This window comes from Paraburkholderia sp. MM5482-R2 (assembly GCF_050436125.1).
Taxonomy (GTDB): domain Bacteria; phylum Pseudomonadota; class Gammaproteobacteria; order Burkholderiales; family Burkholderiaceae; genus Paraburkholderia; species Paraburkholderia tuberum.
Genome location: NZ_JBNDLP010000004.1, coordinates 402,161 through 459,831, shown reverse-complemented (window position 1 = coordinate 459,831; position 57,671 = coordinate 402,161). Strand labels below are relative to the sequence as shown.

The window sequence follows — 57,671 nt, the reverse complement described above, 5'->3', positions numbered from 1 at the left end:
TGGTCCAGCGGATCGGATTGAAAAAGAAGCGGTAGCGCGCGCTGAACGCGGCCAGATCGAGGTTGCCGATTTCACCGATGCCGTCTAGCCGCTGTGCGTCCATCCCGACGAGATCGAGCGGCACGCGCGTGCGCGTTTCGCTGAAGACATCCGCGCCGAGCCGCCGGCCGCGCTGCGCGAGATGATTGACGACCACGATGCCGCGCTGCAGTTCGCCGCTGTAGCGCACGCCGTCGGGCACCACGACGCCATGTTCGATCACGCGCGTCGGCGTGACGCCGCTGTCCCACATCAGCCGGTTGAAGTGCGTGACGTGGACCAGCAGCGTGCCGGGATCGTCGACCCAATGCCATTGCTCGAACGGGTTCTCCTGCGGCGGGTCGTGCTCGACATAGACGCGTGGCAGACGTTGCTGCGCTGCGCTCAGCACGCGCTCGCGGTCGTGGTCCCAGTGGGTGCGATGCTGGTACAGCACCACGTCGAACTCGCGGTTGGGCACGTCCTCGATTGCGATCTCGTGCACGTTGTCGCCCCACGGCAATACGCCGACCTTGCCGGCATAGCCGGGCGGATGACCGGGTTTCGTCACCAGATAGAAATCGTGCGGCGTCTGGCTTAGGTAATACATGTAGTTGCCGTGCACGTGCCAGGTCAGCACGCGCAGCCGGCGGCAATTACGCAACATGGTGCAGATCCTCGAAAGACAGCGAAACGGTTCCTTCATGCAGACTGCCTGGCGCGCCTGGTTGCGCGCCGGGCGCGCGCGCAAGCTGCTCGCGGGCGGTCTCGACCACCTGTTCGACCTGCACGTTCAGCGCGCACGGATGACCATACGGGCAGTCGCGGAACATGCACGGCCGGCACGCCGGATAGTCGGCCAGCACGCGATGCCGCGCACGATCGAGCGGCGCCCAGCGCCGCGTGTCGCTGCCGCATGCGATCACGACCGACGCGCTCGCCATCGCCGCGGCGATGTGCGAGATGCCGGTGTCGTTGCAGACCACGAGCCGCGCATGCGCGACCAGCGCAGCGAGTCCGCCGAGCGACGTCGCACCCGCCAGATGCAGCGCGGGCGCGCTCATCGCACCGAGCACCGCGCAGGTCAGCGGCGCTTCGGCGGCCGTGCCGGTGATCGCGATCTGCCAGCCGTCGGCGGCGAGGTGGTCGGCGACGGCCGCGAAGCGCTCGGCGGGCCAGCGGCGCGACGGCAATTGCGAACCGGGGTGAACCAGCACGAGCCGCTCGTCTTCGATGCCGTGATACGTGCGCAGCGCGGTGTACTCGTCGAAGTCGAGTTCGGTGAGCGGGAACGTCAGACGCCGGTCGTGCGCCGGCGCGCCGAGTGCGCTCATCAGCGCGAGATAGCGCTCGGGCTCCGGCAGCGCATCGGGCCAATCGATGAAGCAACCCTCGCGCGGTACCTCGTTGGGCTGCACGAAGCCTGCGTCGGCACATGCGCCGAGTTGATGCAGCAGATCGTTGGCGATGCCGCCGCTGCCGTGCAGCTGGATCGCCAGATCGAAACGCCGCTCGCGCATCCGCGCGAAGAACGCGGGCAAGCCATGGTTCGATTCGGGCTGCTCGGGAAAACCGACCGCGCCCGGAAACACGATCAGCTCGTCGACGAGCGCCGCATAGCGCTCGACGAACGCGCGTGCCCACGGCAGTCCGATCAGCGCGATATGCGCATCCGGCGCGGCCGCGCGCAGTGCGCGCAAGGCGGGCACCGCGCACAGCATGTCGCCGAGCTGCAGCGCGCGAAACACGGCGATACGGCGCGGCGCGAGCGCCGCCAGCAGCGAGGGTGGAGTCATGGAAAGAACACCTTGAAACGGATGGCGCCATAGAGCCGCCAGTAGATCGATAGAAACGGAATGGGGATCGACGTCCAGAGCATTTCGGCGACGTGGCGCCAGCCGTGGTTGCGCCCGCGCAGCCGCCGCGCGCAGAAATAGCCGGTCAACCCGCACCACGCGCTCAAACCCGCGCCCGCGAGCATCGGCTGATCCGCGAACGAACCGCCGATCGCCAGCAACGCGGCGCAGAGAATCGCGTAGTACAGCAGCGGCGGCCGCGAGCGGATGCGCGTTCGAAACAGTTCGGGATGCTTGCGATAAAGCAGCGCATCGAACTGGCTCTTTTTCTGCTGCGCGATGCTGACGCCCCAGCGCGCGGGCCGCACCGGATGCACGACCACCGCGTCGCGGGCGCGCACGATCTGGCCGCCCGCGGTAAGCAGCGTGAACTGCAAGTCCGAATCCTCGCGCCACGCCGACGTGAACCGTTCGTCGAAGCCGCCGGTCGCGACGAGCGCCGCACGCGTGACGAACGCGTTCGCGGTCGCGAATTCGGCGCGCGCGAGGCCGCTCGCGTCGGCTTCGTAATCGGTCGGCAGATCGGGCGGCGAGGGCAGCGGCACGACGATCGTGCCGGCGGCCGCCGTCGCGCCTTGCGCGAGCGCCGCGACGCCAGCCGTCAGCCAGTGCGGATCGGGCAGCGTGTCGTCGTCGGTGAAGGCGATCAGCGAAGCGCGCGCATACTGCCAGCCCGCGTTGCGCGCGCCGGCCGGCCCCTGGGTGCGCGTGACCGGCAGGTAGTGCACTTCCAGCCCGCGCGGCGCCATCTCGCGCGCGAATCGTTCGACGCAGGCGCGCGTGGCCTCGTCGGGACCGTCGTCGCAGACCACGATCTCGTAGCGGTGCGGCGCGAACTGCTGCGCGCATAGCGCGGCAAGGCAGTTCGCGAGCATCGCGGGACGGCGGTAGGTGGGCACCACCACCGACACGTCGGGCCACGACTGCGTGCGCAACGTGCGGCCGGTTTCGTCGGCATCTTCGCTGCTGTAGCGCGCGGCCACGCCGCCATGCAGGGGCGACGGACATATGACCGAGGCGTTCATGCGCGGCCCCCCGCCTTGTCGACGAGGAACGGGCCGATCACGAGCGCGTCGAGCGGCGAGGTCCAGAACGACTCGACCGCGTCGCGCGGCGAATTCACCATCGGCTCGCCGCGCGTGTTGAACGACGTATTGATGAGAATCGGCACGCCCGTGCGCTGCTTGAACGCCGCCAGCAAGTCGTAGTACAGCGGGTGCTGCGCGCGGTTGATGGTCTGCACGCGCGCGGTGCCGTCCACATGCCGCACGGCCGGAATACGCGCGGCCTTGTCGGCGCGCACGTCGAACACGAACAGCATGAACGGCGCGGTTTGGCCGTTCACGAACCATTCGTTGGCTTCCTCTTCCATCACGACCGGCGCGACCGGGCGGAAGTCCTCGCGATCCTTGATCTCGTTGAGCTTCGCCTGCATCCGCGGATCGACCGGCGACGCGAGGATCGAGCGCGCGCCGAGCGCGCGCGGCCCGAATTCGGTGCGCCCCTGATACCAGCCGATCACCTTGCCTTGCGCGAGCAGATCGGCGGTCTCGCCGGCGATATCGGCGAGTCGCCGGTACGGTACTTTCGACCAGCGCAGGAACTGCTCGATTTCCGCTTCGCTGTATTCGGGCCCGAGATACGCATGATCCATTCTCCAGTGACGCTCGCGGTCGCCGCGCGCGGCACGCTCGCGATAGTCGGTCCACAGTGCCGCGCCAAGCGCGGTGCCAGCGTCGCCGGCCGCCGGTTGCACCCACACTTCGCTGAATGGCCCGGCGTCGCGCACCTTCGAGTTCATCACGCAGTTCAGCGCGACGCCGCCCGCCATGCAGAGCCGGCTCAAGCCGGTCTGCCGATGCAGCCAGTGCGCGAGTTCCAGCACGGTCTCCTCGAGCACGCGCTGCAACGAATTGGCGATATCGAAGTGGCGTTGTTCGAGCGGCCCGCCGCGTTCGCGCGCGGGACCGAAGCGTTCAGTCAGCCGCGGAGCGTCGACGGTATAGCTGCCGTCCTGCCGATAGCGGACGATCTCGCGGAACACCTCGACATAAGCCGGCTTGCCGTACGACGCGAGCGCCATCACCTTGTACTCGTCCGACGAGTGCAGGAAGCCGAGCCAGTCGGTGACCTCTTCGTAGAGCAGCCCGAGCGAGTGCGGCAGCTCGACCTGTTTCAGACGCTGGTACTCGCCGCCGACGAATTGCCCCATGCTGGTCGTCACGCCCTCGCCGCGGCCGTCCATCGTCAGCACGGCGGTGTCGTCGAACGGCGCGGCGAGAAACGCGCTCGCCTCGTGCGCGAGATGGTGCTCGACGAAGTGCCACGCGAAGCCGTGCTCGCGATCCACGCCCTGGAAGCGCTTGCGCAGATGATGCGGCGCGCCGTCGAGCAGCTGGCCCTTCGCGTTGGCGATATAGCTGAGGAACAGCGGGTCCCACGCCGACGCGGACGGGTTGTCCGGGCGCGTGCCGGCCGGATCGAACGGCAGCTCGATCGTCGCGCCCGGCCTCTTCGGCATGCCGCCGAATAGCGTGGGGTCGTACGAGTAAGCGACGTGATCGATCGCGGCGAGCGTAATGCCGGCGGCCTTCAGGCAGTAGTCGATCGCATCGAACGGGAGCTGCCAGGTTGAGAACGGCACCGGACGTTTCGCGTGCTTGACGTGCGTGAAGCGTTCGTCTTCGGCGGCGGCGAGCACCACACCGTCGCGCAGCAGCGCGGCGGCGCTGTCGTGATAGACCGCATTGATTCCGAGTGTGTACATGGCATTAGCAGTGGAAGTGGGTTCAGGGGACGGTTGGCTGATCGATCAGCGACGGCGTGCTCGTGTCATCGGCGCGACCGGCGCGCTCCGATACACCACGACGCGGCGCATGCGCATGCGCTTGCCGCAATTCGAGTGCCGCGTGCACGACCTCGTCGGTCGGAACGCCGAGCAGGCAGGCGTGATGCCCGTGCGGACACACGCTGCGATAGCACCAGCGGCATTCGACGTCGCGATACAGCACGCGTTGCGGCGTTTGCCACGGCGTGTGCTGCGGGTTGGTCAGCGCGTAAAGATCGACGACCGGCGTGCCGAGCGCGGACGCGACATGCACGGGGCCGCTGTTGTTGGACACGAGCACGCTCGCGCGTTCGAGCAGCGCGGCGAGTTCGGCGAGCGTCAGCGCACCGCTCAGGTCGTATAGCTGCGCGCGCGCGCCGGGCGCGGCCGTGCGCATCACGGTCTCGACGAGCGCCCGCTCGCTCGCGCCGCCGGTCACGAGCACCGAGGCGCCGGTTTTGCGCACGAGCTGCGTGGCGACCTCGCCGAAGCGCTCGGGCGGATAGCGGCGCGACGCAGCGGTCGCACCTGGATGCAACACGATGCACTCGGTGTGGCGGCAGATGCCGAGCGTCCTCAGTTTCGCGTCGAGCGACTGGCGCGCGGCCGGCGGCACGCGAAAGCGCATGCCGGTGTTGCCCGTCTGCGCGCCGACGTGATGCACCAGATCGAGCTGGCGTTGCACCTCGTGCCGGGTGCGCTGCTGCGGCTCCGGCTCACGCAGCCAGTCGGTCAACAGCGCGTACGGATTTTCACGGCAATGCGCGAGGCGGCGCGGAATCCCCGCGAGATAGCACAGCATCGCGGCCGGCAACGGGCTCTGGCTATAGACGGTGAAAATCACCGCCGCGTCGAAGCCGCCGCGCCGCAGCCGCTGCTGCATGCGGTGATCGTCGAGCAGATCGCGCGTCACGGTCGACGCGGGCGCGACCCACGGCGCGTCGTATTCGATCACATCGTCGACGTCGTCGAGAAACGGCGCGAGCGCGACGCCGCTGCGCGACGCCAGCAGCGTGAGATGGCGGTCTTCGGCGGACTCGCGCAGCGCGTGCAGCGCGGGCGTGGTCATCAGCACGTCGCCGAGATTGTCGAGGCGCACGCACAGAATCCGTTTGACCTCGCCGCCCCAGCACACCGGCTGCGACGTATCGGGCGCGGGCGCGTGAGCCAGCTTGGGCGGCGCAAGTGGCAGAGGTGCGTTCACCGCGGCGCCTCCTTGCGGCGCGCCGCGGTGCCCGGCGGCAGGCCGTGCAATACGACGCGTTGCGCGGCCTCGTGCAGACCGGCGGCGCGCGCGCCCGGCGTGCGCTGCGGGCCGGTTCGCCATTCGGTTTCGTGGCCGTTGTCGAGCAGGATCGTGCGGCAGCCGGCGCGATTGCCCGCTTCGACGTCGTCGAGAATGTCGCCGATGAACCAGCTGTTGGCGAGATCGAGCTCATGCTCTTCGGCCGCGCGCAGCAGCATGCCGGGCGCGGGCTTGCGGCAGTCGCAGACGATCGCGTAACGCGCGACGCTGCCCTCGGGATGATGCGGACACCAGTACGCGCCGGCGAGCGTGGCGCCGCACTCGGCGAACATCTGCCGCAGCCGGCGTTCTACGTCGAACAGCGCTCTGTCTTCGAACTTGCCGAGCGCGATGCCGGACTGATTGCTGATCACGAACAGCGCGTACGGGTACGCGGCGAGCAGCGCGAGCGCTTCGCGCGCGCCCGGCGCGAAACGCATCAGCGCGGGATCGGCGTTGTAGGGCACGTCTTCGAGCAGCGTGCCGTCCTTGTCGATGAACACGGCGGGTAGCGTCATGATGGTTCGTGGTATGCGCGAGCTTCGGTCAAAAGTCGGAAAAAGGCGCGCCGCAGCCGCTGGACCGGCCGCGGCGTGTTCCTGATGCGCACACCGTGCGGGTTCGCGCGGCGTGCGCCGTCGTCAACGGGACGACGCTCCGGCTGCTGCTCGCAGCGGTAGCTGCGCCGGCTCGGACGCGGTGTCGAGCGATGTCTTGGTCGGTGCGAGCCTTGCCGCGCGTGCATAGATTTGCGCGAGCGCATCGCTGACGCCGCGCCAGGTGAAGCCGGTCCGCGCCCGGTCGAGACCCGCTTCGCCCATCCGGCGCGCGAGCGCGGGGTCGCGCCGCAAGCGGTCGAGCCGCGCGGCGAGCGCGTGCGGATCGCGCGGCGGCACGAGAAAGCCGGTCACGCCATCGAGGATCGAGTAGCGGATGCCGCCGACATCGGCGCCGATCACCGGCGTCGCGCAGGCCATCGCCTCGATCGGCGTGATGCCGAACGGCTCGTACCAGGGCGTCGTCACGAACACGTCGGCGGCGCTATAGAAGTAGCGCAGCCGCGTGCGACCACGCCGGCCGACGAAGCTCGTCTGCTCCGCGACGCCGCATTCGCGGGCGATCTCGCGCAGGCGCGCGATCTCCGGCGTCGCGATTTCGTTGGGCGCGTCCGAATTGCCGCCGACTACGTACAGCCGCGCCGCCGCGTTGAACGTATGCTTCAGCACGCCGACGCCGCGCACCACGTTGTCGATGCCTTTGCGCGGCACGAGCCGGCCCAGTTGCAGCACGATGAAGTCGTGCTGGCGCCAGCCGAGCGCATCGCGGGCGGCTTCGCGCTCGACGGGCATGAACTCCTCGGCATCGAAACCGCACGGCACGATCTGGATGCGCGCCGGATCGGCGCGATAGTGTTCGAGCAGATCGGCTTGGTCCTGCGGACATTCGGCGACGAGCACGTCCGAACCTGCGACCAGTTCGTCTTCGATCGCGAAGCGCTCGTCGGGGAAGCCGTCATCCGTTCCCTGATGGATACGTCGCACGCGGCCGAGCGCGTGAAAGGTCGTGACCAGCGGCACGCCGAGCGCAGCCTTCACTTGCAGCGCGGCGAGGCCGGACATGAAGAAGTTCGCGTGCATCACGTCGTAGGACTGCGGTTCGCGGCGAAAGAACGCGCTCAGAAACGCGGCGAACTCGTCCATGAACGGCAGCAGTCGTTCCTTTGGCAATTGCCGCGGCGGTCCCGCGGGCACATGAATCACGCGCACGCCGTCCATGTCGACGCGCTCGGGCAGCAGTGCGCGATCGCGGCGCGTGAACACGTCGACCTGATGGCCCATTTCCACCAGTTGACGCGCGACGTTCGCGACGTAGATGTTCTGTCCGCCGCTGTCGACGCCACCGGCGACAGCAACTGGCGACGCGTGTTCGCTGATCAGGGCGATCTTCATTGGCATTCCTTCCTGCGATGAGCGGCTATTGATGTTGACTTTCGTAAGCGGCGCACAGCATGTGGTGTGCCATTCGCATCCTGCGGTGCGGACAAACGACGCAAACGTCGCGCGGAACCGTACGAAGCGCTGTAGCGTGCCCTTTGTCGTGGGTAGAGAAGCGCTGTGGCGTCCCCTGTTTCTACATACGGTCATGTAACTTCGAACCGCTTGCGCCGCGCCGGTACTAGGATGGGCGAAGGACCCCGCCCAATTAACAAGTAAGAAGTGCGCGGAAAAGGGCTGGAGCCAGCGCCTTTTTTGCTTGCGCCCGGGCGCGCCGCTTGCGCGACGCCACACTTGTGCGACGTTTCTTCCGGGTGCCCCCACCACGACCTCATGCCGAATTCCGCCCCGCCGCCTCGCTCCGAACTGACGCGCCGAATCGTCGGCGATCTCGCGCATGCGGTATGGCGTTATCGCTGGCAGACCAGCGGGGCGCTCGCGCTGATGATCGCCGCGCGGCTCGCGACCGTGCTGATGCCGCTCACGCTGAAGCACATCGTCGACGAACTGAGCCATCCGCTCGCCCAGGTGGCGTTTCCAGTGTTCCTCGTGCTCGCCTATGCGCTGCTACGATTTTTCGGCGACGCGCTGAACGAGGCGCGCGACGTCGTGTTCAGCATCGTCGTGCAACGCACGGTCGCGGCGCTGACCGAGCGGACCTTCGCGCATCTGCATCGGTTGAGCGCGCGCTTTCATGCGCGGCGCGAGACTGGCGCGAGACTGGCGCGATCGTGCGCGACGTGCAGAAAGGCGCCGACGGCATCGGCTTTCTGCTCGGCACCGCGCTGTTCGCGATCGTGCCGACCTTCTTCGAGATCGCGGTGATCGTCGCGATCATGGTGCATAGCTATGCGCGCGAATTCATGCTCGCGATCGTCGTGACCTTCGTGCTGTATGCGGGCTATACGTTCGTGTTCACGCGGCGGCGCGTCGCATTCCAGCGCGCGGTCAATCTGCTCGAAGCGCAATCGGACGGGCGGCTCGTCGACAGTCTGCTGAACTACGACACGGTCAAATACTTCGCGACCGAAGAGAGCGAGACGCAACGGCTCGGCAACGTGCTGGAGAAGTGGGTGCACGCGCGCATCGCTAACCAGAACGCGTTGACCGCCTTGCACGTGGGACAGAGCGCGGTGATCGCGCTCGGGGTAGCGGCGGTCATGCTGCTTGCCGCGCAGCACGTGGTGGCCGGCAGCATGAGCGTCGGCGACCTGATTCTGGTGAACGCCTACCTGATCCAGATCTGCATGCCGCTGAACACGCTCGGCTTCGTGTTTCGCGAGACCAACGACGCGCTCGTCAACGTCGAGCGCATGTTCGTGATTCTGGCGGCGCGCGGCCGCGTCGGCGAGGATATCGATGCGCGCGACGCGCAGCCGCTGAAGGTCGGCGCGGGGCTGATCGAGTTCGAACACGTCGATTTCGGCTACGACACGGCGCGGCAGGTGCTGCGCGATGTCGACTTTCACGCGTATCCGGGCAAGACGCTCGCGGTGGTCGGCGGCAGCGGCTCGGGCAAATCGACGCTCGTGAAGCTGCTGTTTCGCCTCTATCGGCCCGAGCGCGGCATGATCCGCATCGACGGGCAAGACATCAGCATGCTCACGCAGCGCAGTCTGCGCGAGGCCATCGGCATCGTGCCGCAGGACACCGTGCTGTTCAATGAAACGATCGCCTACAACATTGCCTATGGACGTCCGTCGGCGACGCGCGCGGACGTCGTGCGGGCGGCGCGGGCCGCGCAGCTCGACGAGTTCATCGAGCGCTTGCCCGACCATTACGACACGCGCGTCGGCGAGCGGGGCGTGCGGCTATCGGGCGGCGAGCGGCAGCGCATCGCGATTGCGCGCGCGATTCTGAAGGACCCGCGCATCATCGTGTTCGACGAGGCGACCTCGGCGCTCGACACGCGCTCCGAGCGCGCGATCCAGACCGAGCTGACGCGCCTCGCGCAAGGCCGCACGTCGATCGTGATCGCGCATCGACTTTCTACCGTCGTCGACGCGGACTGGATTCTGGTGATGGAGCACGGCCAGGTGGTCGAGCAGGGCACGCATCGGGAACTGCTCGCGCGCGAGGGCGTGTACGCGAAGATGTGGTCGCTGCAATGGCAGCAGGGTGAACTCGAACACGCGCAGCGCCGGCTGACCGCGCGATCGGTCAGCGTCAGTGCATTGACGGCAGGTGTGATCGATGCATTGCACGACGAGATCGCCGGGCAGCGCGTCGTCGTCTACGCGGAGCCGTCCGACCACGAGCTGCGGGTGACCGGCGATCCGAGCGTGCTGCAACCGTTGATCGCCGAGTTGTGCCGCAATGAGATCGCGCAGGCGAGCCCGGGGCAGCGCATCGCGTTGCGCGCGCAGCGGCACGGCAACCACGTGTGGTTCAGCGTGCTCGGCATGGGCGACAAGCCAGCCGAGCTATCGCAGGCGGCGGCGCGGCAGATGGAAAGCGCGCTGGCGGCCGCGGGCGGCAGCTTCACGCTGACGCCGCTGAACGGGTGGCTCGCCTATGTGGCGATGCTGCCGCTGCGGCCGGTCGCGGATGCGCAACCGCCACTGGCGTCGGCGCCCACGGCGCCGGATTCGGCGGAGCCCGCTGCGCTCGATGGCCTGTTCGTGCTCGCGATCGACGACCAGGAAGAAGCGCGCGACGCGCTCGAAGCGGTGCTGAGCACGAGCGGCGCACGCGTACGGCTATGTGCAGCGGGCACCGAAGCGCTGGACTGGCTGCGCGCGGCGGACCCGGCGCAATGGCCGCACGTGCTGCTCTGCGATCTGATGCTGGCCGGCGAAGATGGCTATGACGTGCTGAGCCGTTTGCGCGCACTGGAAGGCGGCCGACCGTCGATACGCGGCAGGCCACTGCCCGCGATCGCGCTGACCGGCTACGCGGACGCGCTCGACGAACAGCGTGCGCGCACCGCGGATTTCGACGCGCACTTGCACAAGCCCGTGGCGCCCGCAGAACTGATCGCCGCGATCCGGCGGCTCGCGCAGGCGCCGTCGCGCACGGACATGGCGTTGCCGCGATAATGATGCGCGCGATTCAGGTCTGAGCGAGGTCTCAGGTCGGCGCGTTGAACTTGCCACCAACAGTCGTCGTTGCGGACGCGTCGAGATTGCGCTCGGCCGCGCGCACGCGGTCGTGCATCGCGAGGATCGACCGGGGGACTACCCGGCGTTCTCGCACGGTCCACGCCAGCCCGGCCAGTAATTCGGTGCCATCGCGCAGCAGCGTGCCTTCCCGCGCGAATACGTCGAGGGCGCGCACAGTCGCGCTCAACGCTTCGCCCAACGGCAGACGCAGCCACGCGACCCACGCGGCGTTGCGCGCGAGCATGCGACGGCGCAACGCGCTGTCGCGCACCGGCGACGGATGGTGATGGAGCGTCAACTGCTCGCAGTAGACGATCGCATGTCCCGACTCGAGCACGTCGAGCGAAACGAGTGCTTCCTCACCGCCGATGAAAAGACGCGGCTCATAGCCGCCGATCTCGCGATACAGCGCCGCGCGAAACACGCACGCGCCCGCCATCAAGCCGATCAAGGAGGGCCCCGGCAGACCGACACGGCCGAGCGGGCTTGCGCGCATCAACGCACAGGTCGGATCCGTCGTGTTGTCCGCGCCGACCGCGACGCGCGCATTCAGCACGCCGACGCGCGGCCATGCATCGAGCAATTGCACCGCGCGTTCGAGCGAGCCCGGGCCCCACCAGGTGTCGTCATCGCAGAACGCGACATAGTCGGTCTCGACGCACGCGACCGCGTGGTTGCGGCCCGCCGCGCCGAGATTGCCGTTGCATTCGACGACGCGAACGCTCGGATAGCGCGCTTCGACGAGTGCGACCGTGTTGTCGGTGGAACCGTTGTCGGCGACGATGATCGGCGGGTTTTCGGGTAACGCGATCAGACGTTCCAGGGTGGTGAGCAATTCGCCCGCACGGTTATACGTGAGAACGACGACCGAAATACGCGGGTGGGGGGCTTTGGTTTGCATGCTGTGCAATCGCTTCGACGGTTGGACTGCGACGACGCAGCAAACCTTGTGCCGTACGTCACGCGTTTTGCGTAGCTGGAGCCGATTCGTCGCGGCCAAGCTGCCAACAGCGTTCAGGCGAAAAGAGGCTCGCCTGTCCTTCGGGACCGAATGCGCGCAGTTGGCTGCGGTAGGCGTCGATTGCCGCGCGCTTCATATGCTCGTGTTGCGTGGTGTCGGGCACGTTCAACGCATGCGGCGTGTTGGCGGCATAGCCGCGTTTCGCGAGGTCGGACAGGCGCGCTTGCACGACGCCGGACATGCGCCGGTAGGGCACATCTTCATAGGCGATGAACGGAGTGGCTGGCTGACGCCGCATCAGGGCGAGACAGGCATTGGACACGAGAACGTGATCCGAATGGAACAGGCCCAACGGCATCACGATCAGCGTGGGTTTTGTTTCGGAAACAGCGTGGTTCAACTCGGTGATCAGCTCGTCCGCATCAGGCGATGCGTGGTATTGCGCGTCGCGAAACAGCAGATGCAGGGGAATCGCCGACAACAACCCTAGCGCCTCCCGGTCTTCCGCCTGACGTGCGCGCATCGCTTCGAACGCGTCGGCGAAACCGGCCGCGCGGTCCCAATCGGTCGTCGTGTTCTCGGCGGGCGGCGCGGTGAAAACCGTGCAGACGACCGTGCCGGGATGCGCGGCGATCAGCAGTCCGCAACTGAGGACCGCATCGTCGAGATGCGGTGAGATGACGAGCAAGCGCTGGTCCGATTCCATACCGGCGAGCAGCAAGCTGCATTCCGCCGGCGCGGTGCGCGAAGGGTCGGTGCGGGAATAGCACTTGCTCCGGTTGCGGTTCTACTACCGCTTGCCACTTCAACTATGAGCCCCCCTGCAAAACCGCCCGACCACGCGCACGCGCGCCGTTGAAGAACTCGCGGCGCTGATCGAAGGCGATCCGGTGCTGCGCATGGATATGACGCGGGCCATCATTCAGGCGCAAGAGGCGGGCTACGTGCTCGGCTATGCATCGATCGACGAACTGATGACGATCGTCGACTACCTGATGACCTACGCACCGCCGTTCAGCGAATCCGATCTGATTCACTGTCCGCTGAACGCGGTGCTCGACTGGCCGATGTGCATGCCGTCCGGCTACGCGCTGTTTCGCGACCCGGCGCTCAACGCGCAACTCAAGCACGTGCTGAACTGCTGGTATGGCTTCCTGAGCGGCCCGCATTCACGCGCGCATTTAAATACGTCGTCGCCCGACGGCTGGTTCAGCCCTGAGGCCGACAAACGGATCGGCCTCGCGCAACGCGTCGTCGTCGCAAAGCAACGGATAGATGCGTTGCGCCCCGTCAAGCCGCTAGTTCAGCCGCGCAGTCGCGCGAAAATGCTCAGCAGGTCTTCGAGAACCACCGGCTTTTTCAGGTGCGCGTCGAAGCCAGCGTGTTCGGCCGCACTGACGTCCGCCTGCTGTCCAAAGCCGCTGACCGCGACGCAGATCACGGACTTCATCGTCGGCATGCCGCGCAGCTTGCCGATGAACTCCATACCGTCCATGCCCGGCATGCCGATGTCGGACAGGATGATATCGGGCGCGTTGCCGTTGATGATCGTCAACGCTTCCTCGCCGCTCGTCGCGGTCCGCACTTCGGCGCCCTCGCTTTCCAGCAGCAGCTTGAAGGTTTCGACGGTCGCGGCGTCGTCGTCGACCATCAGGATGCGCGTGCCTTTCAACGGCTCGGCGGTGACTTCGATATCCGCGCTCGTGCGGGTGGCGAGCCGGTGGATGGGCAGGGTCACCGTGAAAGTCGCGCCGCGGCCGACGCCGTCCGACTCCGCACGCACCGCGCCGCCGTGCAGGTTGACCAGATCACGCACCAGCGCGAGGCCGATGCCGAGGCCCCCGCGGCGCAAGCCCGGATCGCGGCTCTGCTGGAACATCTCGAAGATATGCGGCAGCAGCGACGCCTCGATGCCGATGCCGGTATCGCTGACGCGCAGCACGGCCTCGGCGTGATCGTTGACCTGCAACGACACCTGAATCGAACCGCGCTGCGTGAACTTCAGCGCATTGCTGATCAGATTCCACACGATCTGCTCGATCCGCGTGAGGTCCGCGTGAATGATCACGGGCGCATCGGTGATGTCGACCCTCAACGCGACGCCGCGCTGCGCCGTATCGTCCTGCACCGCGCTGCACACGCGCTGCACGATCTCGCGCATGTCGACCACGGTGCGCACGACCGACAGCTTGCCCGTGCGCACGCGCGAAATGTCGAGCAGATCGTCGATGATTTGCGCCTGGCCCATCACGGTGCGGCGGATCGTATCGGTCGCGCGCGACACGTTCAGGTTCTGCCGCGTTTCCGGCGCGCGCGCGATCAGCTCGGCGCTGGCCGAAATCAGGTTCAGCGGATGCTTGAGCTCGTGCGACACGACCGCGAGAAATTCGTCGCGGCGCCGCTGCGCGTCGCGCTCGCTTGCCGCGCGCAGCGATTCGACATGGGTGCCGCGTCCCGAGGTCGGTTCGTTCACATATTCGCCGAGATCGCGCGTGATCTGCGCAAAGCCGCTGATGCCCGGTTCGTCGAGGCGGGACAGCACGCCGCTCGCGAAAAAGCGCGTGCCGTCCTTGCGCAAATGCCAGCGCTCCTCTTCGGCGCGGCCATTCAGACGCGCTTCGGCGAACTCGCGTTGCGCGACGTTGTCGGCGCGGTCCTCTTCGGTGTACAGGATGTCGGCGGACTGGCCGATCATATCGGCTTCCGTATAGCCGAAAATCCGTTCCGCGCCCGCGTTCCAGCTGTTGATCACGCCGTTGTCGTCGAACGTGATGATCGCGTAGTCGCGCGTGCTTTCCGCGACGATGCGCATGCGCCGCTCGCCTTCGCGCAGCCGGTCTTCCGCCTGACGCCGCCCGGTGATGTCGATGAACGACAGCACCGCGCCGTCGATGCGGTCTTCGGTCGTGCGGTAAGGCACGAAGCGCGCGAGATACCAGCGCCCGTCGTTGCTCTTCAGCTCGCGTTCGATCAGGCGCAACGAGTCGAATGCCTCGGCCGCGTCGTCGGCGAGCTTGTCGTATTCGAGGCGGTGCGTGATGTCGAGCAGCGAGCGGCCGATGTCCGACGGAATGATGCTGAAGACGTCGGTTGCGCGCGGCGTATAGCGCTTGATGCAGATGTTGCGGTCGACGAAGATCGTGCCGATGTCGTTCGCGGCGATCAGGTTGTGCAAGTCGTCGTTGATCTTGCCGGTTTCCTCGACCTTCGACTTCAGCTCCGCGTTGACCGTGGTCAACTCCTCGTTGATCGATTGCAGCTCTTCCTTGCTGGTTTCGAGTTCCTCGGTCGCCGAGCGCAGTTCCTCGTTGATCGCCTGCAATTCCTCGTTCGATGCCTTCAGCTCCTCGGTTGAGGTTTCCGACTGCTCGATCGTGGACTGCAACTGTTCCTTCGTGCGTTGCAGTTCCCGTTCGAGCTGACTGATGATCGGGTCTTTCTGCACGTCGGCCGGCGCCGTTTCGGCGTTCGCCACGCTGTCCTCGACCTCGTCGAACAGCACCAGCACGAAGTCCGCGTTCGCTTCCGGATCGTGCACGGGCCGCGCGGTCATGTTGACGAAGTACGACCGGCCATCGCGCTCGATGCGCACGCGGCGCGCTTCGACGCTGCGGTTCGTGTGCAAGGCCTGATAGATCGCGGTGCGCAGTTCCAGCCGCAGTTCCGGACGCACGACGGCCACGATGTTGTGCGACGGCTCGCCGCCGGAATACTGCAGAAAACGCCCGGCGCGATCGGACAGATGAACGATTTCGGATTCGCGGCTCACCAGCACGCTGGGCGGCGCATATTGCTCGACGAGCCGCTGATGCAGATCGCCGAACGAAAAGCGCCGGCGCCCCGGCGGCTGCACCGTGGTCACGACAGGCCGCGAGCTCATGGTGCCGGAAATCGCGATCGGCAGCGGCGTGTCACTGCGTACCGCCATGTTCGCGCGATAGATGCGGTTGCGCTTGTCGACCACGGTGAACATCGAGCTCACGCCGTCGGCCGACTCCGAGCTGCCGAGGAACAGCATGCCGCCGGGACGCAGCGCGAAGTGGAACATCTTCAGGATTTCGATCTGCGCTTCGCGGTCGAGGTAGATCAGCAGGTTGCGGCAGCAGATCATGTCGAGCCGCGAGAACGGCGGGTCGCTCAGCACGTTATGGTGGGCGAACAGCATGTGCTCGCGCAGCTCTTTCTTGATCCGGAAATGCGCGGCGTCCCTCGTGAAGAACTGGCGGATGCGCGCCGGCGTCAGGTCGGCGGAGATCGAGTCCGGGTACACACCGGCGCGCGCGAGGGAAATGGCGCGCTCGTCGATGTCGGTCGCGAATACCTGAAAAGACACGCCCTCGGGCGATTTCAGCGAGCGTTCCTGCAGCAGCATCGCCAGCGAATAGGCTTCTTCGCCCGTCGCGCAGCCCACCGACCACACGCGGATGCGGTCCTGTTCGCCGCGGCTTTCGAACAGGGGCGGCAATACTTCACGTTCGAGCACGTCGAACGCTTCCTTGTCGCGGAAGAAATTGGTGACGCTGATCAGCATGTCCTGCAACAGCGCCTGGGTTTCTTCAGGGTGCAGATGCAGATAATCGCGATACACCTGCAGGTCGGTAATGCCGTTGACTTGCAGCCGGCGTTCGATACGCCGCAGAACCGTAGCCCGTTTGTAATGTCGGAAATCGTGTGCGGTGCGGGTGCGCAGAATCACCATGATTTCGCGCAGCGCGCGCTCGGCCGACTCGTTGACCGTGTCTTCCTCGGGCTCGTCCGTCTCCGCGGCCGGCAGATGGATTTCCCGCGCGGTGGACCACAGATCGAGCAGCCGTTGCGGCATCTCGGCCGCGGTCATCACGAAGTCGGCCATGCCGGTCGCGATTGCGCTGCGCGGCATGCTGTCGTATTCGGCCTCGGAAGGGTCCTGCACGAGCGTGATGCCGCCCATTTCCTTGATGCGCGACAAGCCGACCGAGCCGTCCGAGCCCGCTCCCGACATCACGATGCCTATCGCGCGTTCGCGGTGCGCCTCGGCGAGCGTGCGGAAAAACAGATCGATGCTCGCGCGGCGTCCTTCCTCGGGCAGCTTCCGCGTGACGCGCAGGTAGCCGTCGACCATGATCATCTCGAACGAGGGCGCGACCAGATAGACGTGGTCCGATTCGATCGGCGTGGGGCCTGTGACCTGCTGCACGGACATGCTGGTGACTTTCTGCAGCAGTGAGGCCAGATTGCTTTCGTGATCCGGCAACAGGTGAACGACCACGACGAAGGCCATCGACGTGCGCGCGGGCAGCGCCTCGAAGAATTCCGTCAGCGCGTTAAGCCCCCCCGCCGATGCGCCGATACCGACGATCGGATAGAGTGCCTGGCTAGGCAGAGTTTGCCCTCGCTTCTTTGACATGGCTGCGTGTCCCTTCTTGGAAAGGATAGTGTTCAGCGGTGGATTTTTATAGGGCGACGAGCCCATTTCTTGCTGGCTCGGACGGCTATTATCCCGCATTGCACTCATTTTTCCATCAGCATCGACTGCAGCAGTTCGGCCGCGTGCCTCGCACGCAGCGCATTATCCTCCTCGCGCTGTTGGGCGGCGGTATCTCCGGTTTTGGCGAAATGGTCGCGCAACTCGCGGCTGAACATTTCGCGCTCGCGCAGCGCACGCAGCGCTTTGCGCAATGAGTCCTCGGCATTCGTCATGCGGCCGTCGCCGAGCGACGCGGCCGAATACGCATGACCGGTATGACAGCGATAACGCATCACCCGCGATCCGTTCATGCGCCACAGCGTGCCGTTGCATTCGGGGCATGTGAAAGTCGAGGGCGTCGCGAGTCCCCTGATTGCTTCGAATGCCGTGGTGCCGGCCAGCCACGCGTCCTGTTCGAGAACGATGCGATCGGTCGCCTCGCGCCGCGCACGGCCGTTTTTTCCCAGCGCGCCGGCGTTGCCGCCGGTCAGTTTTACCAAACATTGCCCCATTTGATCGAGCGGCAGCACGTGGTCGGCAAACGGCGATGCATGTCGCGGCATCTCGCTCGCGAACGCGTCGGCCGGGTCCTGGACGAGCGTCGCGCCGCCGCACGCCTGGATTGCTTCGAGGCCCGCGGTGCCGTCGTCGAGCAGGCCGGTCAGGATCACGCCGATCGCGCGTGGCCCTATCTGCGCGGCCGCAGTGCGAAAGAGAGGGTCGATCGCCGGGCGCGCGAAGTTCTCTTTCGCGCCGTGCAGAAGCCGCAGTAGCCCATCCTCGACGACGAGGTGCCGATCGGGCGGCGCCACGTAAATTCTGCCGGGCGCGTAATGTTCGCCATCCTGTGCGTGCTTGGCGGGTAGCGGTCCGGCTTGGTTCAGCAGCGCGGGCAGCATGCTGCCATGCGCGCCGATATGCAGCACGACGGCGATGCTGGCGGGCATATCGACGGGAAGCTGCGAGGCAAGCGAACGAAGCGCATCGACCCCTCCCGAGGACGTGCCGATTACGATGAAGTCGCGGTGGGTCAAGTGGGCTCCGGGACGTGGAAGCGGGGCGTGCAAGCGGACCTTTCCTGTTAGTCAAACAAACTAGCAAGCCATATGCCGTCGCTGCATTTTTTGGGGCGTTGCCGGTAAAAACGTTCTTTTGGCGACGGCGGTTTTCAGCCTCCGTCACAATCCAGGCACGCGGGCCGAAAGCGCCGCGCGAAGCTCGCACAATGCATATGACGAATGTCGTGCAACATCAGCTGCCGGGCGAATCGACCCAGTTCGTGAATCTGGTCCGCAAGTGGACATCGCTGCGGCAGTGCTCGCGGTGATGCAGAGCCGGACGCCCCGCGAAGCCGAGATGCGCCGCGCGGGCGGTCCGGCTAATGCAATTACACTGGCGCGGGCTGACTGCCCGTTGCTCGCGGGCGGCCGCTCGTGTCGTGCGCGAGCAGCGCGTCGTAGATCGTCAGATAGTCGTCGGTCATGCGCGCGGCCGTGAAGCGGCGCTCGAACGCGCGGCGGCACGCGCCGCGCTCGATGCTGTCGATGCGCGCAACCGCTTGCACGGCCTCGTCCACGTTATCGACGATCAGGCCGCTCACGCCGTCTTCGATCAATTCGGGCACCGCGCCGCGGCGAAACGCGATCACCGGCGTGCCGCATGCCATCGCCTCGATCATCACCATGCCGAATGGCTCGTCCCATTCGATCGGCAGCAGCAACGCGCGCGCGTTCTCGATCAATTGCCGGCGCGCGCCGCCGCCGACTTCGCCAAGGTATTCGGTGAACGCGCCGGAGCGGCGCAAGAGCGGATCGATGCGTTCGCAGAAATAGTCGCGTTCGCCGGGATGAATCTTCGCGGCGATCTTCAATGGCAAGCCGCTGCGCCGGGCGATTTCGATCGCGAGATCGGGACGTTTCTCCGGCATCATGCGGCCGAGAAAAAGCAGATAGGAACCGGCCATCGGTTGAAATTCGAACTCGTCGAGCGGCAGTCCGTGATGGACCGTGCCCTGCCAGTTCGCCCACGACACGGGCCGGCGCTGACTCGCGGAAATCGACACCACCGGCACGCGCGCGAATTCGCGAAACAGCGGGCCATGATCGTTCAGCAGCAGACGGCCGTGCAGCGTCGTCAGCGTACGGCACGGCAGGCGCTCGGCCCACGCGAAATGCAGCGGCTCGCCGTGAAAATGAACGATGTCGAAGCGGTCTGCGTCGCGAATCACGCGCGCGAGCTGCCTGATGTGATGGGTTTGCGTGTCCCACACGTTCGCGTCGCGCCAAAGACCGCGCGGGCAGATCGGCACGAGCCGCGCGGCGCTCTTCGAATCGGCGCTCGCATAGAGCGTCACGTCGTGGCCGCGCGCGACCAGCTCTTCGGTCAGATACGACACGACGCGTTCGGTGGCGCCGTACGCGAACGGCGGCACGCTTTCGTAAAGCGGAGCGATCTGGGCGATTCTCATCAGTCGTTGAAAAGAGGAAGGAGAGGTTAGCGCGCGACATGCCGCGCCGGACCACCAGCAGCAAGTGACGTACCGACGCGGGACCGTTGGCGCGGTATGGCGTTTGCTCGATGCGGGCACTTGACCGATTGAAGGAGCCGCCATGAACCGCGCAACGCGATCCGCTACCGACGACACGCAGCCCACCGCTCGACGCGAAACCGCGAGCACGCCCGATGCGCTCGCGCTGCTCGAGGCCGATCACCGCGCCGTGGAAAAGCTGTTCGACGCCTTCGGCAAATCGCGCGGCGACGAGCGCGACACGCTAGAAGCCAAAGCCGCGCTGACGCAGCGCGCGTGCGAAGAGCTGACGATGCACACGATCATCGAGGAAGAGCTGTTGTATCCGGCCGCGCAACAGGCGCTGCCCGACGACGACAAGCTCGATGTCGATGAAGCCTACGTCGAGCATTTTCTGGTGAAAACGCTGATCGCGAAGTTCGAGACGCTGAAGCCGGGCGACAAAGGCTTCGACGCGACGTTCAAGGTCATGTCCGAGCTCGTGCGGCATCACGTCGAGGAAGAGGAAGGCGAACTCTTTCCGGCCTTGCGGCGCACCGGCTGCGATCTCGCCGCGCTCGGTGAAAAGATCGCGGAGCGCAAGCAAACGCTGCAAGCCAGGCTGGATCAGGCGGGCAGTCGCGCGGTCGGTGACAAGACCTGATGGGAGTCTTGAATTTGCGCGCGGCGCTCGCACTGATTCGTTTAAGACGTCGCTGCGACAGTCATGTCTATAAGTCGACACTTACGGACGTGCGCACCCTGTTACATGTCCATTACCATCGATTTCAGGAGGGTAGAACAGGATCGCCTAATGCAGCAGGGGAGAGCCATGTCAAGGAGAAAGCTGAAACTGACGCCGTATCTGGCGGCAGGGGTCGCCTCGCGCGACGACTTTTCCATCTACGTCACCGCGCGCCGCAGCGCCGATGGGCGATTCTATGCCGATCTACTGGTGAGCCGTAAAGTGGATGGCCGCCGTCTGTTCCCGTTCGATGGCGCGCCCGAAGTCGGTCCGTTCAACAGTATCGAGGAAGCGCGGCTCGCCGCCGAGGAGTACGGTGCGCGAATCGTCGCGGCCGACCTTGCCTGTCCCGAGGCGTGAGCGCGCGGCCCGCCGCGATATCGCCTGGCGACACCCTCCCCTTCAAACGCTTGTCCTGGTTCACGACTGGCACGCGGTGGATCTGTGCGCCCGCCGTTTTCGTTCTGACGTCGTCGACGTCGACTTCCTCGAGCACCAGTCCGGCGGCGCGCTGATTTGATTCGCACGTCGAATAGCGGGTGCCATCGAACGAACGTGCGACGCGCGGAACAACGCTTGCTGGCCTGTGGCTCGCCGTCATTCGGGCACGGTGCATGTGGCGCCGTACCGCGGCATCGCTCACGTTCACGGAGAAGCACATATGGACAAGGAACTCGAAGCCCGCATTCGCACGCGGGCGTACCAGATCTGGGAAAACGATCCGTCGCCGGAAGGGAAAGCCGACGACCATTGGGAAGAAGCGCGCCGGCAGATCGAGGCGGAAGGCGCGGCCGACGACGCTGCCGTGCCGCAGGAGCCGACCGATCAGTCCGCGGAGCGCGAGCGCGGCTCGCGCATCGCGCCCGAAGAGCAACTGCAGGAAATGTCGGGCGATGACATCGAACCGCCGAAGCGCGCCACGCGGCCGCGCGCCGGATAAGCGAGCGCCGCCCCTTTACACCGACGCCGGCAATGGCGTCGGGTGCCACCGGCAATGCGCGTTGGTGGCGCGTCGCGCTCTCTCATCAGTGGTCCCGCTCGACGCGCGGGAGTTGATCGAAGTAATGCTCGACGCGCGACAGCGCATACAGCGCGGCGGCCGATCGCACGTCGTTGCGGTCGCCCGAAAAGCGCCGCGTCTCGGCGAACGTGGTGAACTCATTGCCGCGCCGTCGGAACGACCACGCGAAGCATTGCGTGCCTGGTGGCGGATCGTCATCGGAGCCGCCATGCGCGCCGCTATCGGCGAGCCCCGTGTTCGATACCGCGATGTCCGCGCAGCAGCCTTGCTGGCGCAGCGCGCCCTCGGCCATTTCGCGCGCGACCGCTTCGCTGGTAAGCCCGTATTGCTTCATCGTGCTTTGCCGCACGCCGAGAAAGCCTGCTTTGCCCGATGGCGAGTAGCTGACGAAGCCGACATCGAGACACGCGCCGCTACCCGGCACGCTCGCCAGATACGACGCGATCTGACCGCCGGTGCAAGACTCGGCGGTCGCGAGCTTCAGACCTCGCGAGCTGAGGAAGGACACGACCTGGATGGGAATGTTCATGATTTCTGCTTTGATTGTGCGACGGATTCGGACCGGCATTTGGTTCGTGCAATCGCTCCCGAGAAGCGCGCAGCAAAGATCGGTCCGGGCGCGCTTCACGTTTCGCGAATCGCCACGAGTACCTGCCGGCGGTATGCTCATTGCTGAAGCGTGAAAGAGCAGCGTATTCGCGCGCGGCCCCGTCGCAATGCGTGGCGCGCGCAGCGCTGCGCATTCGCGAGGAGGCGGCGATGAGCGATTTCGACGAAGCGCGCGCATGGATGGTCGAACGGCAGATCGTGCAACGCGGCGTGCGCGACGACTACGTGATCGAAGCGATGCGGCGCGTGCCGCGCGAGGCATTCGTGCCATCCGATCTGCGCGAATTCGCGTATGACGATACGCCGCTGCCGATCGGCGGCGAGCAGTCGATCTCGCAGCCGTACATCGTCGCGAAGATGCTCGCGGCCGCCGAGTTGCAGCCCGGCGATCGCGTGCTCGACATTGGCACGGGCTCCGGCTATGCGGCCGCGATCGCCGCGGAGATCGCGGGCCGGGTGGATTCCATAGAACGCGACGCGAGCCTCGCCGAGGGCGCGCGCGAGCGCTTGCAGCGGCTCGGCTACGAGAACGTCGAAGTGCATGTCGGCGACGGCACCGCAGGTCTTGCCGCGCATGCGCCCTATAACGCGATCATCGCGGCGGCGGGCGGGCCGCGTGTGCCGCGAGCGCTGCGCATGCAACTCGCCGTGGGCGGACGGCTCGTGATGCCGGTCGGCAGCAGTCAGAGCCGTCAGCGGCTCGTGAAGATCGTGCGGCGCGACGAACACGACTACGACGAAGATGCGTTCGGCGACGTGCGCTTCGTGCCGCTCGTCGGCGACGATGGCTGGCCGGAGCCAGGCGGCGCGGCGCGCGCGGATTTGCGGCCCGCGTCCACGTCCACGCCGATCCCGCTCACGCCTATGCCGGCCGCACTCGAACTCGCGATTCGCGACGCGGCCGAACCGTTGCCCGACATCGATTCCGCGGAATTCGCGGCATTGTTCGACCGCTTCGCCGGGCATCGCGTCGTGCTGCTCGGCGAGGCCAGTCACGGCACGTCGGAGTTCTACCGTGCGCGCGCGGCGATCACGCGGCGCCTCGTCGAGCAGCACGGCTTTTCGATGATCGCGGTCGAGGCCGACTGGCCCGACGCCGCGATCATCGACCGGCATGTGCGCGATCGGCCGATGCCCGGCGGGCGGTCCCGACCGTTTCGCCGCTTTCCGACCTGGATGTGGCGCAACACCGACTTCATGGGCTTGGTCGCGTGGCTGCGCTCGCACAACGCCGCGCACCCCGAGCGCGAAACGCGCTTTTACGGGCTCGATATCTACAGCCTTTCCGAATCGATCGACGCGGTATTGCGCTATCTCGACAGCGTCGACCCTGCCGCGGCGCGCATCGCTCGCGAGCGTTATGGGTGCCTCAGTCCGTGGCAGAAAGATCCGGCCGTATATGGACGCGCCGCGTTGAGCGGCGGCTACGCGCAGTGCGAAGAACACGTGGTCGCGCAACTCGGCGATCTGCTGAAAAGCCGGCTCGACTATGCGCGCGAAGACGGCGAGCGCTTCCTCGACGCGGCGCAGAACGCGCGGCTCGTGGCGGTCGCCGAGCACTACTATCGCGCGATGTACTACGGCGGGCCGCAAAGCTGGAATCTGCGCGACACGCATATGTTCGACACGCTGCGTCATACGCTCGACAGCCGCGGGCCGCAGGCGCGTCTGGTCGTGTGGGCGCACAACTCGCATATCGGCGACGCGAGCGCCACGCAGATGGGCCGCATGCAGGACGAGATCAATCTCGGCCAGCTGTGTCGCGCGCAGTTCGGCGACGCGGCGGCGCTGATCGGGTTTGGCACGCACAGCGGCACGGTCGCCGCAGCGAGCGATTGGGGCGGACCGATGGAGGTCAAAACCGTGCAGCCATCGCTCGAGGGCAGCGTCGAATTCAGCATGCACGGCACGGGTCTCCCGCGCTTCCTGCTCGACCTGCGGCCCGGCATGCACGACACGCTGCGCGAACGGCTGCGCGCGCCGCTATTGGAGCGCTTCATCGGCGTCATCTACCGTCCCGGGACCGAGCGGTATAGCCATTACGCGCAAGCGTCGCTGGCCGAGCAGTTCGATGCGTTCGTGTGGTTCGATCGCACGAGCGCGGTGAGCGCGCTGCCCGTTTCCGCCGACGAAAAGAACCACGCGGCGGAGACTTTTCCATTCGGTGTGTGAGGGCGATCGGCACGCTCACGCCTCAGGCGAGGAACGCGGCTTGCAACGGAACGGACAGTGCATTCCAGCTGGTCCGAACCGAGGGGTCGCTCATGAACAAGGTTGTACAGCGCCTTGCCATCGCCGCGATGTCGGGTGTTGCCAGTGGCGTCGTCTGCGCGCAAGGCGCCCGGCGAGCTGAGCCGCGACCAGGCGAACCGTGAACATGCGGGGCGCGCGAACCAGGCCGCGGTTCAGCACGGACAGCGCCGCCAGCATGGCGCGAGCAGTGCGCGCTAGCGGCGACGCGGCCTGGCTGCCGCCACCGCCGCGCGTGCTCGCGATTCCGCCATGAAGGACGAACCGGTCTGGTTCCTGCTGATCGGCGCGCTGCTCACGTTCATGGCCGTCGCGCGCGGGCCGATCCGCCGCTTGCCGCTGACCGGCGCGATGATCTATCTGCTGGTCGGCGTGGCGGTCGGGCCGGCCGTGTCCGGGCTCGTCGGGGTCGATCTGCTCCGCAATACCGCGTTGCTCGCGACGCTGGCTGAAGTCGGGCTCGTCGTGTCGTTGTTTTCGATCGGCATGCATCTGCGCGTGCGGCTGCGCAATCCGCTGTGGTTGTTGCCGCTGCGGCTCGGCGGCCCGGCGATGCTCTTCACCGTCGCCTTGATGTTCGGCTTCACCGCTTTGGTGACCGGACGCGCGGACGGCGCGGCGTTGTTCCTCGCGGCCGCGCTCGCGCCGACCGACCCGGTGCTCGCCAACGAGCTGCGCGTGACGCAAGCTGGCGACGACGAGCCCGTGCGGTTCGCGTTGTCGGGTGAAGGCGGCCTGAACGACGGTGCCGCCTATCCGTTTGCGGTGCTGGGACTGACGCTTGCCGGCGCGAGGCTGTTCGGCTCGGGCAGTGGCGTGCATTTCGTCGGCTCGGTGCTGTGGGGGATCGTCAGTGCGCTCGTGATCGGTTGCGTGTTTGCGATCGTGTTCGCGCGCGCGATCTTCTTTCTGCGCACCCGCTACGGCGAAGCGATCGGTCTCGACGGGTTTCTCGCGCTAGGCCTGATGTCGACGTCGTACGGCGCGTCGCTGCTGCTGCACGCGTATGCGTTCGTCGCGGTGTTCGTGGCCGGCGTCGCCGTCCGTCACGAGGAACTGCGCGCGACGGGCGACAAGAATCCCTCGGAAGTGCTCGACGAGGTGCAGCACGGCGAACAGGTCGATGTCGCCCAGGATCCAGAAATGGCGCATGCGGTCCTCGCCGAATCGATGATGGGCTTCATGCGCGAAATGGAGCGACTCGCGGAGTTGTCGCTGATGCTGATCATCGGCTGCGTCGTGTCCGCGCACTGGCGCGAGATGTTCGATCTGCGCGCCGTGTTGCCCGCGGTGTTTCTGTTTTTCGTCGCGCGGCCGCTGTCCGTCGTCGTCGCGATGATGGGTGCGCGCATCGACAATAGCCAGCGGCATCTGATGGCGTGGATGGGGATTCGCGGCGTCGGCGCGTTTTACTACCTGATGTTCGGCCTCGAATACGTGCGTGGCGCGATGACGCCGCTGCTGCCCGCCGTGCTCGATGCGATCGTGTTGTCGGTACTGCTGCATGGCTCGACCGCGAACTATCTGTTGCGGCGGTATTTCGACCGGCGTCGCTGAATGAAGCGACGGGCGCGATGGCGCGCGTGAGTTGTCGCGCCGCGCTCCGCCCGGCTCCCGTTTGCCGCTCCTTGTATCGCAATGTATCCGCGCGGCCCGGGGATACGTGCGCTTACCAAACCCGTTGACCCAGACACATGCGAGATACGTCGGCGCGTTATAGCCATGCCCAAAAATACCAGATGGAAGTTGACTGTTGCGGGAGATTCCGATAGCTTCGAGTTACCTCACCGTTCGGTGCTGTCGACGATGACTTACCACGTGATGTACAGCGACCCGTCCGTGACAACCCGAGCAGGGTTCGGAAAAGTCGCGGGCTTGCCCTACATACTCGATTCACGTCCCGGTTACCACCGATTGGGCAGTCGGTATTTGATTGACCGTGGGTTGGGTGTTTGGGACCCGGTTAAACGTGGGGTAGGTCTTCCGGAGGCGTTGCCCTCCGACCAGTCGATGAAGGATTATGCGGATTGGTTAGCAAACTTCCTTGAGTATGCTGACGTCCGCAAAATTGATCTGCGGACGTGTGACTACATCACAGCAATTAGGGACGGCTATCAGAAAGAACAAGTTGAAGGCACGTGGTCCCGAGACGGTCAGCCACTTGCTCCCAATTCCGTAAATGTGCGCGTCGACCATGCGTGCAACTTTCTCTTGTGGATGGTGGATAAAGGTCTTCGGCCGAAGTTCGACATTCCTTCGGTTACCGTAACTGTTTCATCGCGAAAGGCGTCGAATTCGAGAGGACACAGTGAAACGACGAAAGATGTTCGGGCTGGAAGACTTCGAAAAGACAAACGAACTCTCCAGATGCCGACCGAGCAGGAGCTTAGGAAATGGCTTGACGCGGTCTATCGTCGCAACGGCTACGCGAAAGGGCTGATGTGTGAGTCAGTGTTGCTCACCGCAATGCGCCGGACAGAGATCTCGCGCTTTAGAGTTGACGGTCTGCCTGAGGACAGGCGGAATTGGCGAACGCACAGTCCAGACGCTCCCCTGAGACAGCAGAAGGTTCTTATTTCCATCCGCTATGGAACGAAGGGGCCAGACTATGGAAAAGACCACGGTGACAAGATCGGACCGAGCAGGTCCATATGGGTGCCAGTAAAACTTGCGCAGCGTTGGGATGAATACCGGAAAGCCAAGCACGGCCGCATCGCTGCGCTCAAAATATGGGTGAGCGGCGCTAGAACAAAGAGCGAACGTAAGGAGCGAATCGACAACGCCGTCCACATGTTCCTCGACGAGCGAACTGGCTTGCCCATCACAAGCAAGCAACTCTACCACGCATGGACAAATGTTGAACTGCCTTACGACGGCTGGTCTTGCCATCTAGGCCGTGATTGGTGGGCGTGCGCAACGCTCATCGCGTACATGAAACCGTATATTCCGGCCGGGCGTGTTGATGCCGCGCAGGAGCGGAAATTAGAGATGGCAGCTGTCGATGTCATTCGTTTTGTCATTCAACCGCAACTTGGACACGCGGATGACGAGACATCGATGATTTACCTGCGCTGGTTCATGAACCTCATAGCGAACAATCTTTGGATCAGTTACGAGGATGATTTAAATAGTGGTTCGGTCGGCAACGGCGCTTGAGGGACACATTATGAGTATACGCAAGCACGACAAGGATCACAAACGCCCGCATAACCCAACCGAAGAAGATAAGCCCCCGGTTTCGATTCCAATGCAGCGCCCCGAATTTGGCGACCCTCTGCAATTCTGGACGCTACACTCCGAGCCGGTGTTCGTGGACCTTCACCCTTTTAAGGACGGGCAACTGGAGCCACGGGGGTATGGGCTCTGGAACGGAATGTACAGGGGAAGGCCTGAATTGATATATGAAGTTGCCCCCGCCTTCCAGGCATTGACTGAATATCTCGCGCCGTCAAGTGTTGCCTTAGATCTCACGACTTTGCGCAACTGGTGGCGCATATTCGACCAAATCGAGTCAGAATGCGTCTCGAGCGGCGTGCCAGTGATTCGCGTGAAAAATTTGTCAGATATAACGGAAATCCATCGGAATCGCGCGGTCGAAAGTGGAATGGACGTCACACAGTTTCGACGCTTCCGGCGTCTTCTAGAGCTTGCTAGGCGGATGCGGGAATTGCCCAAATTGCATTGGGCAGGTATGAAAGATCCGATTCCCCAAAATTATCTCCCGCCACCAGACGGGATTAGGATGATTCGCATTGAATTAAAGCATTCTTGGTTTCGACTTCTCTGGCGATGGGAGCGGACTGACAATCTATTACGGGTCGGAGGAAAATCGTCTTCGTCGGAAAACGAGAGACTGCGAAGAAACTACAGACGTTTCCGCATGGCTGTCAATAGAAATGCGCAACCTCGCCCGCGTAGCGAAGCGCTTTACGGGAATGTCAATGAAAAACATTTCCGAAAGCGAGGCTATAGCATAGAAGATATGTTTCTCGGATTTTACCCAGACGGATCTGATATTAGAGATGCATTTCATTTGTGTTTGGCTGCAACCGGATGGAATGCTGCAGTCCTAATTCAATTGGATGTCGACGAGGACTTTATCGTCCAGCATCCAAAGGATGCTACCCGATATATCATGTATGGGAAAAAAAGGCGCGGAAATTCAGAGCAGATTTATGAAGGGTTGTACAAATCTCAAAGCTCTGCCGGGATGGTCATAAAGGCTCTCATAGAGCGCACGGCTCCTTTGAGGACTCAGCTGCGGAAGAACCTGATAGCATTGGAGGGTCGATATCGCACACTTCAGTCGAGCGGTGCGAACGCACAAGATCTCTCCGATTTAAAAGAAAAAATCGAAGAGTTGAAACTCGGGGTTCGGTCACCATGGCTCTATGCGAACTATAGATCTCCGGCGGACATGCAATGGCTCAGCAGCAACGACTATGGGCGTTCTCCATCGGGCCCTGGTTCATATATTAACGTCGTTATCGAGCGCGTGAATCGTGGTTGTCCGCCAGAGAAGCGCATTCAACGCTTTGTGGCAGGGGATCTCAGAGATGCATTCGCTGAGTATGCCTATCGGGTCAGTGGCGGAATGCTCTTATATGTCATGAAGGCGTTAGGACAGAAGACGCTTAAGTCCACGGTAAGGTACGTAGACAACACTTTTGTCAACGCAGAGACTGACAAGCTCTACATGATTTTCAGCGAGAATCTATGGGATGAAATCAGGCAGACCGAGAAGGTCGATCCGGCTATTCTCGCCATACGTTCCCGTGATGGAAGCGTGACAACGAGCCAGAGGGGGCGGCTCGATGAATACCGGAAATTGAGTCGTAGCCGAATCGGTATGGGATGTAAAGATCCTCACAATCCTCCACGCCACATCGCGCCAGATTTTGTTCCCGATGGGAAATCGAATTGTCCCGTTCAGAGATGCACACTATGTTTAGAGAATGGCGTAGTCTTTGCTGAGAGCATTGATGGACTTTGCATGCGTTTCGTAGAACTTGAGTACATAAAATCACACATATCTGTTACCGCATTTCTTGAATCATCGTTCGGAGAAGAGATTGAAAATACAGAATTCGCACTGAAGCATTTCGACGGGCGAGAGGTCGAGTTGCGCCTGCAACAATGGCGGAAGCGAGTGAACTCGGGTGAGCATCGTGTCGTTGACCTAGATGGCGTTTGAGCGATGAGCAAAAGAAATGTCTCGCAACGGTCAGTGCCGCAAGAAGAATGTTTAGACTGTCAAGTATTTGACGAGAATGGTGTTGACGGGACTGCTAACCGCGCGCGTCTGCGGGTGGAGGTCGAGTCCATACAGCGCGCTGGCAGCGACAGTCTGACGACGATTCAGTCTCTCCTCCGGCATGGGAGCAAGTTCGGCTATTGGGATACACCGCGTGATTGGGCGCCTACGCAGGTTGGCCAAGCAACACTACATGTGGATTTACGAAGCCGAATTATTCACTTTCTACCCATGACCATGAAGGGACTATGTCCTGAGGGGACGCCCTTGAACGCGAGAGGTCGGGAATCGGAAGCGGAGAGGCTTGGCCGAATTGTGGAGGGGGCAGTTCTGATCATCACACGGTACTTGCTTCTGCTTCGGATTGGTCCGGTCGGATTTCGTAGCCGTGATTCCTCTCTTGATCCGACAACCATACGGGGCCTTGCGTACGACATACTTCCTAAGCTCTTCGCGGTGTCCATCGCCTCATTCGTCTCTAGCATATCAGCGAACGAGGCGGACGTTCCAGCGGACTTTCTAAGGCATGTCCCACTCGAATATGTCGATTCGCTTGCGAAGACTGCAAAGAGGAGAACTGTTGCTGAGCTTCAACGTATGTTCATGCTCGAATCAATGGGTCTCTGGAATCAAGTGCCGGTTCTTGAACACGATAACCGACGAACAACCCCCGTAGCCGGACCGGGGAAGCCGAAAACTGACGAAGACAAATCTGTACCGTACCAGCCGTTGCCAGATGACTACGTTGCAGCAATGGGTGCGAGAAGCTTGTGGCTTATCGAGAATATTGGGCCAGTCATAATCCCGGTGCTCCGGAAAATGAAAGAGATTTATGTCAAGGAAGATAAGCCGGAATTGGGTACAAAGGGCGTGAGGACTAGGCGGAGACGCAAGTTAAAAGAGTTTCTTTCGGGTCACGTGTGGAAAGATCGCGAAGGTAACACTATCGAGTCGTTACCCTTCCCAATATACTCTCCGAACACGGCAGGTCGATACTCGAAGGTAAGCGGGCTAACTCCTGAGGCCGGGGCTGGTGATGCAGAAATACATCGTCTTGCATGGCCGCCGAAGCTGCCCTCAGAAGTGTTTGCCATCGCAAACACGGTTCAGCTTGCACACATGCCCCTTGTAGGTATGACTTTAGCTGGTCGCAAAGGAGAAATAATTTCGCTGGAGCGTAACTGCGTGCGATATGCCAGGAATGGAAGGCCCTATGCGAATGGGAAAACCTATAAGTTGGTCGAACGGCATGGCGGTGAATGGAGAGATTGGATCTTACCTGACATTGCTGCTGCGGCAATCGAGCAACAGGTTCGGCTAGTTCGCGCGTTGGAAACCATCGGAAATCAAGAGCCAGAGCGAAGTGTCGAACGGGAAAAAGGCACAAATTTTGGAACACATTTGTGGTCGCAATCCGGCATCGGGTACGGCGATCGTGCATCACCGCTGTTGAAATTCAACTGGGCGTTAGGGCAATATGCGCGAACTCTCTGTTTGGAAACGCATCCCGGTGGAATGGCGTTTACCTCGCATAGACTGAGAAAGACGGTGGCGCGGCTCGTCGCGCTAGCGCTTACACAAGCCCCAAAGATACTTATGAGGGTTTTTGGGCATAAAGCGGTTGAGATGACGATGACCTACATTATGACCGACAAAGGTCTCCGTGCGGAGATAGAGCAGCTATGCCGCGAACTCAGGGTCATGAGGGCAACCGAAGTTGTACAGAAGATGATTGAAGCCGAAGATGCGGAAGGTCCTTCGTTGGTCAATGGCGGATTTGGCGGGCCTGCAGCAACGACGTTCCGACAGGCCGTTGCGGTTCAGAAAGAAGGGCTACACCATGCCGGAATGGAGTGGGGCGCGGAGAATGCAAAGGAGCTTGCCGAGGTACTCACGTTGCAGGGCAAAGCTTGGCACTACGTCCGGCCTGGGATCATTTGCACGAAGTTTCCGGGCACCGAAGCGGGTCCATGCAATAAGAGCCGTGGGCACCCCGAACCTGCTCGATGCCAAACGCATTGTCGACACCGACTCGAAGAAGCGTTTCTAAGGGAAGACGTCGATGGAGCGATAAGAGATTCCATCAAGGCCTACAACGAAGCCTCCGTAGCGGGAGAGGATCTGATGCGGGAATCTTGGGCCGGTCAGATAAGAATGCACATTCGGCGATTTGAGGACATTCGCGCGAAGTGGAGTAATGACCCAACTGTTCAGCTTGTCCTCAATGAGGTCGACCACGACGGAGCGGTAACATGACGAGGGCGTACTTGAAGGGGAAGAGGGTTACGTCAGACGCTTCTCGCGCTTTGATGCGCGATAGTGCCCTAGAACGAGGGAAGGCTCGATCACAGGATGTTGAAAAGCGTGTCCGAGATGTTATGAATGGCATCGATGAAGAGATGGCAAGAAACGGTGGTGTCTATCCGCATAATGGCGGCGCGGTGTCAGCAGCGGAGGTAGCGCGCCGGGCCGGGATTCATGAAACGACGTTTTACACTGCTAAGCAGCGTGACCTCGGGAAAGAGGTCAAGGCGTGGATTTCCGGGTTAAAGGCCACGAATGTGGTTGGCCGGGTTCGTCTTCGCAGAACGGTCGCTGAACGGCTGCAAGAATGGATGGAAAACTATAAGGGCCTCGCTCAGTCACACCGTGACACTGAGCTGGAGCTACAACAAGTTGAAGCCGATCGGGACGCGGCGCTAGTCGAGCTGGAAAGACTGCGAAACGAAAATGCAACTCTTCGCGAAAATCTTTCCGTGTCAGCGGCAGGGCGGGTTGTCGGATTTCCGCCTCAAAATCGCTGATGTCTACTGCGAGCCTTGGCGATTCCTTGAGAACGGGGTTGTTTGCTATCTCAGGGGCCGTTAAGGATGCTTTGACTCAACAATTCTAACAAGTGATTTCAGTGTAGCGCCTAGAACGCGCGCCACCAGCGTAGGCAGCCGGCGGTACGTTCTGTCGCATCGTCTGCTGCAACCGTGGAGCGGCCCCCTGAATCTCCGGACACAGTCTCCCACTAAAACAACGGGTAGGTATAGGACTGTGTTAATGGGATGGTCGCCCCCGCCTCCGTGGCAAGAGTACGCTACGGAGGCAATCACCGAGGGGAACCATCATGGAAGAAGTGACGCTCGTCGGAATCGATCTTGGGAAGCATTCGTTTCACTTACACGCCCAGGACCAAAAGGGTAAAGAGGTCTTTCGCCGGAAAGTGACACGCAGGCAGCTCGTTGAGCTATTGGCGAATTTTCCCGCCTGTACTATTGCAATGGAGGCATGTGCCGGTGCGCATTTCATGGCGCGCACGCTGGGTGGCTTGGGCCATCACGTCCGGCTCATTGCCCCACACCTTGTTCGGCCGTTCGTCAAAAGCAATAAAAACGACTTTGCCGACGCCGAGGCGATCTGCGAAGCGGCATCGCGCCCGTCCATGCGATTCGTCACACCTCGAACAGAGCCGCAGCAAGTCCTGTCAGCACTGCATCGAATTCGGGAATCGTTCGTGCGCGACCGTGTGTGCACCGGAAACCAAGTTCACGGAATTCTTCTGGAGTTCGGCGTCAGTTTGCCCGTGGGCAGCACGGCGTTGAAGCGTTTGCCAACCATCATCGCCCAGCATTCACTTCCCCCCCGGCTCGTGATGATGCTTGAGAGGCTTCATGCCCACTACAAGTATCTCGACGGACAGATTGCCGACCTCGACAAGGAGCTGGCTCGCCAGTTGAGTGACGATGATCTCGGGCAGCGGCTACTGACGATCCCCGGAGTCGGCCCAATTACGGCAAGCGTGCTGTCAAGCGAGGTCGGTGACGGGAAGCAGTATCGAAACAGTCGTGATTTCGCTGCCTCAATCGGCCTTGTTCCGCGTCAGCACAGTACAGGCGGCAAAGCGACTCTGCTCGGCATCAGCAAGCGAGGGGACAAGAATATCAGGCGTCTCCTTGTGCAGTGCGCGCGCTCCTATATGCGTGACGTCGAAAGAAGATCTGGTCCTCTTGCTGACTGGGTACGTGCTCTCCTCGGGCGACGACACTCGAGCGTTGTGGCCTGCGCGCTGGCCAACAAGCTGGCCCGGATCGCGTGGGCCATAGCTGCACGGCACACGGTATTCGAAGCTACCGGTTCTCGATTGCAGGATGCCTGAGAGAGGCTGTTAGCGTTGGATTAACCATCTGGTTTTGCGATCGCTGGAAATTGATGACGTGAACGGCATACCGGCCTGAACGAACAACCCGATAGTCAAGTAGGCTTCCAAAGCCGATGTGTTTTTTAGGATCGTCAGGTGCGACTCTCATCGTGGCGCTGGGGCAGTGACCCCATGAGGACGCCGAATAGATTTGCGCAAGCCCGTAACATCGTCGAAACCGGCATTTGCAAAAATGGGGGCGACCATAGATTTGACTAACTTGAGGCAGGAAGTGATGGAAGTGTTGACGGGCCCGGAGCGTCGGCGGCGCTGGACGGTGGAACAAAAGCTGGCGATGGTGCGAGAGAGCCTTCGAGCCGGGAAAATCGGTTTCGATGGTCGCGCGCCCGCACGGCGCGAACCCGAACCAGCCGTTCCACTGGCGCAAGCTTTACTAGGACGGGAGCCTGTCAGCGGTCAAGGCTGGCGAAGAAGTTGTCCCTGCATCGGATTTGGCCAATGCACTCAAGCAGATCGCGAACTGCAACGGATGCTCGGCAAGAAGACAACGGAGAATGAGAACGTTTGCGAAGCAGTCGAGTATGGTCGGGCAGAAATGGATAGCGCACTCGCCTTTGCTGCCGGAGGAAGACCAGTGAAGCTGGTTTGTGAAGTTCTCGGCGTGTCGCGCTCGAACGTATCGGCACGACTGTCGTGTCCGGCTACCTGGCGAGATGGACGTCAATCGAGGCATACCGACGATGCGAGCGTGGTCGAGGAAATTCGCCGCGTCGTCGGCGATTTGCCGAGTATGGCTATCGCCTGGTTCGGGGCAAGGTGCGCAACGAACGCGTTGCGCTTGGGCTGGTCCCGTTCAATGCAAAGCGCGTCTATCCCGTCATGCGCACATACGACGGCAGGCCATAGCGGCGACATCGTGCGCGACGTGATGCTGACTGCGGTGGGAAATCGCTTCGGCAATGCGTTGCATACGCCATCAGAAATCGAGTGGCTGAGCGACAATGGCTCGGGCTACACAGCCGACGATACGCGCCAGTTTGCGAGGAACATCGGGCTGAAGCCATTGACCACTCCGGTCTATAGCCCGCAAAGTAACGGTATGGCTGAGAGCTTCGTCAAGACGATGAAGCTTCATTACGTCGCCTTCATGCCGAAGCCGGACGCAGCGACCGCTGCACGCAACCTGGCCATCGCGTTCGAGCATTAGAACGAGAAGCATCCCTATAGCGCGTTGAAATACCGTTCGCCTCGCGAGTTCCGCCGCTCGATGGATTCAGCAACCATAGTGTGAACCTGTGTTCGAGATTACAGGGTCAACTCCAAACCGCATTATAGTGGGCGGGTGCAGTAGCTGGCAGGAGCCACACCGATGCCCACATTGTGCGCGCGGCGTACTGCGGCCAATAGCCCTCTCTGTACTGTGAAGTTCTCGAGGCGCTGTTGCTCCGTCTGGACCGTGTCGCGCTGGTGCGCGGTTTCACGCACTAGCTGTTTGGAAAGCCGCGCACGCTCGGCGGCAAGTTGGCTCTCATCCTTCTACGCCGAGTTGGCGGCCCCGGCCTCCAGCTGCGCCTGCAGAATCTTCAAGGGTCGCAGTCCGCTTCGTGGCCCGTTCAATATTCGCACAGCCACCGCTAGGGCGGCGTCTCGGGCGCTTAGCTGACTCCGCACGTCCGCGAACTCGACCCGCAGCAGTTCGACCTTCAGCGCGGCGTTGTGCTGTGCCTCAGCTGCGGCTCCCACCAAGGCTTCGGCCTCGCGGCATAGCCGCACCGTACTGTCCAGCTGCGTGGCGACTGCGGCCTCCCACGACACGGGCATCTGCGCGGCGATCTCCGGCGGCACGTCGGGCAACGCGAAGCCGGTGAGGCCCGCGTGCACAACCTCCGCCTCGATGGCGTTCAGGTGCCGCGAGAGCGTGGCGGGGGGCGCCGGCGCCGAGACGTGCCCCGAAGCTTGCGCAACGAGACGATCTTCCGGAAAAGGGGCATCGGACGCGAGGGTGGGGTCGCCCGCCTCGGCGAGCATCGCGAGGATGGTGGCGCGGATCGCGTCGGGGGTCACGGCGGCGGGGCGGGCCATGGAGGACCTCCTGCAGCGGACCGGCCACAGACGGCAAGCAAACGGGCAGCAAACGACGGCGCGTGGCGGGACGTCGGGAAAGGCCAGCCGCGCGAGGCGCAGGGCGGTTTATTTAGTCTGTATTACGCACAGGCCTGACGCAAGAAAACCGCATTTGTCGCGATTAAAAAAGGTCTCGCCGCGATAAACGCCCTTATCGCGGCCAGCGCACGACTTCGCCCGACGCCCGAAGCCGCAGCCGACAATTGGTCACCGTGGCGCGTGGGACAGGCATCGACGCAGGGTTAAGCACTGCGGGATGGGACCCACTTCCGAGCACTTTATTAGTGAGTAAGCTACCTCGTACGGACCTTCAGGAGCGGCAGCTTGCCCGTGCGGACTTCACGAACTCGCACCGTATCCATCAGCGCATCCCGTCTTGAACGCACGTACGCGCGGCGCGAGGGTGTAGCCATCGTAACGACGGAGCAATGCGATGGAGAACACCACGGGAGAGACTGTATCGACGGGCACGCGGCGGCCTCGGCAGGGCGAGGCGTTCTGGCGAGAGATGGTCATGGCATGGAAAGGAAGCGTACCCGTTAGCGTCCTCAGGAACGCGACGATTGCGTCAATGTCCGATTCCGCCAATTGTTTGCCGACCTGATATATCGCCATGTCACGTACAGCTTCGCGCAGATCGATGCGGCTGCCGTCGTGGAAATAGGGCGCGGTCAGCTCAACGTTGCGCAGCGTCGGCGTCTTGAACGCATGGCGATCGAGCGGATCTTTCGTAAAGTTGGCGCGGCCGTTGTCCGCGTCGGTGCGCGCGTAGCCCCGCGCGGCGAAGTAGTCGGCCGCGAGGCCCATCCGTTCGAACGACTGCCCGCCCAGATTCTTGCCAACGTGGCAGGTCGCGCAATGGTTTGCCTTGAATAACTGGTAGCCGCGCAGTTCCTCGCTATTCAGCACACCCCTGTCGCCGCGCAGGTAAGCATCGAAGCGACTCGGCGTTAGCAGTGTCGTCTCATATTCGGCGATCGCGTCTGTGATGTTCTCGCCTGACCAACCGTCCGGGTACACCCGCAAGAACTGTTGCGTCAGCGATGAGTCCTGTTTCAGCTTATTGATGATCTCACTCCATGACGTGGACGCCATTTCGACCGGATTCAGCGGTGGGCCGCCGGCCTGTTCCTGCAGCGTGGCGGCGCGACCGTCCCAGAACTGCTTGCGGTTGAGTGCCGAATTGAACACTGTCGGTGCGTTGATTGCACCCAACTGGCCACCCACGCCGGACGAAACCTTGTTTCCATCTACGCCGCCGATCGCTAGCTTGTGGCAGCTCGCACACGATATCGTGTTGTCCACCGATAGTCTGACATCGTTGAAAAGCTGTTTCCCGAGCGCGACCTTGCCCGCGTCAGTCGGCAAGGAATGTGGCAACGGTTGTACCGGCTCGTTAGCGAACTCTGGTGCAACGCCGGGCGTCGCATATGCGCTGTGTCGCTGTGACGCGATCCAGTCGACAAGCGCGCGTTGATCGTCGCCGCTCAAGCCGGTGGTCCAGTGTACGAAGCGGAACAGCTTTGGTGGCATGCTGCGTTCGTTCACAACGGTTTCCAGCTTTGCAAGATCGGCTTCGGGGGCCGGTACGCCACTTTCGAGCGCCGCGTACAGGCTGTCGATGCGGAAGTAGGCGAGGCCCGTCTGTATGTCGTGCTCGGCTAGCTGACGAATGCCCGGTAGCGCGGCATAGTTGGGCAGGACAGTTTTCGTCGAGTGGCAGTAATAGCACGCGTTTCGATCCAACACTTCGCGGATGCCGAATGCTTGTGGGGACGCAGCCAGTCTCACGGCCGCTCTTTCCGCATAGTCCTTGTCGTGTATGTACGCGATACCGCTGATGCAGAGATAGCCTATCAGCACGACGGCGATCGACACGATCAGCAGTTTTTTCACTTGCTCTCCTGTTTCGATTTTGGTCGGAATCCCATACCGTTTACATCGGGTAGGTCTTGATGTTGATATCGGCTGCAGAGCGATGACGTGCTGATCGTACAGAACGCACAGGAATTGACTGGTTCCGAGACACGCGCGAAGGGGGTGTCTGCCTATATAACGGACGGATCCTGAGCGAAATCAGTGACGTAGTGCCATGCCGAAAAGCGTTCGTCGAGTTGTTTGCGGGAGAGGCGGCGCAGTGGATGTCTTCGGTCGGCCTACTCTTGTACATCTCGCACCGACTATCCGTAGTACTTGGCATTCTCTAGCCACGCCGCTTAAAGCGCGTCGATGTCAGAAGGCTCGCATGCGCATCGTCTATCTGAGCCAAGCCGCGCTCGATCAAACGCGGCTGGAGATAACTGAAGTTTAAGCGTACATGGGCTGCACCGCTCGGTCCATGGAGCTTTCCTTCGACGAGTTTCACATTGTGCTTCCGGCGCACCTCGCCGACCAATTCGGCGGAATCGACGCCTTCGGCAAGCGAGACCCAGAACGAAAATCCACCACTCGGAATCTCGTAATCACGTTTGCAGAATCGGCAGGCCTGTAACAGCCTATGCATTGCGTCGCGCTTGCTCCGGTAGTGCGTCCTTAGGTGTTCGACGTGAGCGTCCAAAGACGACGACTGCAATAAGGCGAGCGCCATATTGCTGACAATGGGACTCACACCTCCATCGCATTTCAGGTGGGCCAGGCGGTCGACAATTTCCGGCTCGGCCAGCACCCAGCCTACGCGAAGCCCGGGGCCTGAGATTTTGGAGAAGCTATGCACATTGATGATGTTACCACCCGCCTGCAGAACCTCAGGTGACGCGCCATCATAGGGCAACTCGCTATAAACCAGGTCCTGCACCAGCCGCACGCCGTTGCGGGACAGGAGAGCCTCCACCTCGACCATATGCCGGTGTGCAAAGTATCGTCCAGTCGGATTGTGGAACGCCGGAGTGGTGTAGTACAACTTGGCTCGCCCCTTTGCGTGCAGCAATGCTTGTTCGAGCAGATCGAGGTCGACACCCGAGGAATCCGCACCTACTTGAACCACCGTCGCGCCCGCAATAGAGAAAATGCGCAACGCGCCGAGATAGGACGGGTCCTCGGTCAGCACGACGTCTCCTGGGTCGATAAAAGCATCGGCGAGCAGTTGCAGGGCTTGTGAAGCGCCGTTCGTCAGAATGACATTGCCACGCGCCATCCGGTACCTTTGGCCAAGCTGTCCGCGCAGTTCGGGAAGGCCATAGGCGTCGGTGTACTGCGGTAGGTCGGAGGTGCTGACGCCCGTCTCGACGGAAAGCGGGTCCGGCCATTGCAGGCGGGCGAACGTCAAAGGATCGGGAAGCCCATAGGCGAAGTTGACTGTGTCCTTGCCTGAGGTGTAGTCGAATACCCCATAACTGAGCGAAGTGCGACTGCGCATCGACATGACTGGCTTCATCGTTGGTTACGCGGCATCGACGGCGCGCTGGAAGCGCGATTGATATTGGCGGATGAACGAGTCGGCAATCGGCATTCCGAACGGCGGAAATTCGGCCGTTGCTCTGGGAGGCGTAGCCAATAGCATGGCGTTTGCGCCGAGTGCCGGTGTCCAATTCTCGCCAAAGAACACGTTTCCATAGCGTTCGGCCAGCACTGGCATCACGGGATGGAGCATGCTCAGAAAGACGGATACGTGCACCGGCCGCCACGTTTCCGGGCTCGTGCCGAAGCCCGTCGCGACGAAGTATTCGTCAATCAGATCGAGGGCGTTCCAGAAGCGTACCTGGTCCATCGCGGTGATATAACGTTGGACTATGTCGTCGTGCGCCGGCGTAAGACCGCTTCCATCGACATTCGCCGAGTGCAGTGAATCGCGGCGGAGGGCGCTTTCCCACGCAAGGATGTGCGAAGCCGACCGGATCAGTTCGCCGATCTGGAAATCGTTATTGTTGGTGCCGAACGGCTTGGCAAGCCGAGCGAGCGCATAGCGCAACACACTCGGGTCGACCTGCCGGGATACTTCATCTGCCCAGAGTGCATGGTCGCGGCTAGTCGAGAATTTCTCGCCCTCCAATTTATAGAAGTCCTGGATCGAATGATTTGCCGGAAGCGGATAGCCGCGCGCAAGCAGACTGCCAGTCACACCGATGGTGTAGTAGAAGCGATTATCTTGGCCCATGAAAAACAGGAGGCGTGTATCGGGGTCGCGCATCACGGTGTCGTAGTCGACCTCGTCGCGCGCGCACTGCAAGCGGATCCCCGTCTCGAAACACCAAAGCCCTTCGAACCACGTCATCAACGTTTGCCCCGCAATCTTCGCGGGTGCTTCAAGTGTCACACCCCGGTCGAAAATGCGCGACATAGGCAGCGGCCGCAATTCGTCACGCAACCATGCACGCGCTTTACGCTGGATCGTTTGATCCCATTCACTTCCCTTGATCGCATCGTCAAGCATGGCTGCTATGCGAGGGACGTCGAAAACCGCCTGTTCGATGGGGCGAAGCGATAGCGGTTTGCCGCACGACGTGTGGACTGGCGCTCGCAACTTCGAGTGCTGTTGCGCCAAACCGCAGTTTTCGCACAAGTTGCTGTCGGTGGACGCATCGCACGCGGGGCAGCGGCCGACGGCAAGCGAATCGGCCACGAACTGGTCACAGTTTTCGCAGTAGAGTTGATGGCCATCACGCACATCAATGTAGCCTGCAGCTTCCAGCTCGCGAAAGATCTTCAGACTGTTCTGCTTGTGCGTAGCGTCCGTTGTTCTGACGAAGACATCGGGCTCGATGTGCATTGCCCGCAAGCAATCCATTATCTCGTCAATATGCAACTGCGCGACTTCGTCAATCGGACGACCGAGCTTGCGCGCCTTCACTACCGTATAGGTGCCATGCTCGTCCGCACCTGTGACGTGGTAGGCGCGGTGACCTCTCATACGTTGAAAGCGAACGAAAAGATCGGTGAGCAGATAGACCCCGCCAATATGGCCGAGATGCAGCTTGCCGTTCGGGCAGGGCGGTGCGGGGCAACCGAAAAAAGTGCGTGTGGTCACGTTAGTCCCACCATATCGATAGAAATTTCAGGCTCGCTGCCGGATCGGCATTGCGAATCGCGTGCTCCTGATTCGGCTCGATATAGAGCAGCGTTGAATCTGCCACTGGCCGCGCCTGACCATTCACCTCGAAGACTCCCTTGCCTGAAATGAGTACCCACAGTTCATGCTCGGAATGGGAGTGCAGATTGACAGCGCCCGCGGGCACGACCTCAACAATCGACGTGCCGAACGCTTTTGTCAGGCCAGCGGGCAGATGTTCGAGCAGCCGGCAAACTAGAACGCCGTATTCCGGCCGCATCATGGATGAGTCAATCTGCTTTGTGTACACGCACATCCTCCGGTGAATTACATTAGGTGCGATAGAAAATGCCATTTGGCGGCTTCAGATCGTGGATATCCGATTCCTTTCCTTCGGGTGGGTTGTAGGCACGCTTCAGTTTGTTGTATTCCGTACGCGTGGGGCCACCAGTTGAGGCGCGCTGGAACACCAGATAGAGCACGCGGCGCGAACGGTTACTTTTGTTGGGCTGCGAATAGTGCGGCGCGTAGTCGTCGAAGACGAAGATGTCGCCGGCCTTCCAGGGCACGGGTTCCCACTTGAACGTCTCGGTCACCTCCGGATGAATCACGCCGCCGGCGTCCATCGGAAACACACCTTTCTGATGGTTGCCCGGACTGAAGAACAGGCCGCCGTTGTCCGGACCGGAATCGTCGATGCCGATGGCGACCACGGCATGCACCATGCGTTCAGGAATGTTGTGCGGGATGTGATAGATGTCCTGATGCGGACGATAGCCGCCGCTGTCCGGGTACTTGAAGATGAGCAGTTCCTTGAGCATGCGGGTATCTTCATCGAGAAGCGATTCGACAGCCGTCTGGATACGCTTGTCGGCTAGCAACAAATCGCGCAGCTCATTGTTGAAGTCCAAAAAGTTCTCTACCTTTGAAACGATCCTGCGATCGTCCTCGGTCTTCTCGAACCACATCATCCATTTGTTGTCGCTGATTTCCCAGCGCGAGACATCGTTGACCAGAGCAGAAATCTTTTCGCGGGTGACCGGATCGAAAAAGCCCTCTACTTTTAGATATCCATCTTCATGCCACTTGGATTTTTGTGTTTCATTCAGCATACGAATCACCTCGTTAAAGAACGGAGTTTTCAAGGAGAAGTCAGGCGGCGAAATGTGCCTTCATTCGCATGACGCCGAGTAGCACGACATTGGCGAGTACGGCGCCTAGCAGGGCGACGAGCATTGCATCGGCGCCGAAAACGTGAATCAGGGCGCCACATAGGAAAGGGAATCCGAACAGACCGATGAAATAGGCAAGCGTAAAAATTTGCGAAGTCATCGGCACCGAAACGCCGTGGTCTTCGGCGAGGTTCACGGCCATGCCGTTCAGGGTCGAGTAGCTAAGTCCGTAGCCCGTGGCGAACAGCGCGGTAGCGACGATATAAAGCGTCGTGCTGCCGCGGTTCGACAGGAACAGTACGAGCGAGGCGCCGGTCAGCAAAAACAATGCGAGCGCCAGTCGCGCGGGGTTGATGCGTCCCAGGCTTCTCGCGAGCGACAAGCGCAGTGCCACGCTGGTTATCGTGAACGTCAGGAAGAACAGGTCTGGCCTGAGGTTACGCGAGACGGCATAGGGTGTCTGGTAAGTCGCCAGCCCGGCGAAGACACAGGCTGCCAGTGCGATCATTGCGATCGGCACTGCTGTTCGTGCCCTGAGCAGGGCCAACGTGTCGGTCGCGGTAATGGCCACGCGCGTCATCGGCAAACAGGACCTATCCCTCATCGCCTCGCCGGCGATCTTGACGCAGACTGCCGCCACCGCGCATGCCGCAGCGAACAGAAGGTAGGCCAGCGCGATCGAGCCGGTATGTTGGGCGATCAGGCGGCTCAAAGGCGCCGCCATGCCTAGGCCGGCCATTTGCGTGCCGGAGACGAAGGTCAGGTACTGGATACGCGCGTTGGGGCACAGATGATGGATGATTTGCAGCGGCGCGAGTATGAAGAACACGGACCACCCAGCGCCCAACAGCAAACCGCCTGCATAGACGGCACGAATGTCCATTGGCGCAGCGGCGAAGCAGAGCATGCTGCCTGCCATGACGAGCGAGGCCAGCGCAATGGTCGGCATGACACCGATACGCTGGGCTATGCGCCCAGCCACGCAGCAGCAGATCATGGTCGAGACCATGCCGCTCGAAATCACGGCGCCGGCGACATCGCTCTTCATGCCCAGGGATTGCAGGTACTCGGGCAGGAGAAAACTCGTCCCGTACGAAGCGGCGATCACCAGTGAAGCGATCAGAAACGGAATGAACGCCCGTAATTGGAGGGATGCCGGCAAGTGCTCGGCGTGTGAGATCGCACGCTCGCCGGTCGATAGATAAACGGAGGAGCTAGTCATGCGCTTACGCCACTGCCGGATGACGCGAGGCCTGATGCGCGTCGCACAGTATCGATCCTGCTTCAGTCTCCTGATCCTCAAGGCTGTCGAGCAGTTGCCGGTCCGGAACATCCGGATAGAACGCACGACCTAGCAGACTGTTGATGATGCGGGTGTTCCTGTACGCGACCAGCGAAAGATTGACGCTTTGCAGGCCATGCTGGACGCGGCTTTGGTTTTGCAGATACACGGGACCGGGCATTGGCGCATCGAAGCGCACGGCGTAATCGGGATCGAGCGTTGGCAGACCGTCTTCACGGCTTGCGCCGTCGAGCAGCTTCTGAACGAATGGCAAATGGCGCGGCTGAAAACCGGTTGCCAGGATGATTCTGTCCGCGCTTATGCCGTTGCGCTGCGACGTGACGAGCGAGGTCAACCCGATATGCCAGCGACCGCTGCGGCGTGTGATCTCGTCCATCGTCACCGAAGGCAACAGACGAAAGCAGTCGGCTAGCGTGCTATGGACGCTGCGTTCGTACAACGCTTCATAGAGCCGGTTGCACAGGCTGGCGGAGATGCCGTCGCTGGTGAGCTTTTCGCTTTCAACAATGGCCCGGCGCTGCTGGATCGGCAGCGTGTGAAAGCGTTGGCTATAACTGGGTATGTATGCTTCATTGACAAATGCGTTGTCGTCCATCGCAAACAGATTGGCGCGCGACGTCGCCCAAGTGATCTTGTCGGGACCTGACTCGGTCAGCATGTGCTCGACGACTTCCGCGCCGCTCTGCCCGCCGCCCACCACCAGCACATGTTCGTCTTCGCTGAACGGTTTCCGGTTAAGGTAGTCGTCAACGTGATAGACCGTCTCGCCAACCACCTGCCGCGCACATGCCGGCACCTTGGGTTCGACCCCGACCCCGACCACTACCGCGCGCGCATGATATGTGCGCGCGGTGGTGGTCACGCAATAGCCCTTATTGCAAGGCCTGATATCGATCACCTCCTCGCCGAATCGAAGCGTGTCCAGGCATTGCGCGACCTATTGGTAATAGTGGGTGAACTCACGTCGCGACGTGCTGTTTCCACCTTTATTCACGAAGCTGTACAGGCGTCGATGTACAGCGAGATAGTTGAGAAAGGAATAGGGGCTTGTGGGATTCACCAGGGTCACGCAATCCTTGAGCGGCGACACCTGGAGTTGACTTTGGGGCAGCATGAGCCCCGGATGCCAGGAGAATTTTATGCGCTTCTCAAAGAAGAGCGCTCGCAAACCGGTGGGCTGAATGAGCGCCGCGAGGCTTAGATTGAACGGTCCGATACCAATACCGATGACGTCTAGCATGTCCATAGGAACTTGTTCCGCCGTTAGAGGGGAATTGGCCAACCGAGATAGTGCAGCGCAATTCCCGTGGACTAAGATTGAGGCGGTGGTGCCGGCGTACTGCGTAGCCGATGCCCGCTGCAGGAAAACGAAAGCAGTCGATGACGATCGCTTTTCTTCCCAATAGCGGCATTCTGACCAGCACTATGCTTGGTTTGACATTACCTCGGGCCGCCTGAGTGAATCATACGAGGAATTGAGAAGCTGAACACTTTGAACATACGCAAACCTTGCGGTGCGTCAATTGTCCACGCGTGTTGCGGCAGTGGTGCACCAACGTCATGCGCTCAAAGGTCGAGCCGATGAAGGAAGTGGCGCGAATGATTCACCAGCACTTCGATGGCATCGTCGCCTGGACTCAGACCCGCCAGACCAACGGCTTCATCGAGGCCATCAAGGCTTGTTTCAAGCTGCCAAGCGCAAGGCTCGCGGTGACACGCGCTTCACGACGATGCGCACCGTCCTCTTTCTCATCGCCGGCAAGCTGGATTTCTCCAGCTTTAACCCGCACGCCCCGTGAGCCCCATTACCCACTGCATTTTGAAGAAGATGCCACGTTTCCGAGGATGGCATCGAGGTTCCGCAGGTCGATGAGCAACCTCCGCCCGGGATAAGTGCTTGCGAAAATCGAGCCAAGGGAGGCCGGCTGATCGTCTTCGGACCGTAGCGATAGAGCGAGCTGCCGGGACAATTGACCGCGTCGTACTGACCACTGAGCTGCAACGTCAGCAATCTTCGAACGGCAACGTAGCGAAAAGTGTTTCGTCGACTGACGGCGACAGACCAGTCCTGGTCAGTAACAAACCATCGCACCACACACGTTCGACGCGTCCCCACGCACAGGCTGAAGCAGCGTCCGGGAAGAAACCTCGTCCGTGATAGTTGGCGCTCGTGTTGCAGAGCAACGGAATACCCGTCAGCTTTTCGTATTCGACCAGAAGTTGCGCCACCGGATGCTCGGAAGTTCTCGAAATGGTCTGCAATCGGGCAGATCCGTCGAGATGCACGACGGCAGGGATTCTTTCTCGCCATTCCGCGCGCGTCTGATGATCGAACAACATATAGGGATCAGGGCTCCCCGGGCTAAAAATGGTCGGCGCACGATCCTCAAGGCAAATTGGCGCAACGGGACGGAAGTGCTCTCGAAACTTGATGTCGTTGAGATGATCCTTCATTGTGGGCAAAGTCGCGGCGGCCAGAATGCTTCTGCCCCCCAATGCTCGTGGTCCGAGTTCGGCTCGGCCGGCAAGGAAAATGACGGGCTTGCTAGTGGCGAGTATGCTGGCGAGTTCTGCAATGGAGCAAGTAGACGCCGTCCATCCGGGCGGTACTTGGCAACCTTTTAAGGCCGGTCCGCTATATACCGACCACTCCAGCGGCACGAAGCCCTTCTCGACTGCCAGCGCGCAACAAGCGGCGCCAATCGCAGACCCGCTATCGTTGGGAAACGGCGGCACCCAGATTGCGTCGAACAAACCGCTTGCGCGCAGGGCGCTGTTCCATTTGATATTGAGTCCGCATCCGCCGGCGATGCACAGATTTTTCGGCCCCGCAATCGAATGGCGCTGCAGCGCGATACCCATTTCATCAACGAGAAGACGCTCGAGGAATACATGGAACGAGGCGAGTACGTCTTCGGGCGGCTTGGCTTCCAGTCGCAGCGCGCTTGCTTCGAAGAACTCTCCTACAGCCGCTAGTGACGCGTCCGCGCTGTGGATGTTCTCGCGATAAGCTTGCGCACACTCCGTGTCGCCAGCAAAGCGTGCCTGATAAAGCTCGCGAAATACCTCAACGATATCTTCGTCAACGGAGCCCAGCGCGATGTAAGCCATCAGCTTGCCGGCCACACCCAGATCCCACCGGGCGCCGCCCGGCTTCTTATAAGGACCAAAGTGATGACCCGCCGCAGCGTAGATGTGACCTATCACGGGGAACAGGCAGTCAATATGGCGGGCGTGGTGGCGTTCTACATGATAGAGGCGTGGGACGATGCCACCATCCCACACCAAACAGAATGCAGGTTGCCCGCTTTGGGCAAAGGGACTGGTGCAGTACGCGGAGGCCACATGGCCTGACACGTGAGGATAGCTTTTATAAGGAAAGGACTGGCCCCCGACAAGCAGTCCGGAGCCGTCGATCGAAGCGAGAAGATCATCGGCTTGGCGTTCGGCATAAGGGGCCCCTTTCAGGCTGACGGGAATCGACCCACTGAGGACGCGAAACTGCGACTCGACTACTCCGTCCCAGCCGTCGATGACAAACTGGTCGATATCGTGCGCATCGAAACCATGCTCGGCCAATGCGATCGCGATCGCGTCGAGGTCGTCGATTGCCTGATACCGCGGATTGTTGTCTCGCTTTTCCTGCTCCACGCAAAAAACCAGTTTTCCATCCTCGACAAGGGCGATCGCTCCGTCGTGCGTCAGTTTGATCCCACAGATGCGCATAATATCTCCCGGCCTAAGGCTGGTAAGTTGGTCCACACGAAGGCGAAGCCGCGTTTCGAAAACTGGCGAGCAGACAGTCTTCATTCAACGACTGACCGACGCACCTCAAACGATCGATTTCAACCAGCTCTTCTTCCAGGATGGCTATGACCGTCTCGGCTCCGGCAATGTGGCCCCATCGCCGGCAATTGGCGTCATGTGCCGATCCGAAAACCAGCTGTCCACCGGGCGCAAGCATCCGTGCTAAATTGCGGACAGCCGCGCGCACCTCGGCGCTGCCGTCGAGGTAATAAAGAACCTCCGCCACCACGACCAGATCGAACTGTTGCTCAGTCGAAAAATGCTGGACATCGGAGACGATCCAATTGATGTGTGGTGGGTCCATCATCCGTTCGCGTGTCCTGGCAATTGCGTGTGGCACGATATCGATCACGGTGAGCCGTTGGCAGTGCGGTGCCAATATTTCCGTGAAGGCTCCGCCTGCGCATCCGACTTCGAGCGCATTTGTGACGGATCCCTGCGAAAGTGCCATCCGAAGCATTTGCCTGTGGCGCTCCTGCTCAAAGGGATTGCTGTCGAGCCGCCATGGATCGTCTGCGTCCAATTCCCGACGCAGCAATTCGAAGTTCGTTTGATGTGTCAATTCCGCCTACCTTTATGGTGCGCCACTGCAAGTGTCCGGACCTTGGGCCGGGACTGGTGCTCCGTTGGACACCGGCGTGTTGGTACAAGAACTACACGGCGGCCAAACGCTATTGTTTAACGTTCTAGACAAATAGCTCGCGAGCGCTGTTACCTGGTTTCAGATCTTCAGCCACTCATTGGAAGGGCGTCGTTACCGTGACAACGCCCGTGAGGGATGTAGCCGAACCCGACGCTGTTCCCACAATCCGCGCAGCTCCTCGACGAGGGCTTCACGTCGAGTCTGCTCAGGCGTAAATGTATCGAGAAGATGTCCGATTACGGCTTCGCCTTCGATCTGCATCAGCAGATCGAACAACTCATGTGAAATACGCACACTGTCACAGTTGGAGCCGCCGGTGCGAATTTCGCACACCGTCTCCTGACGATCCCGCGCTGTGTGAGCGCGGACTCGATAGAGCGATGCATAGGGCGGCAGTGAAACCGCGAGCGCAGTCCAATGTTCCTGCGTTGCGGGCCGCTTTTTGACGAGGAACGGCCCGACCACAAGTCCATCCAGCTCTGTCGTCAGAAATGTGGCAATCGCGTCTGCAACCGAATCTACGATCGGCTCAGCGTTGTTATTAAAGGAAGTATTGAGCAGAATTGGGATTCCTGTCCGCTTCTTGAACGCATTAATAACCTCCCAATAGGGGGGATTGGTCTTGCGCGATACTGTTTGCAGCCGCGCTGTACCGTCAATGTGCGTGATGGCGCCGAGCAAGGGACGCTTGGAGTCGCGCACGCGAACTACAAAATTCATAAAAGGGAATTCGCAGGTGCGCTCTGGGAGGTCAAAAAATTCGCGCGCATCGTCCTCGAGCACTGATGGCGCGAACGGTCGGTAACCCTCACGCTTTTTGACCATGGCGTTGATCCGGTCCTTGTTTGCCGCCGGCCTGGGATCGGCAAGAATGCTGCGGTTGCCAAGCGCGCGTGGCCCGAACTCCGAACGACCCTGCACCCAGCCGATCACGGCGCCATTGGCCATCCAGTCCGCTGCTCTGCCTGCCACGTCATCACTGCGTTCAACGTCGAGGTGTCCGGCCCACGCATTCAATTCTTGCTCCACGACCAGATCGCTCCCCAGATCGGGCCCCCAATAAACCTCCTGTAATCGCTCACGTGGCGCGGGCCGACCGAAGTCGTTTGACATCATCAGCGCAGCGCCTAATGCGCAACCGGCGTCATGCGCTGCGGGCTGCACGAAGATGTCTTCGAAAAGTCCCGAATACAGCAGCTTACCGTTCATGGTGCAGTTATGAGCTACTCCTCCGGCTATACACAGCCGCTTCATACCGGTGACCTCGCGATGATGGCGGAGAATGTGAAACACGATCCGCTCCAGCGCTTCCTGCAATGAAGCACCCACATCTCGATGCTGCTGTGTGAATGGCATTCCCTTTCGCCGGACCTGGATGCTGCGGAGCAGCGTCGGACCGATGCGGTCCAGGTATACGCGGTACTCACCGTTGGCGGACAGTTGATAGAATTGCTCGAAGAGCCCGCGATAGGGAGCGGGATCCCCATAAGGTGCAAGCCCCATGACCTTGTATTCGTCGAACAAGCCGTAACCGAGATACCGGATTGTTTCGAGATAAAACAGTCCTAGAGAATTATGCTCTGCGAAAGTCGCGAGTTGCGTAATTTCGGTTCCAGATCCGAGCGCCAAGAGCCCTGAGAGGAAATCACCGCCGCCATCGACCGCGAGGATCAGACTTTGGTCGAATCCAGACATCGCAAACGCGCTCACGGCATGCGCCAGATGGTGACTCACGAATGAGACTCGCGAAGGATCGACCTCGGTACCGAATTCCCGCATTAGTAAGTTACGCAGAAACAGCTTGGCATCCACCGGATTGGAGATGTTCGGCTGGGACAGGCACAGGCGTTCGAGCATAACGTTGCAATAGGCCTCGGTAGCGTAAAACGCGATGTGGTCGATATCGCTGAGCTGAATCCCTGCGGATGCGAGGCAGTATTGAATTGAACTGCTCGGGAACTTGTTAGAGTGCTTGATCCGGTTGAGGCGCTCCTCTTCGACGGCCGCTATTACGCGTCCGTCCCGGACAAGCACCGCAGCGCCGTCGTGCAGAAATGTGTTCGGCAGTTCGAGTGAATTTTCATGAACTTTGTCTAGCCCGCCGCTCACTCCTAAGCACAGCATGTTTCTCTCCTTCATCGTGGTAGGAAGCCCCTATTGGCAAGACTCGAACCCCTACCACATAAGTAAGGTAGGGTATCGCTCGCCGCTGCGAACACCGGTCAGACGTCACCAGCCCCAAAGAATCTCGCGTAGGGTCCGTCTGCAAAATGGCGCCGCAATTCATGAAAATTCTGTACCGTTTGGTCCAGGGTCGCGTTTCTTGGCGCTGAAGGATGGCGCGACCAGAAAGCTGAAGCGCTGGAACCCCGAGGAAATCCCCAATCGTTGCCAAACATGCGGCTGGTTCGCGAGGAGGGCTCCCGATGCATGTGATTGATCGACAACTGCTGCAACGTCATTTCCTCGGCTTTGCTCAGTTCTACGACACACTGCATCCAATACCCCGGCACCACGAAGGTGCCAGCAGGTTTGCGAAATTCAATCGGATTTACAAGGAACACTATCCTCCATGCCGTACAATTCGTAAAATCGTTTGTCTTGATGGAACACATCCACACTATGGATAAGTTGGGATCATGCGTTTCAAAGGCCTCGATCTAAATCTCCTCGTCGCGCTCGATGCTCTGATGACCGAGCGTAACCTCACTGCGGCGGCACGCAGCATCAACCTGAGCCAGCCGGCCATGAGCGCGGCCGTCGCCAGGCTACGCGCCTATTTCTGCGACGAACTATTTACGATGAGGGGCCGGGAACTTGTCCCAACACCGCGTGCAGAAGGGCTCGCTGCTCCAGTCCGGGAGGCTCTGGTGCACATCCAGCTCTCCGTTATTTCCCAGGACGTGTTCAACCCAGCCAAATCGGATCGCCGCTTCAGGATCATTCTTTCCGATTTCATGACAGTCGTATTTTTTCGAAAGATCGTGGAGCGTATTGCACGGGAAGCTCCCGCCGTCAGTTTCGAATTGCTGCCACTTGCCGATGACCCCGATGAGGTTCTCCGGCGCGGCGAAGCCGATTTTCTTATCTTGCCGGAATTTTTCATGTCGAGCGCGCACCCTAAAGCGAAGCTGTTCGAGGAGACGCTCGTGTGCGTAGGCTGCCGCACGAACCAGCAGCTATCAGGGCAACTCACATTCGAGAGATATATGTCGATGGGGCACGTTGTGGTCAAGTTCGGGCGGGCGCGGCAGCCCTCCATCGAGGAATGGTTTTTGCTTCAGCACGGTCTCAAGAGACGGGACGAGGTCATCGTGCCGAGCTTTAGCATGATCCCGCCTATGCTATTAAACACTGACCGTATAGGGACGATGCCGTTAAGGCTGGTCAAGTATTTCGAAAAAGCGATGCCTCTGCGGATCGTCGAACTTCCGCTGCCACGTCCCGCATTCACCGAGGCCGTCCAATGGTCTGCCCTTCACAACAGTGATCCGGCAAGCAATTGGATGCTGGAGATAATATTGCAGGAGGCGTCACGCATGATTCCTCCGCCTAAGACCACGCGAAGACCAATCCAGCCAAGTTAGGAAATGGGATCTTTCAGCAAGGTTTTTGCGGCATGGATTTGTGGGGTTTCGGGGGTTTTGTGGCGATATAACGTGTATCGGCACACCGGGCCTCATTCGGCGCGGTGACGGCAAACGCCTGATCGAGCAGGTTCGGCGCGATCGGCAAGCCGTGTGTCAATCTGGTTGTTGCCTTGATTTGCGTTTCTGGTTGCAACGCAACCCCTGCTTGCGACGCGGTCTCTTTATCGGATGTACGCCGAATTGTCGGCAGCGCTGGGCTACCGGTTTCCACGGCTCGCTGAAAAAGCGTCCACGGCATGAAGCGAAAAAAATCCTCTACAAGCACGTGTGCGAGCGCGAGGCGTTGATTATCTGCAAGGCTTCAAACTGCGGCGATTGTGCCGATTTCGCGGATTGCTTCGGGCCAGAATGAAGATCTGACTGTCTAGGTAGGCCAGCGTGCGCGCCCGCGCGAAGTGTGCGGTGAGCGTCGGCTTTGACTACTGAAACGATCGCCATGAACTGCAATGGAGTTCTGCCATAGCCATGCCGGGGACATATTGTCAATCTGTCAGTTGATCTTCCGGCGGCGATTATCGGGATCCGGACTGTGCGAGCAAGGCTTCCACGACGTCCAAGCCTATGCAATCGATCGGGTCCAGCCTGCGCAGCTTGGCGATCAGCCTCAGTGCAACGGCGCGCTCACCGCGCCGCACGCTGATGAACGCGAGCGCCTTCAGTGTGAAGAGCCAGAAGCGGCCCGGACCAGGAATGGTGAAGTCGGTGTCGCCCGGCTGTACCGCACACCAGTCGCTGTCGAGCGATGCCTGCCGGGCGGCAACCGCCAAAGCCTTGGTCGCGACCTCCTGCGCCTCGCCAAGTTCACCCCGGTTCGCATGGAACTTATACAGCAGATAGTAGGGGGGCAGGCAGCGCGGGTACGACAGGACCGCAGTCCACAACGCGGCGGCCACATCGTCGTTGCTGCCGCCGCGGGTTCTCTCGATCAGCTGTAGCACGGGGGAGGGAACATTGCCGCCGAAGAGAACGGTCGATTCGATACCAGTAATGAGATTCATCAATTTGCTCCGATATGATGAGGCGTCCGGCCGCTTTTGCAGCGCTCGGAAGCCGATGTGACGATGGATGTGTTTGTCTACGCGAACCTGAACTGGATGCGATTCCCGCCGCGCGGACACGCCCATTCGAGGTTGTGATGGTCCGTGCACAGAATGCGGCAACTACGGGTCAATGTTCAGCTCAGTGCAGTCGGCGGTGAGGCCGGTCAAGAGCGTCGTTGCGACAGATCCGGCGAGATCCCGGGCCATCGAGGTTGCACCGAGCAGCAGAATCTCGGCGCGGTACTTGTTGACCAGGTCGGTCAGCCCCTTCGTGAACGGTTCGTTGCGATGGCCGGGCGACACAGTGTCGTGAATCACATACGCTTTGTCCGCGCCGAAACTGAACGCCTCACTGGCAAACTGCTCAGGCGGCTCGTCGGTACCGCCGAGCACGGCCACAGCGACACGACTGCCGAGTTTGTCGGCGAGCTTGTGCGCCTCACCGAGCAGCTCCCACGACACGCTATGCACGTGGCCGCGGTCGTGCTCGAGAAAGACCCAGACGCCCTGGTAGGCTTTCAGATGTTCGGGCAGATTGAGGTTACGGCCGGCGGCCCGTTTGACCGGCGCGGCCGGCTTCTTTTCCGAGGCAGCGGGCGAGTTCATGGGGCCCTCTTCATCAACAGGTCCGCCTCCAATGTCGGATGGCGAGCGAATATCTTGTGCACGAGTTTCAGCGACACGTCGCGCAGGCTGGACGCTTTGAAGACCTTTTGCTCCGCGGGCGTGGATACAACGAAGTCGTTGTAGGCCTTCTGCAGTAAGCATCGATAGACGGCGAGCACGGCCGTCGCGTTGTTACGCGGTAGTTCTTTCTGTTGCTCGATATACTGAAAGAAGCGCTTGAGGACGTGCAGGCGGCTCACGTTCACCACCTTCTTGTCGAATGCGATGTCGAAGAATCGCAGGAAATCCTCGGCCGACGACGGGTGACGCAGTTGTTCGATAACTTCTTGCATGTCGTTACTTCTATTGGACAAGTTTGGCCGCCATAACCACACTCACGACACCTTCACCCGCGTGCTGTGGGCTTGGGTCAGGAAGCGGCGCAGATCGCTTGCATTCGGCGCCTGCTTGTACTGCGTGACGAAAGAGCGGATGCGCGCAAGCAGGAGCGGGATGAGCCGCTCCGACACCCTCACGCCTAGAGCGTCGTAGGCCTCACGCACACTTTGAGATCCAGAATGTTTCCCGAGTATCGTCGACCGTTGCCGGCCGAGCTCTGCCGGATCGAATCCCTCGTAGGTCGTGGGGTGCTTCGCGAGGCCGTCGGTGTGAATGCCCGACTCGTGAGTAAAGATGCTCCTACCGATGATGCTCTTGTTGAAGGAAACTGCGCGGCCTGAGGCTTGTTCGACCAGCGACGAAATGTCGGGCAGCGCTCTGGTGTCGACGCCAGTGTCTCGTCGCAGCAGGTGCCGCACGCCCATCACGACTTCTTCCAGCGCTGCATTGCCGGCGCGCTCACCCAACCCGTTGACGGTGGTGCTCGCATGGGTCGCGCCGGCCCCAAGGGAGGCCAGGGTGTTGGCTGTGGCGAGCCCGAGGTCGTCGTGCGCATGGATTTCGATCTCCAGATCGACGGCGACGCGCAGCGCTGCAATGGCGTAGAAGGTCTTAAAGGGGTCCAGGATACCGACAGTGTCGGCAAAGCGCACGCGCTGGGCCCCGTGCTGCTGCGCGCATTGAGCCACTTCTATGAGAAATGAGGGATCCGCGCGCGAGGCGTCTTCCATGCCAAGGGAAATCTTGGGATGGTTTTTCGCTGCCTCGTCGACGACGCGTGCGATCTGCGCCAGGACCCAACTGCGCGACTGCCGCAGCTTGTGTTGCAACTGAATATCCGAAACGGGAACCGAGAGATGAACGATATCGGCATCGCAGCGCAATGCCGCGGTGAGATCCTCGTCCGTGAGGCGCCCCCAAACCATCAGACGGGCGTCGAGGTTCAGGTCGACGATCGCAGCGATGCACGCCATTTCGTCTTCGCCCATGGCAGGAATTCCGATTTCGAGTTCGGCCACGCCGGCTTGCGACAGTGCGGCGGCGATCGCGCATTTTTCCTCGGTGCGAAACGCGACACCGGCGGTCTGCTCGCCGTCACGAAGCGTCGTGTCATTGATGATCGGATTGAGCATGTCAGGTCTCTTGAGTTGTCGGCGATGGATCGCAAGCGTTGTGCCAAGCGAGCATCTACAGTCGGAGCACAATTTGCGGGATGTTGACCGGCACAATGTCGGGTTATGGCGGTGCATCATCCGATTGTTCGTGTCGCGAATGTTACGTTCCGGACAATGCGGCAGCGCTGGAGGTGGCTCGATCGGTTCCATCCGCTAGCGGACAGAATGTCGAACTGATGTCGGTGGCGTCCCGCAGCGTTTTCGGAATTTCCGATAGATCGGCATCCCGATAAGCGTCGCCGACAAGCGGGTCTGGCAATGCCAGCTTCTCGTCGATGCCCGCAAGCCCCGCCGCGATCAGGGCCGCAAAAGCGGGATACGGATTCAGATCCGCACCGCCAATGCGGCACTCAACGCGGACGGCGTCCGAGCCTTCGCCGTAAAGGCGGAAACCGACCGTCCGATTGTCTTGGCTCCATGCGACCTTGGTCGGCGGAAACGTACCGATCTGGAATCGCTTGTAGGAGTTGATGTGGGGCGCCAGAAAGAGGGTGATGTCCTTCGAATATTTCTGCAGGCCCCCAAGGTAATGGTGCATCAGATTGAGACGTTTATATGTGGATGCGGTACGAACGCTTTGCCGCGCGGGCAACGCTTCACAGGGGAATCTTCCTGTCCGTGCAAAATCTGGCGGTGGGCCAGTGCCGAGCTGATTGCGGTAAGGCTCAGAAGCTCCCAGGTTTCACGGAGTCGACGGATGCACAAATCGTTAGTCGGTAAGGGATTTTAGAAACCAACTGCTAGATTCTCAACGGAAAGCACGAGCGTCATCTAGATGCTTTGGGAGTGCGATGGACTCCAGGCATGCCGAGAGCGCGCGCGGGTCCTCGTTGAAGCAGGGAACGATGACATCCACGCCCGGCAGAGTGTCGGAGTCGACCAGGCCGTCCGACAGCGATGACACGTTTGTCGGCTGAGCATAAAGCGTCTGAGTGCTTTTATAGACAGTCGAGAGCAGCGCATAACACGAGACAGCGGCAGTGCTAGTTGCGCCAAGCAGGTTCATAGGGTGTCTGGTTTGTCCGGTGAGGTTGAGGAAGCGATCGGATTGCAAACCCCCGGTCATGCAATGCTGGAATCATGAGGGAAAGCGCCATGAGGGTCTGCTCGCGCCGACTAGCGAGAGTGCATCGTCCCAATTCATCGGGAGGGCATCCGTCGTGCAAGAGCACAATTGCACCCGGCCGGACAGAGGCCAGCACTGCGCTGACAATCGCGTCCACGCCGGGACGAGACCAGTCTCGCGGGTCTACCGACCAGTGGAGGGGCGCCAGACCAGCGCTCGCTGACGTAGTGAACACTGCTTCGGTCCACATGCCATACGGGGCACGCATATACCGCAGCGAAGCATGGGGGCTCGCCATCCTGATGACCTTGCTTGCCGTTAGTATTTCTTGTTGTACTTCGGTGGGTTCGCATCTGGACAGGTCCGGATGAGTCATCGTGTGGTTTGCGACCTCGTGCCCTTCTGCGATCATCCGTCGGATCAGCTTCGGCTGGTCCGCTGCGTACGCACCGATGACGCAGAAAGTAGCTGGCACCCGGTGTTCCGCCAGCACATCGAGGACGTCCGGTGTGCAAAGTGGATTAGGGCCGTCGTCAAACGTCAAATAAACGCTGCGACGTCCGTTGGTGTCAGCGCACTCGCTGCGCGCTTCGGATAAGCAGTGCCTCACAGCTCTGGCCCGTTCCGATCAATTATCGTTCCGGTCGGCCAATCGCTCATTGACCGTCCAATCGGTAAGACGACAATGAGTACGTCCTCGATGCGCGTGGGCGGCGTGTCGAGATGCACTTCTCGAAGGGTCGACCTCACGCGAACTCCAGACACAATAGTCGCCAGACCGTGTCGGCCGAGCAGCCTTGCAATATGTTGCCGCAACGCGTGTCGAACCGTGCCGAAGCCGAATGGAACGTCAAGTTCCTGCAACACGGGATACATCACGCGCATTAAATGAGGGATTCCGAGTCCCTCGAGATCCGGACGTACCGCGTACAATCCTAGTTCGGCCACTAGTAGATCGACTGCGCCAACCTTGATGAAACGACGCAGTGCGCCGACATGAGCCGCTACGCCGCGCGCGTCGTAGCCGATTGCACGGACCTCTGGCCTCGCACCAGCCCAACTGTGATTGCCTTCGAATGGTTTTGCATTAAACGCCCCGGTCGGTCCGTAGGTCTTTTGGAAGAACTCGGACAGTTCGATGTGGTCGGCGAGTCGCAACTCATTTTCCCAAGCCAGCCTCCACCGCACCTGAGAGCGCAGGGAGAGAGGTCCTCTATCTGTGGACACGGCCAAATTCACGACTGCCTCCTATGCGCCGTCCGGCCTTTGAGGGTGGACCTGACGCACGCGAAGGACTTGCTGAGAAAGCGGTGCGATTTCAAGAAATCATCTGCACTCTGGAACAGTGCTGGGATGAAGCCCGAAGAAAAGAGTATTTCCGTCAACGCTTCACGGACCGATTGAACCTCTTCCACGATGGAGATTACATCGACTGCGCGTGCCTTTCGCACCGGATCTACCAAAGACTTCCCCCGCATCTTCCGCACGATCTGACCGCGATTGACACGAGATCCATTTGGCCGGGTCGCTGAAGCATTTGGCACCTGCAATCGGCTGCTCCCGATTTGTCGCGAAGCCCAGCCGAAGTCGAGGGTTGCCTCAACTGTACGAAGGTAAGCGGCCGATATAGAAAGGGTTTGGAGAACTATGCGAAGTTTTGCCGGTAGTAAGCGCCTACGCGA

General features: G+C 61.4%; 43 protein-coding genes and 7 pseudogenes (2 of these 50 running past the window's edge). 16 read left to right on the top strand and 34 right to left on the bottom strand.

What is annotated here, in order from left to right:
* From OKW37_RS38185 to OKW37_RS38155, 7 genes are all read right to left on the bottom strand, one after another.
* Positions 1-685 carry the 5' portion of a glycosyltransferase family 4 protein gene (locus OKW37_RS38185; protein WP_429402196.1) on the bottom strand. 272 nt of this gene lie to the left of the window's left edge, so 685 of the gene's 957 nt are visible here — the first part of the coding sequence; it begins with the start codon at positions 683-685; the stop codon falls past the left edge of the window.
* Positions 675-1,814 (bottom strand): glycosyltransferase family 9 protein, encoded by a 1,140-nt coding sequence (locus OKW37_RS38180; protein WP_429402198.1) that lies wholly within the window; start codon positions 1,812-1,814, stop codon positions 675-677. The genes OKW37_RS38185 and OKW37_RS38180 overlap by 11 nt, the downstream gene beginning before the upstream one ends.
* Positions 1,811-2,899, bottom strand: a complete 1,089-nt coding sequence (locus tag OKW37_RS38175; protein ID WP_429402200.1) for a glycosyltransferase — start codon at positions 2,897-2,899, stop codon at positions 1,811-1,813. The genes OKW37_RS38180 and OKW37_RS38175 overlap by 4 nt, the downstream gene beginning before the upstream one ends.
* Positions 2,896-4,641, bottom strand: coding sequence for a carbamoyltransferase family protein (locus OKW37_RS38170; RefSeq protein ID WP_429402202.1), 1,746 nt, complete (start codon positions 4,639-4,641; stop codon positions 2,896-2,898). Before OKW37_RS38170 ends, OKW37_RS38175 begins: the two co-directional genes overlap by 4 nt.
* A 22-nt stretch (positions 4,642-4,663) precedes the next feature.
* On the bottom strand, positions 4,664-5,905 hold the full coding sequence (waaF, locus tag OKW37_RS38165) for a lipopolysaccharide heptosyltransferase II (RefSeq protein ID WP_429402204.1): 1,242 nt from the start codon (positions 5,903-5,905) through the stop codon (positions 4,664-4,666).
* Positions 5,902-6,504 (bottom strand): D-glycero-alpha-D-manno-heptose-1,7-bisphosphate 7-phosphatase, encoded by a 603-nt coding sequence (locus OKW37_RS38160; protein ID WP_429402206.1) that lies wholly within the window; start codon positions 6,502-6,504, stop codon positions 5,902-5,904. Before OKW37_RS38160 ends, waaF begins: the two co-directional genes overlap by 4 nt.
* Before the next feature lie 123 nt (positions 6,505-6,627).
* The gene (locus OKW37_RS38155) at positions 6,628-7,935 is read right to left on the bottom strand and encodes a glycosyltransferase family 4 protein (RefSeq protein ID WP_429402208.1); all 1,308 of its coding nucleotides are present in this window, start codon (positions 7,933-7,935) and stop codon (positions 6,628-6,630) included.
* 378 nt (positions 7,936-8,313) lie between these two features.
* Here OKW37_RS38155 and OKW37_RS38150 point away from each other — a divergent pair.
* A pseudogene (locus tag OKW37_RS38150) lies at positions 8,314-11,018 on the top strand (ATP-binding cassette domain-containing protein).
* A 31-nt stretch (positions 11,019-11,049) separates the two neighbouring features.
* Here OKW37_RS38150 and OKW37_RS38145 read toward each other — a convergent pair.
* Together OKW37_RS38145 and OKW37_RS38140 are read right to left on the bottom strand one after the other, a co-directional pair.
* Entirely contained in the window at positions 11,050-11,982 is a 933-nt protein-coding gene (locus OKW37_RS38145; RefSeq protein WP_429402210.1) for a glycosyltransferase family 2 protein, read from the bottom strand.
* A gap of 58 nt (positions 11,983-12,040) precedes the next feature.
* Positions 12,041-12,748, bottom strand: coding sequence for a PIG-L deacetylase family protein (locus tag OKW37_RS38140; RefSeq protein WP_429402526.1), 708 nt, complete (start codon positions 12,746-12,748; stop codon positions 12,041-12,043).
* Positions 12,749-12,863: 115 nt separating this feature from the next.
* On the opposite strand from OKW37_RS38140, the pseudogene OKW37_RS38135 reads away from it, so the two are divergent.
* Positions 12,864-13,289: pseudogene (locus OKW37_RS38135) on the top strand (phophatidylserine decarboxylase associated domain-containing protein); the annotation flags it as partial.
* 56 nt (positions 13,290-13,345) lie between these two features.
* Here OKW37_RS38135 and OKW37_RS38130 read toward each other — a convergent pair.
* The 3 genes from OKW37_RS38130 to OKW37_RS38120 all read right to left on the bottom strand — a co-directional run bounded on the left by OKW37_RS38130 (position 13,346) and on the right by OKW37_RS38120 (position 19,955).
* Positions 13,346-17,428 (bottom strand): CheR family methyltransferase, encoded by a 4,083-nt coding sequence (locus OKW37_RS38130; RefSeq protein ID WP_429510101.1) that lies wholly within the window; start codon positions 17,426-17,428, stop codon positions 13,346-13,348.
* Positions 17,429-17,532: 104 nt separating this feature from the next.
* Positions 17,533-18,522 (bottom strand): chemotaxis protein CheB, encoded by a 990-nt coding sequence (locus OKW37_RS38125; protein WP_184059080.1) that lies wholly within the window; start codon positions 18,520-18,522, stop codon positions 17,533-17,535.
* Between the two features lie 353 nt (positions 18,523-18,875).
* A complete protein-coding gene (locus tag OKW37_RS38120) occupies positions 18,876-19,955 on the bottom strand; it encodes a glycosyltransferase family 4 protein (protein ID WP_429402213.1) in 1,080 nt (359 codons plus the stop codon).
* Positions 19,956-20,097: 142 nt separating this feature from the next.
* On the opposite strand from OKW37_RS38120, the gene OKW37_RS38115 reads away from it, so the two are divergent.
* From OKW37_RS38115 to OKW37_RS38105, 3 genes are all read left to right on the top strand, one after another.
* Positions 20,098-20,658 (top strand): hemerythrin domain-containing protein, encoded by a 561-nt coding sequence (locus OKW37_RS38115; RefSeq protein WP_429402215.1) that lies wholly within the window; start codon positions 20,098-20,100, stop codon positions 20,656-20,658.
* 168 nt (positions 20,659-20,826) lie between these two features.
* Positions 20,827-21,099 (top strand): DUF6723 family protein, encoded by a 273-nt coding sequence (locus OKW37_RS38110; RefSeq protein WP_184059249.1) that lies wholly within the window; start codon positions 20,827-20,829, stop codon positions 21,097-21,099.
* Positions 21,100-21,400: 301 nt separating this feature from the next.
* The gene (locus OKW37_RS38105) at positions 21,401-21,679 is read left to right on the top strand and encodes a DUF2934 domain-containing protein (protein WP_184059073.1); all 279 of its coding nucleotides are present in this window, start codon (positions 21,401-21,403) and stop codon (positions 21,677-21,679) included.
* Positions 21,680-21,764: 85 nt separating this feature from the next.
* Here the strand turns inward: OKW37_RS38105 and OKW37_RS38100 are convergent, their stop codons facing one another.
* Entirely contained in the window at positions 21,765-22,289 is a 525-nt protein-coding gene (locus tag OKW37_RS38100; RefSeq protein WP_429402217.1) for a CinA family protein, read from the bottom strand.
* A gap of 230 nt (positions 22,290-22,519) precedes the next feature.
* On the opposite strand from OKW37_RS38100, the gene OKW37_RS38095 reads away from it, so the two are divergent.
* From OKW37_RS38095 to OKW37_RS38060, 8 genes and pseudogenes are all read left to right on the top strand, one after another.
* Positions 22,520-24,541, top strand: a complete 2,022-nt coding sequence (locus tag OKW37_RS38095; RefSeq protein WP_429402219.1) for a protein-L-isoaspartate(D-aspartate) O-methyltransferase — start codon at positions 22,520-22,522, stop codon at positions 24,539-24,541.
* Between the two features lie 330 nt (positions 24,542-24,871).
* Positions 24,872-26,176: a cation:proton antiporter gene (locus tag OKW37_RS38090; protein ID WP_429360377.1), complete on the top strand. Its 1,305-nt coding sequence runs from the start codon at positions 24,872-24,874 to the stop codon at positions 26,174-26,176.
* A gap of 165 nt (positions 26,177-26,341) precedes the next feature.
* Entirely contained in the window at positions 26,342-27,775 is a 1,434-nt protein-coding gene (locus OKW37_RS38085; RefSeq protein WP_184053385.1) for a site-specific integrase, read from the top strand.
* A gap of 10 nt (positions 27,776-27,785) precedes the next feature.
* Entirely contained in the window at positions 27,786-29,813 is a 2,028-nt protein-coding gene (locus OKW37_RS38080; protein WP_184053387.1) for a hypothetical protein, read from the top strand.
* 291 nt (positions 29,814-30,104) lie between these two features.
* Positions 30,105-32,129: a hypothetical protein gene (locus tag OKW37_RS38075; RefSeq protein ID WP_429402222.1), complete on the top strand. Its 2,025-nt coding sequence runs from the start codon at positions 30,105-30,107 to the stop codon at positions 32,127-32,129.
* A gap of 122 nt (positions 32,130-32,251) precedes the next feature.
* Positions 32,252-32,677, top strand: coding sequence for a hypothetical protein (locus OKW37_RS38070; RefSeq protein WP_184053391.1), 426 nt, complete (start codon positions 32,252-32,254; stop codon positions 32,675-32,677).
* Between the two features lie 311 nt (positions 32,678-32,988).
* On the top strand, positions 32,989-34,017 hold the full coding sequence (locus tag OKW37_RS38065) for an IS110 family transposase (protein WP_429402224.1): 1,029 nt from the start codon (positions 32,989-32,991) through the stop codon (positions 34,015-34,017).
* A 277-nt stretch (positions 34,018-34,294) separates the two neighbouring features.
* Positions 34,295-35,311: pseudogene (locus tag OKW37_RS38060) on the top strand (transposase).
* A gap of 245 nt (positions 35,312-35,556) precedes the next feature.
* On the opposite strand, the gene OKW37_RS38055 reads toward OKW37_RS38060, so the two are convergent.
* From OKW37_RS38055 to OKW37_RS38020, 8 genes and pseudogenes are all read right to left on the bottom strand, one after another.
* A complete protein-coding gene (locus OKW37_RS38055) occupies positions 35,557-36,102 on the bottom strand; it encodes a DNA-binding protein (protein ID WP_184053393.1) in 546 nt (181 codons plus the stop codon).
* Positions 36,103-36,483: 381 nt separating this feature from the next.
* Positions 36,484-38,040, bottom strand: a complete 1,557-nt coding sequence (locus OKW37_RS38050; RefSeq protein WP_184053395.1) for a cytochrome c peroxidase — start codon at positions 38,038-38,040, stop codon at positions 36,484-36,486.
* Positions 38,041-38,347: 307 nt separating this feature from the next.
* Positions 38,348-39,505 carry a PLP-dependent aminotransferase family protein gene (locus tag OKW37_RS38045; RefSeq protein WP_429402225.1) on the bottom strand — a complete coding sequence of 386 codons (1,158 nt, stop codon included), beginning with the start codon at positions 39,503-39,505 and terminating at the stop codon, positions 38,348-38,350.
* Between the two features lie 18 nt (positions 39,506-39,523).
* A complete protein-coding gene (locus tag OKW37_RS38040) occupies positions 39,524-41,107 on the bottom strand; it encodes a class I tRNA ligase family protein (RefSeq protein ID WP_429402226.1) in 1,584 nt (527 codons plus the stop codon).
* 1 nt (position 41,108) lies between these two features.
* Positions 41,109-41,444, bottom strand: a complete 336-nt coding sequence (locus tag OKW37_RS38035) for a cupin domain-containing protein (RefSeq protein WP_184053551.1) — start codon at positions 41,442-41,444, stop codon at positions 41,109-41,111.
* Positions 41,445-41,460: 16 nt separating this feature from the next.
* Positions 41,461-42,240 (bottom strand): phytanoyl-CoA dioxygenase family protein, encoded by a 780-nt coding sequence (locus OKW37_RS38030; RefSeq protein ID WP_184053401.1) that lies wholly within the window; start codon positions 42,238-42,240, stop codon positions 41,461-41,463.
* Between the two features lie 40 nt (positions 42,241-42,280).
* Positions 42,281-43,522 (bottom strand): MFS transporter, encoded by a 1,242-nt coding sequence (locus OKW37_RS38025; protein WP_184053403.1) that lies wholly within the window; start codon positions 43,520-43,522, stop codon positions 42,281-42,283.
* Positions 43,523-43,526: 4 nt separating this feature from the next.
* A pseudogene (locus tag OKW37_RS38020) lies at positions 43,527-44,843 on the bottom strand (lysine N(6)-hydroxylase/L-ornithine N(5)-oxygenase family protein).
* A gap of 293 nt (positions 44,844-45,136) precedes the next feature.
* On the opposite strand from OKW37_RS38020, the pseudogene OKW37_RS38015 reads away from it, so the two are divergent.
* Positions 45,137-45,402, top strand: a pseudogene (locus OKW37_RS38015) (transposase); the annotation flags it as partial.
* A 205-nt stretch (positions 45,403-45,607) separates the two neighbouring features.
* Here OKW37_RS38015 and nodU read toward each other — a convergent pair.
* From nodU to OKW37_RS38000, 3 genes are all read right to left on the bottom strand, one after another.
* Complete coding sequence (nodU, locus tag OKW37_RS38010; RefSeq protein WP_184038150.1) at positions 45,608-47,329, bottom strand: nodulation protein NodU; 1,722 nt, start codon at positions 47,327-47,329, stop codon at positions 45,608-45,610.
* A 13-nt stretch (positions 47,330-47,342) separates the two neighbouring features.
* A complete protein-coding gene (gene nodS / locus OKW37_RS38005; RefSeq protein WP_184053409.1) occupies positions 47,343-47,972 on the bottom strand; it encodes a nodulation methyltransferase NodS in 630 nt (209 codons plus the stop codon).
* A gap of 192 nt (positions 47,973-48,164) precedes the next feature.
* Positions 48,165-50,177 (bottom strand): carbamoyltransferase family protein, encoded by a 2,013-nt coding sequence (locus OKW37_RS38000; protein ID WP_429402227.1) that lies wholly within the window; start codon positions 50,175-50,177, stop codon positions 48,165-48,167.
* A gap of 515 nt (positions 50,178-50,692) precedes the next feature.
* Between OKW37_RS38000 and OKW37_RS37995 the strand changes: the two genes are divergently transcribed.
* Positions 50,693-51,640, top strand: a complete 948-nt coding sequence (locus OKW37_RS37995) for a LysR family transcriptional regulator (RefSeq protein WP_184053413.1) — start codon at positions 50,693-50,695, stop codon at positions 51,638-51,640.
* Between the two features lie 58 nt (positions 51,641-51,698).
* Here the strand turns inward: OKW37_RS37995 and OKW37_RS37990 are convergent.
* Positions 51,699-51,886, bottom strand: a pseudogene (locus OKW37_RS37990) (IS3-like element ISBvi4 family transposase); the annotation flags it as partial.
* Positions 51,887-51,968: 82 nt separating this feature from the next.
* Here OKW37_RS37990 and OKW37_RS37985 point away from each other — a divergent pair.
* Positions 51,969-52,055, top strand: a complete 87-nt coding sequence (locus OKW37_RS37985) for a nitrogen fixation protein NifQ (RefSeq protein WP_311541616.1) — start codon at positions 51,969-51,971, stop codon at positions 52,053-52,055.
* 160 nt (positions 52,056-52,215) lie between these two features.
* Here OKW37_RS37985 and OKW37_RS37980 read toward each other — a convergent pair whose 3' ends face one another.
* From OKW37_RS37980 to OKW37_RS37940, 9 genes and pseudogenes are all read right to left on the bottom strand, one after another.
* Positions 52,216-52,701: a hypothetical protein gene (locus tag OKW37_RS37980; protein ID WP_184053415.1), complete on the bottom strand. Its 486-nt coding sequence runs from the start codon at positions 52,699-52,701 to the stop codon at positions 52,216-52,218.
* A gap of 165 nt (positions 52,702-52,866) precedes the next feature.
* Positions 52,867-53,349 (bottom strand): annotated as a pseudogene (locus OKW37_RS37975) (electron transfer flavoprotein subunit alpha/FixB family protein); the annotation flags it as partial.
* Positions 53,346-53,702, bottom strand: coding sequence for a nitrogenase-stabilizing/protective protein NifW (gene nifW / locus OKW37_RS37970; RefSeq protein WP_260335095.1), 357 nt, complete (start codon positions 53,700-53,702; stop codon positions 53,346-53,348). The gene nifW and the pseudogene OKW37_RS37975, both read right to left, overlap by 4 nt.
* A gap of 42 nt (positions 53,703-53,744) precedes the next feature.
* A complete protein-coding gene (gene nifV / locus OKW37_RS37965) occupies positions 53,745-54,881 on the bottom strand; it encodes a homocitrate synthase (RefSeq protein ID WP_429402228.1) in 1,137 nt (378 codons plus the stop codon).
* 142 nt (positions 54,882-55,023) lie between these two features.
* Positions 55,024-55,515 carry a glutamine synthetase gene (locus tag OKW37_RS37960; RefSeq protein WP_429402229.1) on the bottom strand — a complete coding sequence of 164 codons (492 nt, stop codon included), beginning with the start codon at positions 55,513-55,515 and terminating at the stop codon, positions 55,024-55,026.
* Positions 55,516-55,671: 156 nt separating this feature from the next.
* Entirely contained in the window at positions 55,672-55,929 is a 258-nt protein-coding gene (locus tag OKW37_RS37955) for a hypothetical protein (protein ID WP_429402549.1), read from the bottom strand.
* Positions 55,907-56,599, bottom strand: a complete 693-nt coding sequence (gene nodB / locus OKW37_RS37950; RefSeq protein WP_184053424.1) for a chitooligosaccharide deacetylase NodB — start codon at positions 56,597-56,599, stop codon at positions 55,907-55,909. The genes OKW37_RS37955 and nodB overlap by 23 nt, the downstream gene beginning before the upstream one ends.
* Positions 56,596-57,228, bottom strand: coding sequence for a NodA family N-acyltransferase (locus tag OKW37_RS37945; protein ID WP_311541613.1), 633 nt, complete (start codon positions 57,226-57,228; stop codon positions 56,596-56,598). The genes nodB and OKW37_RS37945 overlap by 4 nt, the downstream gene beginning before the upstream one ends.
* On the bottom strand, positions 57,225-57,671 hold the 3' portion of the coding sequence (locus OKW37_RS37940) for a hypothetical protein (protein WP_429402230.1). 321 nt of this gene lie beyond the right edge of the window; 447 of the gene's 768 nt are visible here — the last part of the coding sequence; its start codon lies beyond the right edge, outside the window; the stop codon is at positions 57,225-57,227. The genes OKW37_RS37945 and OKW37_RS37940 overlap by 4 nt, the downstream gene beginning before the upstream one ends.

Bases quoted from the DNA above. Each gene is read 5' to 3' on its own strand.
- OKW37_RS38120 (WP_429402213.1), bottom strand. From the start codon at position 19,955: ATGAGAATCGCCCAGATCGCTCCGCTTTACGAAAGCGTGCCGCCGTTC.
- OKW37_RS38070 (WP_184053391.1), top strand. From the start codon at position 32,252: ATGAATGGCATCGATGAAGAGATGGCAAGAAACGGTGGTGTCTATCCG.
- OKW37_RS38035 (WP_184053551.1), bottom strand. From the start codon at position 41,444: ATGTGCGTGTACACAAAGCAGATTGACTCATCCATGATGCGGCCGGAA.
- OKW37_RS38025 (WP_184053403.1), bottom strand. From the start codon at position 43,522: ATGACTAGCTCCTCCGTTTATCTATCGACCGGCGAGCGTGCGATCTCA.
- OKW37_RS38030 (WP_184053401.1), bottom strand. From the start codon at position 42,240: ATGCTGAATGAAACACAAAAATCCAAGTGGCATGAAGATGGATATCTA.
- OKW37_RS38115 (WP_429402215.1), top strand. From the start codon at position 20,098: ATGAACCGCGCAACGCGATCCGCTACCGACGACACGCAGCCCACCGCT.
- OKW37_RS38085 (WP_184053385.1), top strand. From the start codon at position 26,342: ATGCCCAAAAATACCAGATGGAAGTTGACTGTTGCGGGAGATTCCGAT.
- OKW37_RS38170 (WP_429402202.1), bottom strand. From the start codon at position 4,641: ATGTACACACTCGGAATCAATGCGGTCTATCACGACAGCGCCGCCGCG.
- OKW37_RS38000 (WP_429402227.1), bottom strand. From the start codon at position 50,177: ATGCTGTGCTTAGGAGTGAGCGGCGGGCTAGACAAAGTTCATGAAAAT.
- OKW37_RS38180 (WP_429402198.1), bottom strand. From the start codon at position 1,814: ATGACTCCACCCTCGCTGCTGGCGGCGCTCGCGCCGCGCCGTATCGCC.
- OKW37_RS38090 (WP_429360377.1), top strand. From the start codon at position 24,872: ATGAAGGACGAACCGGTCTGGTTCCTGCTGATCGGCGCGCTGCTCACG.
- OKW37_RS38140 (WP_429402526.1), bottom strand. From the start codon at position 12,748: ATGGAATCGGACCAGCGCTTGCTCGTCATCTCACCGCATCTCGACGAT.
- OKW37_RS38080 (WP_184053387.1), top strand. From the start codon at position 27,786: ATGAGTATACGCAAGCACGACAAGGATCACAAACGCCCGCATAACCCA.
- OKW37_RS37955 (WP_429402549.1), bottom strand. From the start codon at position 55,929: ATGAACCTGCTTGGCGCAACTAGCACTGCCGCTGTCTCGTGTTATGCG.
- OKW37_RS38160 (WP_429402206.1), bottom strand. From the start codon at position 6,504: ATGACGCTACCCGCCGTGTTCATCGACAAGGACGGCACGCTGCTCGAA.
- OKW37_RS38065 (WP_429402224.1), top strand. From the start codon at position 32,989: ATGGAAGAAGTGACGCTCGTCGGAATCGATCTTGGGAAGCATTCGTTT.
- OKW37_RS37980 (WP_184053415.1), bottom strand. From the start codon at position 52,701: ATGAATCTCATTACTGGTATCGAATCGACCGTTCTCTTCGGCGGCAAT.
- OKW37_RS38155 (WP_429402208.1), bottom strand. From the start codon at position 7,935: ATGAAGATCGCCCTGATCAGCGAACACGCGTCGCCAGTTGCTGTCGCC.
- OKW37_RS37995 (WP_184053413.1), top strand. From the start codon at position 50,693: ATGCGTTTCAAAGGCCTCGATCTAAATCTCCTCGTCGCGCTCGATGCT.
- OKW37_RS38105 (WP_184059073.1), top strand. From the start codon at position 21,401: ATGGACAAGGAACTCGAAGCCCGCATTCGCACGCGGGCGTACCAGATC.
- nifW (WP_260335095.1), bottom strand. From the start codon at position 53,702: ATGCAAGAAGTTATCGAACAACTGCGTCACCCGTCGTCGGCCGAGGAT.
- OKW37_RS38145 (WP_429402210.1), bottom strand. From the start codon at position 11,982: ATGCAAACCAAAGCCCCCCACCCGCGTATTTCGGTCGTCGTTCTCACG.
- OKW37_RS38045 (WP_429402225.1), bottom strand. From the start codon at position 39,505: ATGTCGATGCGCAGTCGCACTTCGCTCAGTTATGGGGTATTCGACTAC.
- OKW37_RS38130 (WP_429510101.1), bottom strand. From the start codon at position 17,428: ATGTCAAAGAAGCGAGGGCAAACTCTGCCTAGCCAGGCACTCTATCCG.
- nodU (WP_184038150.1), bottom strand. From the start codon at position 47,329: ATGCGCATCTGTGGGATCAAACTGACGCACGACGGAGCGATCGCCCTT.
- OKW37_RS38055 (WP_184053393.1), bottom strand. From the start codon at position 36,102: ATGGCCCGCCCCGCCGCCGTGACCCCCGACGCGATCCGCGCCACCATC.
- nifV (WP_429402228.1), bottom strand. From the start codon at position 54,881: ATGCTCAATCCGATCATCAATGACACGACGCTTCGTGACGGCGAGCAG.
- OKW37_RS38175 (WP_429402200.1), bottom strand. From the start codon at position 2,899: ATGAACGCCTCGGTCATATGTCCGTCGCCCCTGCATGGCGGCGTGGCC.
- OKW37_RS38100 (WP_429402217.1), bottom strand. From the start codon at position 22,289: ATGAACATTCCCATCCAGGTCGTGTCCTTCCTCAGCTCGCGAGGTCTG.
- OKW37_RS38110 (WP_184059249.1), top strand. From the start codon at position 20,827: ATGTCAAGGAGAAAGCTGAAACTGACGCCGTATCTGGCGGCAGGGGTC.
- OKW37_RS38075 (WP_429402222.1), top strand. From the start codon at position 30,105: ATGACCATGAAGGGACTATGTCCTGAGGGGACGCCCTTGAACGCGAGA.
- OKW37_RS38095 (WP_429402219.1), top strand. From the start codon at position 22,520: ATGAGCGATTTCGACGAAGCGCGCGCATGGATGGTCGAACGGCAGATC.